Annotated in this window: 48 protein-coding genes, 3 tRNA genes, 1 other RNA gene and 1 pseudogene (1 of these 53 running past the window's edge); 16 read left to right on the top strand and 37 right to left on the bottom strand. The window is 28.2% G+C overall.

Annotated features, from left to right (window positions below):
- A pseudogene (locus tag AMN81_RS03455) lies at positions 1-334 on the bottom strand (fatty acid desaturase); the annotation flags it as partial.
- A 104-nt stretch (positions 335-438) separates the two neighbouring features.
- Positions 439-1,206 (bottom strand): bacteriorhodopsin-like, encoded by a 768-nt coding sequence (locus AMN81_RS03460; RefSeq protein WP_023854907.1) that lies wholly within the window; start codon positions 1,204-1,206, stop codon positions 439-441.
- 188 nt (positions 1,207-1,394) lie between these two features.
- Here AMN81_RS03460 and AMN81_RS03465 point away from each other — a divergent pair, with 188 nt between their 5' ends.
- Positions 1,395-3,320 (top strand): propionyl-CoA synthetase, encoded by a 1,926-nt coding sequence (locus AMN81_RS03465; protein ID WP_306452593.1) that lies wholly within the window; start codon positions 1,395-1,397, stop codon positions 3,318-3,320.
- Positions 3,313-3,645: a DMT family transporter gene (locus AMN81_RS03470; RefSeq protein WP_072090729.1), complete on the top strand. Its 333-nt coding sequence runs from the start codon at positions 3,313-3,315 to the stop codon at positions 3,643-3,645. The genes AMN81_RS03465 and AMN81_RS03470 overlap by 8 nt, the downstream gene beginning before the upstream one ends.
- Here AMN81_RS03470 and AMN81_RS03475 read toward each other — a convergent pair.
- Positions 3,638-4,945: a dihydroorotase gene (locus AMN81_RS03475; protein WP_072090730.1), complete on the bottom strand. Its 1,308-nt coding sequence runs from the start codon at positions 4,943-4,945 to the stop codon at positions 3,638-3,640. The two genes, AMN81_RS03470 and AMN81_RS03475, sit on opposite strands and share 8 nt — an antisense overlap.
- Positions 4,946-4,988: 43 nt before the next feature.
- Between AMN81_RS03475 and AMN81_RS03480 the strand changes: the two genes are divergently transcribed.
- Positions 4,989-5,879, top strand: coding sequence for a CAF17-like 4Fe-4S cluster assembly/insertion protein YgfZ (locus AMN81_RS03480; protein ID WP_072090731.1), 891 nt, complete (start codon positions 4,989-4,991; stop codon positions 5,877-5,879).
- Between the two features lie 193 nt (positions 5,880-6,072).
- Here the strand turns inward: AMN81_RS03480 and AMN81_RS03485 are convergent.
- Positions 6,073-6,158, bottom strand: a tRNA-Leu gene (locus AMN81_RS03485).
- A gap of 55 nt (positions 6,159-6,213) precedes the next feature.
- Here AMN81_RS03485 and nadA point away from each other — a divergent pair.
- Positions 6,214-7,203 (top strand): quinolinate synthase NadA, encoded by a 990-nt coding sequence (gene nadA, locus AMN81_RS03490; protein ID WP_072090732.1) that lies wholly within the window; start codon positions 6,214-6,216, stop codon positions 7,201-7,203.
- 4 nt (positions 7,204-7,207) lie between these two features.
- Positions 7,208-8,041 (top strand): carboxylating nicotinate-nucleotide diphosphorylase, encoded by an 834-nt coding sequence (gene nadC / locus AMN81_RS03495; RefSeq protein WP_072090733.1) that lies wholly within the window; start codon positions 7,208-7,210, stop codon positions 8,039-8,041.
- Here the strand turns inward: nadC and AMN81_RS03500 are convergent.
- Entirely contained in the window at positions 8,038-8,409 is a 372-nt protein-coding gene (locus AMN81_RS03500; protein WP_072090734.1) for a pyrophosphohydrolase domain-containing protein, read from the bottom strand. The genes nadC and AMN81_RS03500 overlap by 4 nt on opposite strands.
- Positions 8,410-8,476: 67 nt before the next feature.
- On the opposite strand from AMN81_RS03500, the gene fumC reads away from it, so the two are divergent.
- Positions 8,477-9,865 carry a class II fumarate hydratase gene (fumC, locus tag AMN81_RS03505; RefSeq protein ID WP_072090735.1) on the top strand — a complete coding sequence of 463 codons (1,389 nt, stop codon included), beginning with the start codon at positions 8,477-8,479 and terminating at the stop codon, positions 9,863-9,865.
- On the opposite strand, the gene AMN81_RS03510 is transcribed toward fumC, so the two are convergent.
- Positions 9,853-11,343, bottom strand: a complete 1,491-nt coding sequence (locus AMN81_RS03510; protein ID WP_072090736.1) for an AsmA family protein — start codon at positions 11,341-11,343, stop codon at positions 9,853-9,855. The two genes, fumC and AMN81_RS03510, sit on opposite strands and share 13 nt — an antisense overlap.
- Positions 11,344-11,377: 34 nt before the next feature.
- Here AMN81_RS03510 and AMN81_RS03515 point away from each other — a divergent pair, with 34 nt between their 5' ends.
- The gene (locus AMN81_RS03515) at positions 11,378-13,414 is read left to right on the top strand and encodes an ATP-dependent helicase (protein ID WP_072090737.1); all 2,037 of its coding nucleotides are present in this window, start codon (positions 11,378-11,380) and stop codon (positions 13,412-13,414) included.
- The gene (locus AMN81_RS03520; RefSeq protein WP_072090738.1) at positions 13,411-15,105 is read left to right on the top strand and encodes an aminopeptidase P family protein; all 1,695 of its coding nucleotides are present in this window, start codon (positions 13,411-13,413) and stop codon (positions 15,103-15,105) included. The genes AMN81_RS03515 and AMN81_RS03520 overlap by 4 nt, the downstream gene beginning before the upstream one ends.
- Here AMN81_RS03520 and ligA read toward each other — a convergent pair.
- The 20 genes from ligA to AMN81_RS03620 form a co-directional block, all read right to left on the bottom strand.
- A complete protein-coding gene (gene ligA / locus AMN81_RS03525) occupies positions 15,088-17,118 on the bottom strand; it encodes an NAD-dependent DNA ligase LigA (RefSeq protein ID WP_072090739.1) in 2,031 nt (676 codons plus the stop codon). The genes AMN81_RS03520 and ligA overlap by 18 nt on opposite strands.
- Position 17,119: 1 nt before the next feature.
- Entirely contained in the window at positions 17,120-17,956 is an 837-nt protein-coding gene (locus AMN81_RS03530) for an outer membrane protein assembly factor BamD (RefSeq protein ID WP_072090740.1), read from the bottom strand.
- Positions 17,957-17,993: 37 nt separating this feature from the next.
- Positions 17,994-18,908 carry a UDP-3-O-acyl-N-acetylglucosamine deacetylase gene (lpxC, locus tag AMN81_RS03535; protein ID WP_256998219.1) on the bottom strand — a complete coding sequence of 305 codons (915 nt, stop codon included), beginning with the start codon at positions 18,906-18,908 and terminating at the stop codon, positions 17,994-17,996.
- Between the two features lie 65 nt (positions 18,909-18,973).
- The gene (locus AMN81_RS03540; protein ID WP_072090741.1) at positions 18,974-19,672 is read right to left on the bottom strand and encodes a hypothetical protein; all 699 of its coding nucleotides are present in this window, start codon (positions 19,670-19,672) and stop codon (positions 18,974-18,976) included.
- On the bottom strand, positions 19,665-20,336 hold the full coding sequence (locus AMN81_RS03545; protein WP_072090742.1) for a cell division protein FtsQ/DivIB: 672 nt from the start codon (positions 20,334-20,336) through the stop codon (positions 19,665-19,667). The genes AMN81_RS03540 and AMN81_RS03545 overlap by 8 nt, the downstream gene beginning before the upstream one ends.
- Positions 20,317-21,231 (bottom strand): D-alanine--D-alanine ligase, encoded by a 915-nt coding sequence (locus tag AMN81_RS03550; RefSeq protein WP_072090743.1) that lies wholly within the window; start codon positions 21,229-21,231, stop codon positions 20,317-20,319. The genes AMN81_RS03545 and AMN81_RS03550 overlap by 20 nt, the downstream gene beginning before the upstream one ends.
- A gap of 1 nt (position 21,232) precedes the next feature.
- Positions 21,233-22,138 carry a UDP-N-acetylmuramate dehydrogenase gene (gene murB / locus AMN81_RS03555; RefSeq protein ID WP_072090744.1) on the bottom strand — a complete coding sequence of 302 codons (906 nt, stop codon included), beginning with the start codon at positions 22,136-22,138 and terminating at the stop codon, positions 21,233-21,235.
- On the bottom strand, positions 22,138-23,532 hold the full coding sequence (gene murC / locus AMN81_RS03560) for a UDP-N-acetylmuramate--L-alanine ligase (RefSeq protein ID WP_072090745.1): 1,395 nt from the start codon (positions 23,530-23,532) through the stop codon (positions 22,138-22,140). The genes murB and murC overlap by 1 nt, the downstream gene beginning before the upstream one ends.
- Positions 23,522-24,586, bottom strand: a complete 1,065-nt coding sequence (locus AMN81_RS03565) for a UDP-N-acetylglucosamine--N-acetylmuramyl-(pentapeptide) pyrophosphoryl-undecaprenol N-acetylglucosamine transferase (protein ID WP_072090746.1) — start codon at positions 24,584-24,586, stop codon at positions 23,522-23,524. Before AMN81_RS03565 ends, murC begins: the two co-directional genes overlap by 11 nt.
- 3 nt (positions 24,587-24,589) lie before the next feature.
- On the bottom strand, positions 24,590-25,711 hold the full coding sequence (locus AMN81_RS03570; protein ID WP_072090747.1) for an FtsW/RodA/SpoVE family cell cycle protein: 1,122 nt from the start codon (positions 25,709-25,711) through the stop codon (positions 24,590-24,592).
- Complete coding sequence (gene murD, locus AMN81_RS03575; protein ID WP_072090748.1) at positions 25,698-26,996, bottom strand: UDP-N-acetylmuramoyl-L-alanine--D-glutamate ligase; 1,299 nt, start codon at positions 26,994-26,996, stop codon at positions 25,698-25,700. Before murD ends, AMN81_RS03570 begins: the two co-directional genes overlap by 14 nt.
- Positions 26,996-28,081, bottom strand: coding sequence for a phospho-N-acetylmuramoyl-pentapeptide-transferase (mraY, locus tag AMN81_RS03580; protein ID WP_072090749.1), 1,086 nt, complete (start codon positions 28,079-28,081; stop codon positions 26,996-26,998). Before mraY ends, murD begins: the two co-directional genes overlap by 1 nt.
- A complete protein-coding gene (locus AMN81_RS03585; protein ID WP_072090750.1) occupies positions 28,082-30,925 on the bottom strand; it encodes a UDP-N-acetylmuramoyl-L-alanyl-D-glutamate--2,6-diaminopimelate ligase in 2,844 nt (947 codons plus the stop codon).
- 2 nt (positions 30,926-30,927) lie between these two features.
- Positions 30,928-32,616, bottom strand: a complete 1,689-nt coding sequence (locus AMN81_RS03590; protein WP_072090751.1) for a peptidoglycan D,D-transpeptidase FtsI family protein — start codon at positions 32,614-32,616, stop codon at positions 30,928-30,930.
- Complete coding sequence (locus AMN81_RS03595) at positions 32,616-32,921, bottom strand: cell division protein FtsL (protein WP_072090752.1); 306 nt, start codon at positions 32,919-32,921, stop codon at positions 32,616-32,618. The genes AMN81_RS03590 and AMN81_RS03595 overlap by 1 nt, the downstream gene beginning before the upstream one ends.
- Positions 32,918-33,928 (bottom strand): 16S rRNA (cytosine(1402)-N(4))-methyltransferase RsmH, encoded by a 1,011-nt coding sequence (gene rsmH / locus AMN81_RS03600; protein ID WP_072090753.1) that lies wholly within the window; start codon positions 33,926-33,928, stop codon positions 32,918-32,920. The genes AMN81_RS03595 and rsmH overlap by 4 nt, the downstream gene beginning before the upstream one ends.
- Positions 33,929-33,946: 18 nt before the next feature.
- Positions 33,947-35,428, bottom strand: a complete 1,482-nt coding sequence (gene ftsZ, locus AMN81_RS03605; RefSeq protein ID WP_072090754.1) for a cell division protein FtsZ — start codon at positions 35,426-35,428, stop codon at positions 33,947-33,949.
- A gap of 10 nt (positions 35,429-35,438) precedes the next feature.
- Complete coding sequence (mraZ, locus tag AMN81_RS03610) at positions 35,439-35,897, bottom strand: division/cell wall cluster transcriptional repressor MraZ (protein ID WP_072090755.1); 459 nt, start codon at positions 35,895-35,897, stop codon at positions 35,439-35,441.
- A gap of 177 nt (positions 35,898-36,074) precedes the next feature.
- Positions 36,075-36,431, bottom strand: an RNA gene (gene rnpB, locus AMN81_RS03615) — RNase P RNA component class A.
- A 40-nt stretch (positions 36,432-36,471) separates the two neighbouring features.
- Complete coding sequence (locus tag AMN81_RS03620) at positions 36,472-37,215, bottom strand: N-acetylmuramoyl-L-alanine amidase (RefSeq protein WP_072090756.1); 744 nt, start codon at positions 37,213-37,215, stop codon at positions 36,472-36,474.
- Between the two features lie 101 nt (positions 37,216-37,316).
- On the opposite strand from AMN81_RS03620, the gene AMN81_RS03625 reads away from it, so the two are divergent.
- The 3 genes from AMN81_RS03625 to AMN81_RS03640 all read left to right on the top strand — a co-directional run bounded on the left by AMN81_RS03625 (position 37,317) and on the right by AMN81_RS03640 (position 39,902).
- Positions 37,317-38,108 (top strand): MlaA family lipoprotein, encoded by a 792-nt coding sequence (locus AMN81_RS03625; RefSeq protein ID WP_072090757.1) that lies wholly within the window; start codon positions 37,317-37,319, stop codon positions 38,106-38,108.
- 12 nt (positions 38,109-38,120) lie between these two features.
- The gene (locus AMN81_RS03630) at positions 38,121-38,714 is read left to right on the top strand and encodes an MlaC/ttg2D family ABC transporter substrate-binding protein (RefSeq protein ID WP_072090758.1); all 594 of its coding nucleotides are present in this window, start codon (positions 38,121-38,123) and stop codon (positions 38,712-38,714) included.
- A gap of 606 nt (positions 38,715-39,320) precedes the next feature.
- The gene (locus AMN81_RS03640; RefSeq protein WP_072090760.1) at positions 39,321-39,902 is read left to right on the top strand and encodes a hypothetical protein; all 582 of its coding nucleotides are present in this window, start codon (positions 39,321-39,323) and stop codon (positions 39,900-39,902) included.
- 1 nt (position 39,903) lies between these two features.
- Here the strand turns inward: AMN81_RS03640 and AMN81_RS03645 are convergent, their stop codons facing one another.
- From AMN81_RS03645 to AMN81_RS03680, 8 genes are all read right to left on the bottom strand, one after another.
- On the bottom strand, positions 39,904-40,119 hold the full coding sequence (locus AMN81_RS03645; protein WP_072090761.1) for a hypothetical protein: 216 nt from the start codon (positions 40,117-40,119) through the stop codon (positions 39,904-39,906).
- Positions 40,120-40,479, bottom strand: coding sequence for a hypothetical protein (locus AMN81_RS03650; protein WP_072090762.1), 360 nt, complete (start codon positions 40,477-40,479; stop codon positions 40,120-40,122).
- Between the two features lie 149 nt (positions 40,480-40,628).
- Positions 40,629-40,705, bottom strand: a tRNA-Ile gene (locus AMN81_RS03655).
- Positions 40,706-40,760: 55 nt separating this feature from the next.
- Positions 40,761-40,835, bottom strand: a tRNA-Val gene (locus AMN81_RS03660).
- A 19-nt stretch (positions 40,836-40,854) separates the two neighbouring features.
- Positions 40,855-42,054 (bottom strand): O-antigen ligase family protein, encoded by a 1,200-nt coding sequence (locus AMN81_RS03665; protein ID WP_023854872.1) that lies wholly within the window; start codon positions 42,052-42,054, stop codon positions 40,855-40,857.
- Between the two features lie 81 nt (positions 42,055-42,135).
- Positions 42,136-43,962 (bottom strand): RNA polymerase sigma factor RpoD, encoded by a 1,827-nt coding sequence (gene rpoD / locus AMN81_RS03670; protein WP_072090763.1) that lies wholly within the window; start codon positions 43,960-43,962, stop codon positions 42,136-42,138.
- A gap of 67 nt (positions 43,963-44,029) precedes the next feature.
- Complete coding sequence (dnaG, locus tag AMN81_RS03675; RefSeq protein WP_072090764.1) at positions 44,030-45,805, bottom strand: DNA primase; 1,776 nt, start codon at positions 45,803-45,805, stop codon at positions 44,030-44,032.
- A complete protein-coding gene (locus tag AMN81_RS03680; protein ID WP_072090765.1) occupies positions 45,805-46,266 on the bottom strand; it encodes a GatB/YqeY domain-containing protein in 462 nt (153 codons plus the stop codon). Before AMN81_RS03680 ends, dnaG begins: the two co-directional genes overlap by 1 nt.
- 126 nt (positions 46,267-46,392) lie before the next feature.
- Here AMN81_RS03680 and carA point away from each other — a divergent pair, with 126 nt between their 5' ends.
- Positions 46,393-47,589: a glutamine-hydrolyzing carbamoyl-phosphate synthase small subunit gene (gene carA / locus AMN81_RS03685; RefSeq protein WP_072090766.1), complete on the top strand. Its 1,197-nt coding sequence runs from the start codon at positions 46,393-46,395 to the stop codon at positions 47,587-47,589.
- Positions 47,567-50,791, top strand: coding sequence for a carbamoyl-phosphate synthase large subunit (carB, locus tag AMN81_RS03690; RefSeq protein WP_072090767.1), 3,225 nt, complete (start codon positions 47,567-47,569; stop codon positions 50,789-50,791). Before carA ends, carB begins: the two co-directional genes overlap by 23 nt.
- Here the strand turns inward: carB and AMN81_RS03695 are convergent.
- Positions 50,788-51,453, bottom strand: coding sequence for a hypothetical protein (locus AMN81_RS03695; RefSeq protein WP_072090768.1), 666 nt, complete (start codon positions 51,451-51,453; stop codon positions 50,788-50,790). The genes carB and AMN81_RS03695 overlap by 4 nt on opposite strands.
- Positions 51,453-52,397 carry a mitochondrial fission ELM1 family protein gene (locus tag AMN81_RS03700; RefSeq protein ID WP_072090769.1) on the bottom strand — a complete coding sequence of 315 codons (945 nt, stop codon included), beginning with the start codon at positions 52,395-52,397 and terminating at the stop codon, positions 51,453-51,455. Before AMN81_RS03700 ends, AMN81_RS03695 begins: the two co-directional genes overlap by 1 nt.
- A 21-nt stretch (positions 52,398-52,418) precedes the next feature.
- Between AMN81_RS03700 and trxB the strand changes: the two genes are divergently transcribed.
- Together trxB and AMN81_RS03710 are read left to right on the top strand one after the other, a co-directional pair.
- Positions 52,419-53,363 carry a thioredoxin-disulfide reductase gene (trxB, locus tag AMN81_RS03705; protein WP_072090770.1) on the top strand — a complete coding sequence of 315 codons (945 nt, stop codon included), beginning with the start codon at positions 52,419-52,421 and terminating at the stop codon, positions 53,361-53,363.
- A gap of 40 nt (positions 53,364-53,403) precedes the next feature.
- A complete protein-coding gene (locus AMN81_RS03710) occupies positions 53,404-54,426 on the top strand; it encodes an NAD-dependent epimerase/dehydratase family protein (RefSeq protein WP_072090771.1) in 1,023 nt (340 codons plus the stop codon).
- On the opposite strand, the gene AMN81_RS03715 is transcribed toward AMN81_RS03710, so the two are convergent.
- A complete protein-coding gene (locus AMN81_RS03715; RefSeq protein WP_072090772.1) occupies positions 54,418-55,617 on the bottom strand; it encodes a pyridoxal phosphate-dependent aminotransferase in 1,200 nt (399 codons plus the stop codon). The genes AMN81_RS03710 and AMN81_RS03715 overlap by 9 nt on opposite strands.
- 36 nt (positions 55,618-55,653) lie before the next feature.
- Here AMN81_RS03715 and uvrB point away from each other — a divergent pair, with 36 nt between their 5' ends.
- Positions 55,654-57,671: the 5' portion of an excinuclease ABC subunit UvrB gene (gene uvrB, locus AMN81_RS03720; protein WP_072090773.1), read on the top strand. 157 nt of this gene lie beyond the right edge of the window; only the first 2,018 of its 2,175 coding nucleotides appear in the window; the start codon lies at positions 55,654-55,656; the stop codon falls past the right edge of the window.

Genomic DNA, 57,671 nt, shown 5'->3' on the forward strand with positions numbered 1-57,671 from the left:
AATGGGTGTATCTCCATCTGGTTGGTTCAAAGTTAGCCATGTAAGAGGAGATATAATAAAAAAGTTCGTTTAAAAATTTTGATTGAAAGGCAGTTTTATGACCAGTCTCATGCCATAATGGATTAGAGAAAGAATAAATATTCCCGTAAACTAAAAACCAAAACACCGACCACCATGTACCCCAAGTTTGATAAGCTAGAATTCCAGTTACCAATAATAGTCCAAAGAAAACTGAAACATGTTGAAGTCCTTTTAGATCTGATTTCTTAGAAAGTTCTTTAAGGACTTCTTTATCTACTTGGCATTTATGCCATTTTTCTAATTTAACATCCATAGCAAAAAAAATTATGTATAGTTATTATACATAATTTTATTAAAGGTAAAAAAAAAGGGCAAGTACAAAAATGTACCTGCCCTTAATTTAAATTTTAAGTAAAACTACTTAGCTCTACCAGGTTGTTGCATAGCTGCTGCCCAAATGATCAGACCGAAAGCGATCTTGTTCAAGAAGTCAGCTGCGTTGTAAATCACGTTTAGTGAGTTAGCATCTACACCACCTGTTAGGTAACCAAAAATGTAACCTAATGGGTAGATCGCCCAACCTACAGTAACGATCATTCTCATTGCACCAAAAGCAGTTACAAGTGATTTGTTACCACTTTTCGCCGCTCTCTTACCTGCTTCACCAGAGAATACTTCATACAAGATGTATACCCAACCAGCCATACCGATTATGAAACCAAGTGTAGCGTTGATGTATCCAGCTTCTCCTAAGTATCCACCTACTAGCATTACTAATGTACCAATCATCAATCTCCAGAAAATTCCTGAGTCTGATTTGTTTACTGCTGCTAAAACAAAATAGAATTCTAGCATCAATAATGGCACTGTAATTAGCCAGTCAATATATCTGTAAACTGTTGGTGACTCACCAGTCATGATCCATACTTCTCTCATGTAAATGTAGTGTACGAATGCAATACCAGTAACTAGACCAGCAACAGTCATTGAAACTCTCCATCCAGCTGGAACCGAACTTCTTTCTAAGAAAAAGAATACAGTAGCAGCTAAACAAGCCATTGAAACTAGCCAGAATGAAATTCCAACAAAGTCATCAGAGGCTAAAAGCACAGTTTCTGCGTTTGCTGCACCAGTTACGCCCATAAGAGCAACAACTGTAAGAGCAAACAATTTAAGTTTTTTCATAAAAAACTCCCTCTTCGTTAGTTTTTATTTTTTAGTTTATATAAACTAGACTTGAGCTTCCCCAAGCCAAAGTTGTGGTTAAATAGCAAATTAAATTAGTTTTATGAAGACTTAATTGTCACTAATAAGCATTGATTTTACTTAATTTTTAAAATTAAATACAATTTATAAGTTAAAAACCAAAAAAAATAAGGAATTCGAATCAAATTTTTATGTCCTCTAAGTTTAATGAAATTTACGAAAATTCTATAAAAAATCCTGAAAAATTTTGGCAGGAAGCATCTAAAGATATCTTTTGGTTTAAAAAACCAACCAAAGTTTTGAATAAATCTAACCCACCTTTCTATAAATGGTTCGAGGACGGGGTCACAAACACATGTTATAACGCTTTGGACATTCATATCGATCAAGGAAGAGGTCAGAAAACAGCTTTAATCTATGATAGTCCTATTACAGGTAACAAAAGTCAGTTCACTTATGAGGAATTAAGGTTAAAAGTTTCTAAATTTGCAGGGGCATTAAAAGCTCAAGGGGCTAATAAAGGTGATCGGGTAATCATTTACATGCCAATGATCCCTGAAGCAGTGGTTGCTATGCTTGCTTGCGCAAGAATAGGCGCAATACACTCTGTCGTCTTTGGTGGTTTTGCCTCAAACGAGCTTGCAAGCAGAATAGATGATAGTAAAGCAAAAATATTGGTGACTGCTTCATGCGGTTTTGAGCCTGGAAGGACTGTTGAATACAAACCTCTTGTCGATGAAGCAATAAAAATAGCCAATCACAAAATTGAAAAGATGATTTTGTTTCAAAGACCTGGTCATGAAGTTAAATTAAATGCTCCAACAGAGGTCAGCTGGGAGGAAGTAATTTCAAATGCTAAAGATGCTGACTGTGTAGAGATGAATTCAAATGAGTTTGCTTATATTTTGTATACATCAGGAACAACCGGAACCCCTAAAGGTATAGTGAGAGACACTGGAGGTCATATTGTTGCTCTCAAATGGACTATGAAAAATATTTACAACATAGATACCGATGATATTTGGTGGTCTGCAAGTGACATTGGTTGGATTGTTGGACACTCTTATATCGTTTATGCTCCATTATTTAAAGGATGCACCACAGTTTTGTTTGAAGGTAAGCCTGTAGGAACTCCAGATGCAGGGGCTTTCTGGAAAATCATTTCAGATTATAAAGTAAAATCACTTTTTACAGCTCCAACAGCTTTCAGAGCGATAAAGAAAGAAGACCCTGAAGGTAAATTTTTCTCAAAATATGATCTAAGTAGTTTTGAAAGCCTGTTCCTTGCTGGAGAAAGAGCTGATCCAGATACGATTAAATGGGCTGAGAATTTACTTAAAGTTCCTGTGATAGATCATTGGTGGCAAACAGAGACTAGCTGGGCAATTAGCTCAAATTGCACTGGTATTGAAATGATGGAAACAAAATATGGCTCAGCCTGCAAAGCTGTTCCTGGGTATGATGTAAAAATCATAAAGCCTGACCAGTCTTTAGCAAAACCAAATGAGATGGGAGACATAGTTGTGAAACTCCCTTTGCCTCCAGGTACATTTCCAACATTATGGAATGCAGATCAAAGATACAAAGAAAACTATATGTCTAATTATGAAGGATACTACCAAACATATGATGCAGGTCACATTGATGATGATGGTTATATTTGGATTATGTCTAGAACTGATGACATTATAAACGTTGCAGGTCACAGGTTATCAACTGGAGCAATTGAAGAAGTATTATCTGAACATCAATCAGTTGCTGAATGTGCGGTACTTGGAATTGCAGATAAATTAAAAGGTCAACTACCTATTGGATTAGTAGTTTTAAAGTCTGGTGTTGATAAAGATAATGATACTATATCAAAAGAATGTGTTCAGATGGTTAGAGATAAAATAGGCCCAGTTGCTGCATTTAAAGTAGTGATTGTTATAAAAAGATTGCCTAAAACAAGATCAGGAAAAATCTTACGGGGAACAATAAGAAAAATTGCAGATAATGTTGAATATAAAATTCCTCCAACAATAGATGATCCAGCAATTTTAACAGAAATAAAAGAAGATTTGATTAATAACAAAATTTTAAGCAATGGTTAAAACATATTTATTTCTCGCAGGTGCAGTATTTTTTGAAGTTGCTGGTACAATGTTATTACCTGTAACTCAAAATTTTACAAAACTAATTCCAACAGCTGCTCTTGCATTCTTTTATCTTTGTGCTTTCTATCTTTTAACTTTTGTAGCAGATAAGATTCCTATTGCTATTATGTATGCAACATGGAGCGGTCTTGGAATTTTTACTATAGCAATCCTTGGATATATATTTTTTAAACAAACTTTGGCTTGGCAAGCAATAATGGGACTATTCTTAATAGTGATAGGTATAATTTTAGTAAACAGTTTTACAGGTAAGCTTAACTAAACTGTAAAGGGGTTCCATCCGGATCACCTAAAATTTTTCCATCCTGCATTTTAATTTTTCCTGCAATAATTGTATGAGTAGGTGTTCCTTTGAATTTGAAACCATTAAATGGTGACCACTTACATTTGCTTTCAATATTTTCGTTTTTAATTTCAATAGTTTTATTCATATCAACTATAGTAAAGTCTGCATCGTAACCTTCTTTAATAAATCCTTTGTTTTTTATTCCAAAAATTCTCACTGGATTTTCACAAACAAAGTTCATCAATTGGTTAAGAGATAATTTTCCATCATTTATGTGATTTAACATTACAGGCATTAAAGTTTGAACTCCTGGCATCCCTGAAGGAGTATTTGGATAAACCTTGTCTTTATTTTCTTTTAAATGTGGAGCATGATCTGAACCGATCGTATCATTGAAATTATTTCGTACTCCATACCACAATCTATCATAATGAGATTTATCTCTTAAGGGTGGGTTCATCTGAGCATACGTTCCAAGCTTGTCATAACAATCTGGCGCATAAAGAGTTAAATGCTGGGGAGTAATCTCAAATGTAATATTTCCTTTGTGTTGAGATAAGAAATCTATTTCTTCTTTAGTAGTAATATGAAGTACATGAGCTTTTTTATTGTGCTTTTCTGCAATTCGAACAATTCTTCTTGTAGATGCTATTGCACATTCCGCACTTCTCCATACAGGATGCGTATGAACATCACCCTCTTTTATTAATTTCTTGTTTACATTTAAAATTGCCTCATCTTCAGAATGGACTGCAACTACTTTTGAAGCATTTTGAAAAACCTTGTCTATGTCGTCCTCTTCAGCCACTAATAAATTTCCAGTTGATGATCCTGCAAACAGTTTAATTCCACAACAACCTTCCAAACCTTCTAGGCTTGCTAAATCATCCGAATTGTCTGCTGTTGCTCCAAAATAAAAAGCATAATTGCAATACATTCTATTTTTAGCAAGATCTAATTTTTTTTGAAATTCTTTCATGTTTGAAGTTGGTGGATTTGTGTTAGGCATTTCAAATACACTAGTTATTCCACCTGCTATTGCTGCTCTACTTCCTGAATGAAGATCCTCAGTATCTGTTGATCCTGGTTCTCTAAAATGTGTTTGGGTATCTATGCAACCAGGCAATACTGCATGGCCTTCTGCATTAATTGTCTCTTTTGCTTCTTCTGAAATTTGTCCAATCTGATGAATTTTTGCATCTTTTATAGCAACATCTACATCTTGTAATTCACCATCGATGTAACATTGTCCGTTTTTAATTATAAGATCTAACATTTTGAGAAATTGTTATTATATTACAATCTATAATTAATCAATTATGAATATAAAAAACGTTTATATTTTAGATGACAGAGCAATTCTTTATATTAATGGAGAAGATGCAAAAGAATTTCTTCAAAATCTCATCAGCAACGACATAAACAAAGTAAGCGATGTAAATAGTTGTTTTAGTTCATTACTTACACCTCAAGGTAAATTTTTATATGAATTTATAATCGTAAAACATAAGTCTGGATATCTTTTGGATTGTGAAAAACCTCAGGCAGAAGAGTTATTCAAACAATTATCACTATATAAGCTAAGATCAAAAGTTGAAATTCTAAATTTAAGCAATGAATTTGTTGTAGCAGCATTTTCTCATGAAAAATTCTTAACTTTTGATGAAGCAAAAGATCAACCTGGATACACAATTAAATATAGAGAAGATCCAATATTTTTAGATCCAAGAAATAAGGATTTGGGTGCTAGATTAATTATTAATTTAGAAAAACTTTATTTATCTTTAAAAAAGCTAGATCTTCACGATGCAAACCTTAAAGAATATTATTCATTAAGTCATAGCCTTGGAATAGTTCCAAAAGATTTAAATAAATTGAAAGACAAATTGTTTGGTATTGAATGTAATTTTGAGGAATTAAATGGAATTGATTTCAAAAAAGGCTGTTATGTTGGCCAAGAAAATACAGCAAGAATTAAATTAAAGAACAAGCTTTCAAAAAGATTATTTCCAATAAATGTAGTTAATGGAAAACTGCACGAAGGTGAAAGTATTTATAATAATGAAATAGAAATAGGTAAGGTTTTAATTGATAGCGACTACCCTTTTGCATTAATTAAATACTTAAACGAAAACTTTGATGAAACAGCAAATTTTAAAACTAAAGAAGCTTCAATAAATATTAATAAACCGGATTGGATAAAAAACTAATTTTCTTATTTAATTAAATAAACAACCATTAAAATTATTAAAACTATAATAATCCAAATACTGAGATTTTTAAGAAATTGTTTGAATTGAGAATTTGATTGTAAAAAACTTGGTAATACTAAAAGCAAAACCCCAACCATAAATATTACTGAAATTAACTTATCCATCAAAAACTCCTATATAAAATTCATTTTGGTGCGGTCGGAGAGACTCGAACTCTCATGGACTAGGTCCACACGGCCCTCAACCGTGCCTGTCTACCAATTTCAGCACGACCGCGATATGTCCCATAATAAATGAATGACAATCATGATTCAAATTGGTAAAAATCCTCATGGAATTTACACAAGAAGTGCGTAAAGCGACAGATCCTATTTATCAAAAAATTTCTAAGGTTATGCCTGAAATTGAATGGTCAGTTCATGCTCCGTATATTCATGAAATCAATAAATTAAAAAAAGAAAAGAATGCTGTAATTCTTGCTCATAACTATCAAACACCAGAAATTTATCATGGTGTAGCAGATTTTTCTGCAGACTCTTTAGCATTGGCAATTGAAGCTTCAAAAACTTCGGCTGATATTATTTTAATGGCTGGAGTTCATTTTATGGCAGAGACCGCAAAATTAATGAGTCCTAACAAAAAAGTTATTCTACCAGATATGGATGCTGGTTGTTCTTTATCATCATCAATTACTGGAAAAGATGTTAGGCTATTAAAAGAGAAATACCCAGGCGTTCCTGTTGTGTCTTATGTTAATACGTCAGCAGAAGTTAAGGCTGAAACAGATGTTTGTTGCACATCAGCAAATGCAGTTAAAATAGTTAAATCACTTGGGGTAAAAAGAGTAATATTTTTACCTGATGATTACTTGGCTAAATATGTAGCTTCTCAAACTGATGTTGAAATTATTTCTTGGAAAGGAATTTGTATTGTCCATGATCAATTTAATAAAAAAGAAATAGAGTATATAAGAAAAAATAATCCAGGAATTAAAATTATTGCACATCCAGAATGTCCTCCTGATGTAATTGAAGCAAGTGATTTTGCAGGATCAACATCTGGAATGATCAAATATGTAAAAGATAATCAACCAAAAAAAGTAATGATGGTTACTGAGTGCTCAATGAGTGACAATATCCAGATAGAAAATCCAAATGTAGATTTTGTTAAGCCATGTAACATGTGTCCTCATATGAAAAAAATTACACTTCCAAAAATATTAGATTGTCTAGAGAAGGAAACTGGTGAAATAATTATGGACAAAGAAACAATTGATAAAGCCAGAATATCTGTAGAGAGAATGGCAGCTATTGGCAGATAAATAAGTGTCAAAAATAAAACTTAGCAAAGAATTTATCAAAAGCACTGTCAAGCTAGCATTAAACGAAGATCTTTACCCTTCAGGAGATATCACTTCAAGTTTAATTAAAGGTGATAAAATTGTAGCAGTTAAATTAATTGCAAATCAAAAAGCAATTGTTGGAGGATTATTATTTGCTAAACAAACTTTTGCATTAATTGATGATAAAATAAAATTCATTATTAAGAAAAAAGATGGTTCTAAAGTTAATGAAAGAAATTTAGTAGCTTTAATTAAAGGTAATGCAAAAAATATTCTAATCGCTGAAAGGGTAGCTTTAAATTTTTTATCTCATATTTCTGGAATAGCAACTAAAACAAATGAGTTTGTTAAATTAGCAGGAAAAAAAACTAAAATTTGTTGCACAAGAAAAACAATTCCTAATTTAAGAGTAATCCAAAAATATGCTGTTAAATTAGGAGGTGGCACAAATCATAGATTCAATTTAAGTGATGAGTATTTAATTAAAGATAATCATATTGCTAGTTCAGATTTAAAAACTTTAGTCTTAAAGGCAATAAAAAATAAAAAAGGAAAAAAAATTACGGTTGAGGTTGACTCAATTAAACAACTTAAATCAATATTAGGTCTTAAATTTAATACTGTTCTGCTCGACAACATGAGTGTTAAAAATATAAAACATGGTGTTAAAATTGCTAGAAAGTTATATGAAACTGAAGCTTCAGGAAATGTTACATTAAAAACTGTCAAAGCCATTGCGTCTACTGGAGTTAACAGAATTTCTGTTGGCAGTATTACACACAGCGCTCCTGCAATTGACTTTAAGTTAGAAATTTAATTCACAAACTTTGATAGATCTGGCTTAAAATAGTTAGGACCTTTCATGACTTTTCCAGACTCATTGTAAATTGGTTTTCCATTTTCATCTAACTTACTCATATTTGAATTTTGGACCTCATCAAAACATTTATCCAAATCAATTCCAAAGGCGTGCCCTGCTCCATAAGTTACATATAATATGTCTGTTAGCGCATCAGCTACTTCCAATAAGTCCTTATTATTCATAGCTTCTGTAAGTTCCTCTAATTCCTCTTTTATTAGATCTATTCTTAATTTATTTATTTTATCATTGCTAAATGATGGTTTTGTTTTTACTTCCTGACCAAAAGTTTTCATGAAAGTACCAACTTTGCTAAAATTCGACATAATGCTCCTGTATATTTTTAAAAGATTATTGTATGTTAATAATTATTTGTTACTTAAAAATTAATCAATGAAATTAAGAAAAGAATTTGACAGTATTGGAAGCATAGATGTCCCAAATGATAAATATTGGGGAGCATCTACTCAGAGATCCAATAAATTTTTTAATATTGGAAAAATTTTAGTAAATATTTCAATCATTAAATCGATAGCAATCATTAAAAGATCAGCTGCTATAGTACATGCTAGAGATAAATTAATTGATGGTAAAATTTCTAAAGCAATAATCAAAGCATCAGATGAGGTAATCAAAGGCAAATTAGACGAAAATTTTCCTTTAAAAGTTTGGCAAACAGGTTCAGGTACACAAACAAATATGAATGTAAATGAAGTTATTGCAAACAGAGCTATAGAAATTTTAAGTGGTAAAAAAGGTACTAAAAAACCTGTTCATCCAAATGATCATGTAAACAAATCTCAATCTACAAATGATGTTTTTCCAACTGCAATGCACATATCTGTAGCTAAAGAAACTATTTCTAAAATGCTACCAAGCTTAAAAATTTTAGAAAAGGAACTAAAAAGAAAATCTAATGAATTTAAAAACATAGTTAAAATTGGGAGAACTCATTTACAAGATGCTACTCCACTATCTCTTGGACAAGAATTTTCAGGATATCACTTTCAGGTAAAAAAAAGTATTGAGAGAATAGAGTATGCGTTAAAAGAAATATTATTTCTTGCACAAGGTGGTACGGCAGTGGGTACTGGAATAAATTCAAAAAAAAATTTTGATAAAAAAATTGTAAAAGAAATTGCTAAATTCTCTAAAATAAAATTTAAACCAGCACCAAATAAATTTGCAGAGCTTGCTGCTCATGATTCAATTGTTAATTTTTCTGGTGCTCTTAATACCTGTGCTGTAGCTTTAATGAAAATTTCAAATGATATTAGGTTTTTAGGCTCAGGTCCTAGAGCTGGTTACGGAGAATTAGTTCTACCAGAAAACGAACCAGGGTCCTCAATAATGCCAGGGAAAGTAAACCCTACACAATGTGAGGCAGTGACCATGGTTTGTGTAAAAGTAATCGGAAACCATAACGGAATAACTATGGCAGGATCACACGGGCATTTTGAATTAAATGTTTTTAAGCCTTTAATTGCTCATAACATTTTACAATCAATCGATTTAATTGCCGACAGCACAAAAAATTTTGCTCTTTATTGCGTTAAAGGAATAAAAGCTAATAAAAAGAAAATTAAAGAACATTTAGATAATTCTCTGATGTTGGTAACTGCACTAGCTCCTCATATTGGATATGATAACTCTGCTAGAATTGCGAAAACCGCATTAAAAAATAATACCACTCTCAAGCACGAAACTTTAAAAACAGGATTAATAAATGAAAAAGATTACAATAAGATAGTAGATCCTAAAAAAATGATCTATCCTGCATAACTCTTAATTGCATCGTTTAGTAAGTTTTTAAAATAAATTTTATTTTGTAAATTATCTTTTTTTAAAATTACATTATTTAAAATCTTATTAATATTTAGATCAATTTTGTTATCAACTTTAATATCTTTTAATTCAGCTATTTTTTGATCAAAATTATAAGTAAAATTTAAATCAATTTTATTTATTTCATTTCTGTAATTTTTTGGTGTTAATAGAAACTTATAAATTTCATTATAGTTATTAATATTTATCTTTAGTTTTCCATCTAAAACCAATTCTCCATCTCTTACAAAAATTAAGCTTTCTAATAATTCAAATGTTGCAAAGTCCCTCCACTCAAATCTTGTCTTATCTGTATCAATCAGACCATCTTTAATTTTAGATTTTAAATTTATGTTTCTAAAATTTGAATTACCGTAAACACGATCTGCATTTATATTTAATTTGAAATCTATATTTTTGTTATTGAATATTTCTGTTTTCAAAAGCTCTGAAATAATAGCATTATTACCAAAAATATAACTTAGGTTTATTTCAGCTGCTTCACCTTCTAAACTTGCATAAAAAGGTTTAAAATTAAATTTTCCATCATATTTTTTATTTGGTTGATCTGCTTTATCTGAGATTTGAAAATTTAAATAATTTTTTTCAATTTTATAATCTGCGAAATGTTTGATTTTATTTATGTTAAATTCAGATTTTCCTATTCTTACATCCTTATCAAGGTTTAACTCATTTTTAATTTTAAGTTTCATTATATCAATATTTATTTCAGAAAAAATTTTACTTTTATCTTCATTAAAAAAAGTTTCTATTGAAAATGGAATATTAAAAATTTCGTTATCTAAATAAAAAATATTTTTAAATTCCTTGGGCTCATAAAAATATTTCAATTTTAAGATTTTGTTAATTAACAAAACTTCATCCTCTGTATTTCGAAAAAAAACATTACTTTTCTTAATAATTAAATTTCCATCTTTGAAATTTTTATTTAAAAGATTTAGAAAAAAATTATAATTTTTTTTATTTAAATTAAAATTTGCATTTTCAATAACTAAATCTTTGATTTGAATATTTTTAAATGAAAAAAAGTTATCCAAGGAAACAAAAATTTTTAAATTTTTAATTTTGGAAATTTCAGTTTGTTCGTCATTAATAATTTTGGCAGTTGTTGTAAAATGGGGTATTGGAAATAAATTATATTTTATTTTTTTTGAAAATATAAAATTAAGGTCTAATTTTTTCTGAAGCTCTGTGTTTAATACTTTTGAAACATCTGACTGTTTGTAAAAAGTAGGTAATAGTAAGTAAGATATGAATATAACAAAAAGTGCGACAAAAGTTAAAATTATTTTATTGTTTTTAAATAAATAACTAAGATTTTTAAAATTTATCTTGTTTAAATTTTTTTCTAAAAGATTATTAATTAATTTACTTATGTTATTTAAATATTTTACAAAAAAATTTGTTTTACGCATAGCAACCAACAAAGCTTATAAAGTATTATTTTAAATGATAAACAGAGATTATTTAAATAATTTAAATGAAGCTCAAAAAGAAGCCGTATTATACCTTGAGGGACCACTCTTAATTGTTGCAGGAGCTGGATCTGGCAAAACTAAAGTTTTGACTTCCAGAATTGCAAATATAATAGAAAAAAAGAAGGCTTTTCCCAATCAGATTTTAGCTGTCACGTTTACAAACAAAGCTGCCAAAGAAATGCAAAATAGAGTGAGTAAGTTACTTGGCTCTTCTGCAGTCGGACTTTCATGGTTAGGCACATTTCATTCTATTTGTGCGAAAATATTGCGAAAACATGCATCTGCTGCAAATCTAAATTCCAATTTCACTATTATTGATACAGATGATCAGATTAGACTTATTAAAAATATTTGTAAGGCTGAAAATATTGACATCAAACAATTGTCTCCAAGGTATATATTGGCAATAATTGATCGTTGGAAAAATAAAGGATTTTATCCAAATGAAGTAATAATAAATAAAAAAGATCTTTATGAAAAAACAATTCTTCCACTCTATAAAATTTATCAACAAAAATTAACAGACCTTAACTCTTGTGACTTTGGTGATCTTATATTGCATGCTGTAAAAATTTTGGAATTCAATTCAGACATTAGAGAAATATATTTAAAAAATTTTAAATATATTCTTGTCGATGAATATCAAGATACAAATTTTATTCAAAGTAAATGGCTTAATCTCCTTTCAGAAAAAAATAAAAATATTTGCTGTGTAGGGGATGATGATCAATCGATTTATAGTTGGAGGGGTGCGGAAATAAAAAATTTTTTAGAATTTGATCAAGTTTATAAAAATACAAAAGTAATAAGATTAGAGCAAAATTATAGATCTTCTCAGAATATTTTATCTGTGGCCTCAGACCTTATTTCTAATAATCAGAATAGAGTTGGAAAAACATTGATTACTACAATGGAAGAAGGTGATCCAGTACAATTAAACTGTTTTAAAAATGGTAAAGATGAAGCAATAGGGATTTCTGATGAAATTGAAAAAAAAATCAAAAAAAAGTTCTCATATAACAATATTGCAATTTTAGTTAGAGCTATTTTTCAAACACGTGAATTTGAGGAAAGATTTCTTAAAATTGGTATGCCTTATAGAATATTGGGTGGTACAAAATTTTACGAAAGAGCTGAAATTAAAGATTGTATTGCATACTTAAGATTAATTCATCAAGAAAAAGATGACTTAGCTTTTGAAAGAATAGTGAATAACCCTAAGAGATCGATAGGTGATAGTACTTTAAAAAATATTCATGAATTTGCTAAAGAAAATAATTTAAATTTAGAAAGAGCATCAATAAAAATGCTTGAACAAAATTTAATTAAACCAAAGGCTAAAATTGGTCTTAGTTTATTTATCAATTCTTTGATGAAGTGGAGAAAGGATTTAATTGTAAAAAAATCAAGTCATATAAAATTATTACAAATTGTTTTGGATGAATCAGGATATTCAGCAATGCTCAAAAATAAAAAAGACTTGGATAATGAAAATAGATTAGAGAATATTAAAGAGTTATTAAGTGCAATGAAAGAATTTGATAATCTAGAAAGTTTTTTAGAACACGTTTCTTTAGCAACGTCTGTAGATCAAGAATGGGATGGCGAAAAAATTAACATGATGACTATGCACGCCGCAAAAGGTTTAGAGTTTGATGTCGTCTTTTTACCTGGATGGGAGGAAGGGTTGTTTCCGCACCAAAAATCTATCGAAGAAAAGGGTCAAAATGGCCTTGAGGAAGAAAGACGGTTAGCATATGTAGGAATTACAAGAGCAAAGAAAAAAGCTATAATTTCATTTTCAATGAATAGATTTTATCAAGGAGATTGGATTGATAGTATGGCTTCAAGATTTGTTGATGAACTTCCGGAAAAACATTTAGAAAAAAACTCCTTTTTTGATGAGGAAATTAATAATGATGATGATTTTGATTTTAACCAAGATTTTGAAATTGAGGAAGGTACAAGAAGTCCTGGCTGGATAAGATATCAAAAGAGAATTAAATGAGAAATTATATAAAAATTTTAAGAAGTAAATTTAAAAAATATGAAATTGATGGATATGTAATTCCAAAAAATGATGATTATTTTACTGAATATTCAAAATTAAATCGATTAGAGGTAATCTCAAAATTTAGCGGATCTGCTGGTTTAGCCATAATTTTTAAAAATAAAAATTATTTGTTTACCGATGGAAGATATACAATCCAAAGTCAAATTGAGAGTGGAAAAAATTTTAAAATTTATGGATTTGAAAAATTAATAAATTGTAGTTTGTTTAAAAATCTTACACTTGGTATAGATCCAAAGTTATTTACAAATTCTCAAATTAAAAATTATTTTTTAAAACACAATAAAGTCAAATTTATCGAAAAAAATTTAATTGATGAAATCAAACTACAAAGAGATAATTTAGTAATACCTTTTTTTTCATTAAATAAAACTATAGTTGGTGAAAATACAAGCTCTAAAATTAATAAAATATCAAAATATTTAAAAAAAAATAAATCAGACTATATTTTTATAAGTGCACCAGAAAATGTTGCTTGGATATTAAATATTAGAGGTGGAGATGGTCCAAATAGTCCAATTCCAAATTCAAGATTAATAATAAGTAAGTCAAAAAAAATATTACTAATAAGTAAACTAGTAAAATGTAAGAAATTAATAAATAGAAAAGTTATAAAAAGAAATCAATTTTTGGATATAAACAAATTTTCAGAAAAAATAGCAAAACTTAAGGGAAAGAATTTTATAATTGATGATAAATCTTGTTCTATTTTTTATGAGAATTTAATTAAATCAAAATTTAAAATTGTTGATAGAGAAGATCCTACTTATTTTCTGAAAGCAGTTAAAAATAAAAATGAAATTAAAAATATGATGGAAGCGCACATTTTAGATGGTGTAGCGCTAACAAAATTTATTTACTGGATAAAAAAAATTAATAAGAAAAGAATTACTGAAGTTCAAGCAGCAGAAAAACTAGAGAGTTTTAGAAAAATTCACAAAAGTTTTCTTTATCCTAGTTTTGATACAATTGCAGGGTCTGGAAAAAATGGTGCTATCGTTCATTACAGGGCAAATAAACACAATTGTAAAATTATAAATAAAAGTGATATTTTTTTATGCGATTCTGGTGGACAATATAAATATGGTACAACCGATGTAACTAGGACAATTTGTTTTTCAGATCAAAACCAAAATATAAAAAATATTTATACAAAAGTTCTAAAAGGTCATATTGCAGTTGCTACCACGAATATAAATAAAGATAATATTGGCAAAAAAATTGATAGCAGAGCAAGAAAATTTTTAAAAGCGAGTAATTTAGATTATGCACATGGAACAGGGCATGGTGTTGGTTTTTTTCTCAATGTTCATGAAGGTCCACAATCAATAACAAAAATAAATAAAGTTAAAATAAAGCAAGGCATGATTCTTAGTAATGAGCCAGGTTATTATAAGGAAGGAAAATTTGGAATACGGATTGAAAATTTAGTTTATGTAAATAAAAAAAATGGAAAATTATTTTTTGAAAACTTAACAATGGTACCAATTGAGAAAGATTTGATTAACTTTAAATTGCTAACTTCATCTGAAAAAAATTATCTTTTTAAATATCATCTCAACGTTTATTCAAAAATATCAAAATACTTAAATAGAGATGAGAGAAAATGGTTAGCTGGTTTTCTTTAACATCTTCAAAAATTGATCTTGATTTATAATTTTAATTTTCAGCTGTTTAGCACTTTCTACTTTTCTTTTAGTTGGTTTTTCTCCTGTAATTAAATAATTTAATTTATTTGAAACACTACTAAGTGTAGATCCTGAATTTTCCTCTATTAATGATTTAATTTCGGCTCTACTGATACCACTTAGTTTGCCTGTGACTAAAAAGGATTTATTTTTTAATAGTCCATTCTTTTGTTTTGCAGCAGAATTTGTTATTACTAAAATTTTTCCTAATTCATTTAATACCTTAATATTTAATTCGTTTGAAAAAAAACTTCTGATAGAGCTTACTTGTGTTTCACCTATCCCATCAATATTTAATAAATCATCATAATTATATTTTTTAGATAAATTTTGAAAATTAGAGAAAGATACAAAATACTTTGAAAGTAATTTTGCATTCTCTAATCCAATATGTCTAATACCTAATGAAAATATAAATCTTTCTAGAGAGATGGTTTTTTTTTGATTTATAGAATACTTTAAATTTTCTACTGAAAGTTTCCCCCATCCTTCTAGTGTTTCAATTTTATTATAATCTAACCTAAATATATCTTGTGGAAAACTTATTAAGTTTAATTTCCAAAAACCTTCTATTATTTTTTTTCCAAGCCCGTCTATATTAAAAGCTTCTTTAGATACAAAATGTTTTAATTTTTCAATTGTAATTTTATCACAAAAATAGCCTTCACTTGAACATCTTCTTACTGCATCAATTTTTTTAGTAACCTCATTAAATTCTTTTATTGTTTTTGATCCACAAGAAGGACATTTATTTGGAAAAACAAATTTGGAACTATTTTTTGGTCTTTTATTAGTATCAACAGATAAAATGTGTGGTATGACATCTCCCGCTCTTTCAACAGTTACTATATCTCCTATTCTAATGTCTTTTCTAATTATTTCATCTTCATTATGTAAAGTTGCATTTGATACCAAAACACCACCTATATTAATTGGTTGAATCTTAGCGACCGGTGTTAAAGCGCCTGTTCTCCCTATTTGAATATCGATATCTAAAATCTTAGAAGAACCTTTGTTTGATGAAAACTTATGAGCAATTGCCCACCTTGGTGCATTTGCAACATTTCCTAATCTCTTTTGAAGATTAAAATCATTTATTTTATAAACAATTCCATCTATATCAAAATCTAGATTTGCTCTTTGTTTTTCAATATCTTGATAGTTTAAAATTAAATTTTTTATACCTGATATTAATTTATTGAGTGGATTTGTTTTAAATCCCCATTCACTCAATTTTTCAAGATATTCAAATTGATTGCTTACATTTAACCCTTTTTCAAAACCAAATGTATATGCAATAAATTTAAGAGGTATTTTTTTTGTATCTTCGGGATTTTTTTGTCTTAAAGAACCTGAGGCTGCATTTCTTGGATTCGCAAAATTTTGCCTTATATCTTTAAAATCACTCTTTTGTATAAATACTTCTCCTCTAATATCAATTTCTAGTGGAAAATCTTTTGAAAAAATCTCTTTTGGAATATCACCTATTGTTTTAAGATTTTCAGTTATATCTTCACCTTCTTTTCCATCTCCTCTAGACAAGCCTCTAATAAGTTTTCCACTTGAATATGTCAAAGAGGCTGAAATTCCATCAATTTTGGGTTCTGCACTGTAAAAAATTTCAAAGTTCTTTTTTTGAGATAGAAAATTTAATATTTTTTTTTCAAAATTTATCAAATCCTCCTCTGAAAATGCATTTGCGAGCGAAAGCATTGGTGCTCTATGTAACACTTTTTTAAAATTTTTTGATGGTTTATACCCTACAGTATTAGTTGGTGAGTTATTAGATTTAAGAAATTTATGGTTAGTTTCTAATAATAAAATCTCTTTTTTAAGAACGTCGTACTCTTGATCAGATGCTATCGGGTCACTTTTGTCGTAATAAAATTTATTTAATTTATTAAATAATTTAATTTTTTCTTTATACTTTTTCTGAATTTCTTTCTTATTCATCTCAATCTAATAGAGATTTTAATTTTTTTAACGTTGATTTTTTATTTTCATTTTTAATATCTTCAATTTTGTATTCCTTTTTATGAACTTTATATGTATTTTTATACCATTCACCCTCTGGATAATTATAGCCCAGTAATACCGCATATTTTCTAGACTCATCTTCAAGACCAATTTTGTAATAAATTTCTACTAATCTATGAAGTGCTTCTTCAATAAATACTGTATTATCATATTCTGTTACAATAAATTTTAATCTATTTATTGCCGGTATCCATTTTTCTTTTTGTATATAATGTCTTGCAATATACATTTCTTTTGAAGCGATCATTTCATTAATAAGATCTAATTTAAATTTTGAATCTAATGAAAATTCTGTATTAGGATAATTTTCAACAATATATTCAAATTGTTTTTTTGAATTTTTTAAGGGTTCTAAATCTTTTTTTTCATCAACGATTGTATTGTAATAAGACATTGCAAGTAAATAATTAGCATAAGGTGTGTTTGGGTGATCAGGGTATTTTTTAAAAAAATTTATAAGTTCTGAAATTGCTCTATTATTATAGTCATCATAATAATATGCATATGCTGCCATCAGCGCTGACCTTGGTGCCCACTCAGATTGGGGAAATAGAATTTCTGCTTCGTTAAATTTTTTTGCTGCATCAAAATATAGCCTATTTTCAAAAGCAGTCATTCCTTCTTGGTAAGCTCTTATCATTTGATCTTCAATTTTATCTTCTTGAATTTTAATAATTTCAATTTTTTCATTTTTTGTGCAGTTGTTTAAGAATAAAGATCCAAATAATAAAAATATCAGTAATAGCTTTTTCATACTTTTACTTAACAGAAATTAATGATTTTCTAAAGTTTTATGCGATTGATCTAAGAGATACTTTGTCTATTAAAGTATTTGACAGTGTTTTTTCCTTAATTTCATGTAATGAAAAATTACTCTTATCTTCATAAACTTTTCTCAAAAGATCATTTGTTAATTTATGGCCTCCTTGTGAGCAAACTATTTTTCCCACAACTTTATAACCTGATAAAAATAAATCACCAATACAGTCTAAAATTTTATGATTAACAAATTCTTTTTCATTTCTTAATCCACTATTGTTAAGAACCTCGTTATCTTTTACTACAATTGCATTATCTAAACTTCCTCCAAGCGCAAAACCCATGCTTTGTAGTTTTTTGACATCTTCATATAAACAAAAAGTTCTAGACTCATAAATATCAGATAAATTGGAATTATAAACATCTACTAGATTTCTTTGAGTTCCAATTAAGCTGTTTTTATATTTAATCTCAAAATCAATTAATAAATTTGTTTTGCTTGGTTCGATCGAAATAAACTTGTTATCATTTTCAATAGAAATTTTTTTATTAATTGAAATTATCTTTATTGGAATATTACTTTCTTTTATTCCCGAACTTTTTATTTTTTCAATAAATATCTTTGATGAACCATCTAAGATTGGTATTTCGCTGTTATCAATTTCTATAAGTGCATTATCAATACCAAGACCAAACAGTGCTGCCATTAAATGTTCTATAGTAGAAATTTTAACTCCATGCTCATTAGATATTGTTGTGCATAAAGTAGCATTTGTTACATTAAATACACTTGGAATTACTATATTGTTATTTGTTATGTCTATTCTTTTAAATTGAATTCCTGAATTTGGTAAACCAGGTAAAATTCGCATTTGCACATTTTTACCACTATGCAAACCAACACCATCGATAATTACTTCTCTATTTACAGTTTTTTGGTATAGCATGATAATAATGTACCAAAAATTGAGAGCCTTAAAAAACAAGTTATATTACAACAAGCTACAAATACTTACCCAAATAAGTTGAAAAATTTTTCAAAAAAACCCAATTTTTTTGTATTTTTTTGGACAAACATGACCTCATTTTCATTAGAACCATTCAAAATATCAAAAGTCATTTTTGATATTTCTATGTCATTTTTAAAAAAATTTTTAACATAATTTCCATCCACACACTTGGTGATATTTATTTGATAATTTTTTAATACTTTATTTAAATTCTGTATAATTTCATTTGAGATAGATTTAAATTGAACCTCTAAATTAAAATGCTCACACTCTAAATTATCTTGCAAATAAGAATATTTTTTACCATCAATCAAATAACTTTTTATTATAATATGCATTATTTTTTCATCTGGATAATTTTCTTTGAATAGGTCTTTAGCGTTAGTTATAGAACTTTGTAAGAAAGTCTTAGTTTTTGAAGGTTCATAATTTTTTTGTTTAATTCCTATTTGGATATTTAAGATACTTGCATAATCAATGATAATAAAAATATTCTCAACAAATTTTCCTAATAATTTTTCTATTCTAAATACATTGTCATCAAGAAATTTTTTAAGATCAGAATAGTTTATAAAATTTGTTTTTTCAAAATTTATTTCTTTACCATACAAGTTGTTCCTACTTTTAGTATCAAATAAATAAATTCCAAATTTAGTTTGGGAAATACTTAAATAGGTTTCAAACTCAAAAATTTCATTCATTCAATATAATTTGATTATCTATTCTAATATCAATTATGGTAAATTTTCCAATATTATTATCTTCTAAAAATTCATAAGCATAATCTAAAGAAGCTATGGTTGAATGATGAGGTAATTTTAATAAAATATTATTTTTTAGTTTAATGTCCCATCTTTTAGATGGAAAAAAAAACAAACTCTCGATTTCCTCAAATGAAAATTTAGATTTATCTACAATTTTTTTAAAAATTAAAAATTCTTGAATCTGTGGTTTGCCAAAAATATAAGGTAAATCAGTTGCTTGCAAATTATTAGGTATTAATTTTCCATTTGAACCAATTACAAATGTTTCATTATTGAAATTTATTTTAGCTATAAAACTTGTTTTTTTAATCATAATCTTTATAGCAGATGGGTAACTTTTAAAAATTTGATATTTTTCAATCAGTGGATTTGAATTCATTAAATCATTGATTTCTTTTTTATTAATAAAAAAGATATTATTTAAGTTAAGATTTTTTATTTTTTCAATTATAAGACTATTTTCTATTTCGCTTAATCCTGAAACTTCAATATTTTTAACTTTTTGAAATTCTAAATTGTTTAATGAAATATTATTAGTTGAACTTATTAATATTAATAAAAAAAAATAAATTAATAACTTTTTACTTTTTCTTTGATGCATCCTGCATAATCCACTCGATTAAATCTAAAAAACTAATTCCTCTAAATGCTGCAATTTCTGGAACAAGTGAAAGTTTAGTCATACCTGGTTGAGTATTTATTTCTAAAAGGTAAAATTTATCGTTAAAAAATTTAAAATCAGATCTTGTAACCCCCTGACAACCAATTGCTCTATGAGCTTTGTATGCCATATTCATAACCGTATTCATTTTACCTTTAGGTAAATCAACTGGAATTATATGTTTAGTTTTTGCACTAGAATTATATTTTGCTTGATAATCATAAAATTTTCTTTTTGGTTTTAGTTCTATTGCTCCTAGTTTTTTATTTCCCATTATTGCAACTTGTATTTCCCTTCCACCAATAAATTCCTCAATCATAACTTTTTTATATTGTTTTATTGAGTTAAGAATTTTAATTATATTTTTTTCATTACAAATATACACGTTAACACTAGAACCCTCATTTATAGGCTTTACTACTACTGGAAATTTAAATTTTTTTTTTATTTTTTTTATTAAATCTTTATTTTTAATATCGTAAGAATATGTAAAAAATTTTGGTGTATTTATATTATTTTTAATAAATATTTTTTTTGAGATCTCTTTGTCCATAGCTATTGCTGATGAAATAACTCCTGAATGTGTATAGGGAATTTTAAACCTCTCTAGAATAGTTTGAATATAACCATCCTCACCAAATTGACCATGTAATGCATTAAAAATTACACTCGGTTTAAATATTTTAATATTTTTTTCTAAATTATTATCTGGTTCAGAAATTTTTACTTTGTAACCATTGTTTTTTAATTCCTTAGCAACTTGACGTCCTGTATCAAGACTAATTAACCTCTCCTTCGAAATGCCGCCAGATAGTATAAGTATTTTTTTTTTCAATTTATTCTAATATTTTTATTTCTGTTTCTAATTTAACCCCAGTTTTTTTAAATACACCCTCAGAAACAAATTCTATTAATTTTTTCATATCTTCAAACTTAGCATTACCTTTATTTACAAAAAAATTACAGTGTTTTTCAGAAATTGATGCATCTCCAAAAGATGTTTCTAATGGCACTGACTCTTTTATTAGTTGCCAAACTTTTTTTTCAGATTGATCTATAGGATTTTTAAAAGTACTACCACTAGTCTTAATTTTTGTTGGTTGTGCTACATCTTTTTTTTGTTTAAGTAACTGTATTTCATTTTTGATAGCTTTTTTTTCTTTTTTAAAACCTTTAAATGATGCACTTAAAAAAATGAGATCTTCAGATAATCCACTGTCTCTATATTTAAAATTAATATCTTCTGCAGGTATAGTTATTACCTGACCTGATTTATTTACTGCTTGAACAGAAGTAAGAATATCCTTGAACTCTCTTTGAAAACAACCTGCATTCATTTTAATACCTCCACCTACTGTACCAGGTATGCAAGAGAGAAATTCAAAACCACCTAAACTATTTTCCATTGCAAATTCAGATAATGTTTTATCTGTAACCGCACTACCAGCCACTATAATTTGTTCAGAATGTAAAGAAATATGATTAAAATTTTGAGTAAGTTTGATTACAACTCCATCAAATTTGTTGTCAGATATGAGTGTATTAGAACCAGCTCCTAATATAAATATTTTTTCTTTATCTTGAATTTTTTTAAGAAATTTAATTAATTCTTTTAAATTATCAGCCTTATAGAAAGCTTTAGTTTTGCCCCCTATGTTAAACCAGTTTTTTTTTTTTAGATCATAATCAAGCTTCAAATTAAAATTAAATTCCGAAACCAACTCTTTTAAATCAATTTTCATTATAATAATTTAGGCAATTCTCTCATCCAACTTGAAATAGTCCCAGCACCCATTCCTATAACAATTTTTTTTCCATAAATGTTTGCTTTAATAAATTTTGCTAATTGGAATCTATCATCTACTAAAAATAGCTGCACTTTTGAGTTTTTAATTATTTCTTTAGCAAAATTTGTATAACTAAATCCAAGCTTTAATTTTTCTCCAGCGGTATAAATTGGAAACAAAATAACTTTATCTGCATTTTTAAAAGCAAAGGTAAATTCTTTTTTTAAATCTTTTAATCTTGATACTCTATGTGGTTGAAAAATACATATTTTTTCATAATCTTTATAAACATTTTTTACACCATCTAGCACTTCTGTGATTTCTGTAGGATGGTGAGCATAATCATCATAAAAATCTACATTATTAAAACTGAAAATTTTATTAAATCTCCTTTGAACCCCTTTAAAATTTGTAAGTCCTTTTTTAATATTTTTTATTGGTAAACCTAAAGTCAACGCTAATGCTGCTGCAGCTACGGAATTTTTAATGTTATGAGTTCCTAATAAAGGAATTTTGAATTTTTTAATTAATTGATTTTTTTTATTAGGTAATTTTATATTTAAGTCAAACTCGGAGAATTCTTTAAATTGTTTTATATTTTTAATACAAAAATTTGATTTGGGATCCAAACCATATGTATAGAAGTTTTTATTTTTGAGATTTTTAATTAAATTTTTATTATTTTTGTCATCTAAACAAATAAATGATTTTCCAAATGAAGGAACCTTATTTACAAAATTTTCAAAATATTTATTTAATTTGTCCATAGTGCCATAATAATCCATGTGCTCTCGATCTATATTAGTGATGATTGAATATGTTGGGGGTATAAAGATAAAACTTCCATCTGACTCATCTGCCTCTAAAATAGACCATTCACTTTTCCCAAGCTTTGCGGAATTATTAATTGAATTTATTACTCCACCATTGATTATTGTAGGATCAATATTTGTTTCTTGAAATATAGATGCTATCAAAGATGTTGTTGTGGTTTTACCGTGTGATCCAACTACTACAATATTTTTCGTTAAAGAAACAATATTGGCTAGCATCTCTCCTCTTTTATAAATGGGTAATTGTTTTTTTTTTGCTGCAGCAACCTCAGGATTATTTTTTTTAATAGCTGAAGATATAACTAGTATAGTTCCCTTATTTATATTTTGTTTCTTATGTCCAATAAAAATTTTTATTTTTTCTTTTCTCAATCTTTCAATATTTTTATTATTTGAAATATCGCTACCTTGAACTTTAAAACCTTTACCCTTCATTATTAATGCTAAGCCACTCATACCTATTCCACCTATTCCAACGAAATGTATCAGTTCTGATTTTGCTAATTTAATTTTCATTAATAATTTTCAGTATTTTTTGATTAACATTATTCCATGTATTTTGATAATTTAATTTCTGTAAATTATTTTTTTTTGTCATGTAATCCTGACTTTTATTTGTCAATTTTAGTAAAAATTTCTCAAATTTTTGACTATCAAAACTTTTTTGATCAATTATCCAGCAACAATCCTGTTCCTCATAATATTTTGCATTTTCATACTGATGATTATCTTTTGATGACGGAAGTGGTATTGCTATAAATGGAATATTTAAAAAGGATAGTTCAGCTAAACTAGATGCTCCAGCTCTTGTTATACATAAGTCTCCTTGTTTTAAAACCTCTTTAAGATTGTGATCAAAACTGAAAACTCTACTTTCAATATTATTTTGAGAATAAAAATTTTTTAAAAAATTGATATTTTTCTCGCTTGTTTGATGGATAATTTTTATAGATGCTTGTTTTGATAAACTAACAAAAGATTTATTTAAAAGTTCATCAAAAATTTTTGCACCCTGACTTCCTCCTATAATTATAATCGTAAATAAATTATCAGATTTTTGATGCGTGCTGATTTCGTAATATTCTTTTCGTATCAAAGGTTTTACAGTAGTTAATTTGTGATTAATTCCAGATGGTAAATTAATTAAATTCTTTGAATAACATATTAATTTTCTTGAAAAATTTAAAAAAAATTTATTTGCTCTTCCAAGAACCATATTTGGTTCAATTAAAAAAATATTAATTCCCAATATTTTTGCTGCTAAACATATTGGCAAAGACATATAGCCACCTGTAGAAATTAAAATTGAAATATTATTTTTTTTTAAAATAAAAAAAGATTTAACAGTTAGAAAAAATATTTTTAAAAATGAAAAAGGAAGTAGAAAGTAATTATTTAATTTTGGGGTGTTGATTACAAATACTTTGTAATCCTTATCTAAATATGTAAGGCCTCTTATATCGGTAGAAATCAAGGTTTCATGTGTATGCTTTAAATGATTATAAATTGTAATTGCTGGTATCACATGACCTCCAGATCCACCTGTAGAAATTAAAACTTTTTTTGTCATTTATTAAGTTATTTTTCTTTTTGTTAAATTTAAAATTATCCCACCTAATACTGATGTGCTTATAATCGATGAACCACCATAACTTAAAAAAGGTAATGTCATTCCAGTAGTTGGAAATAATCTTATATTAACCCCAACATGAATTGTGGCCTGCATTAATATTAAACTAATTGATCCTATTAAAATAAGTTTAACTTTATCATTTGTCTCAAAACTTATTTTTTTAAAAACCATATAAATTAAGATCAAAAACAATAATAATATTAACATTATGGCAACAACACCAAACTCTTCAGAAATTACTGAAATAATGTAGTCAGTATGTGCTTCGGGAACTCTATTTTTAAGAACTCCTTCACCTATACCTTTTCCAAAAAAGCCCCCACTTGTAATTGACTCTATTGCTTTATCAGATTGGAAGTTATGAGTACCTATTTCTCTATTAAAAAATGAAAAAATACGTCCCTGGATATAATCAAACCTTGGAACATAAATAATAAGATAAGTAAGCAAAGACGCTCCAGCAATAAATATTGCTAAAAGAATATATATATTAATTCCTGATGTGAAGATTAGAACTGCCCAACAAAATACCACTAATAAAGTTTGGCCGATATCTGGTTGAGCGATTAATAGTAAAGAAATGACAGATATCAAAAAAAAAGATATCAAATACTTAAATAAAATATTTGATTTAATATCACATAGAATAGTTGCTAAAATTATTATCAAAAATGGTTTTAGAACTTCTATGGGCTGAAATCTTGGTAAAAAAAATAAGTCTATCCATCTTTTAGAACCTTTAACTTCAACACCAATGAGTGGAACTAAAAATAGAGAAATAAGTGAAATAAAAAAAAGAATAATAGAGTATTTATATAATTGACCTGAATTTAATAAGGAAAAAATAAAAATAAGAGATATTCCAATTAACACATAAATCAAATGTTTAAAAAAGAAAAAATAACTATTGGTATCTAACTTATCAGAGGCTATTAGAGAAGTTGAAACTAAAGAAAAAAATAATCCAATAATAAATAATAAACTTATTAGTAAAAAAATAGATTTATCTATGTTTTTCCACCACTGATAATAAAATTTGTAAACAATACTATCGTTTTGCATTTATATATTTTTTAATTATCTGATTAAAATAATACCCTCTATCTTCAAAATTTTTGAAACTATCAAATGAAGCTCCAGCTGGACTGAAAAAAATAATATTTTTTTTAGATTGTTGAATATTAATTTCTGAAAAAATAACTTTAAGAGTTTCTTGTAAATTTTTAAAATTTTTAATTTTTAATCTATTTTTTAAAATTTTTATAAATTTTCTATGATGTGATCCAAAAATATAAGCTTTGATATTTTTACACTTTATTTTTGATAGTTTAAATTTATCTCCTTTTTTTGGAATTCCTCCTAAGATCCAATATACATCATTTAAATTTTTTAATATATTTTCCGAGGAAGCAAAGCTTGTAGATTTAGAGTCGTTAATTATTGTGAGATTTTTTTTATCAAATATAATTTGTTGTCTGAAATCTAGACCTTTAAACTTATTAATTGTTTGAATTAATTTTTTGTAATTAAGTTTTAATCTTGGAGCAATTTTTAATATAAATGATAAATTTTCTTTATTACCATCAGATAAAAAATATTTATTAGTAATTTTATTAAACTTTTTATCTATATTTGAAGTCTGTACTCTGTAAATTTTTGAACTATATTTATTTTTATTTAATTTTTTAGTTATTAGTGCATCCTCTTTTTTCACGTATGCAAGAGATCCTCTTATTTGAGATTTTAATAATTTAAATTTTGCATTTACATAATTTTTTAAACTTTTATGTCTCTCAATGTGGTCTGCGGTTATGTTTAAAATAGCAGCATATTTTGATCTAAATACGCTACTGTAATCTAGCTGGTAAGAAGAAGCCTCTATTACAAAGATTGTTTTTTTTGTAATATTTTTTTCTGATAATGCTGGATTACCAATATTACCAATAAGTCTTGAGTCTCTTTTTTGATCGATTAAAGCATCATGTAAAATTTTAGCAGTTGTAGATTTGCCGTTTGTTCCAGTAATCGTAATACTTTCATTGTTATAAAATGAAAACAAAACATCAAGATCCGTATGAATTTTTTTAAAATTTTTCTTTAAAAAATTCGATAATTTACAATTTGAAATATCAATTCCAGGACTAACAATAATTCTATCAAAATTTATTTTTTGAATTTGCTTTAATTTAATTATTTTTTTTCTAAGTTTTAATTTAATTTTTTGATTGTCATCAAACAAATATACATCAGACTTGTTTTTTAAAAACTTATAAGATGAAATGCCGCTCTTTCCTAAACCATAAATTAATATTTTTTTTCTGAAAAAAATATTATTAAATATTTTCATTATCTTAATTTTAAGGTAGCTAAACCAATCATTGCCAGGATGATAGAGATGATCCAAAACCTAATTACAACTGTAGACTCTGGCCATCCTTTTTTCTCAAAATGATGATGAATAGGCGCCATTCTAAAAATTCTTTTTCCAGTAAGTTTAAATGAAATTACCTGAACCATTACTGAAACTGCCTCTAGTACAAAAAGTCCACCAGTAATAGCTAAAACAATTTCATGCTTTGTAATAATTCCTACTGCACCTAAAGATCCTCCAAGAGATAATGAGCCTGTGTCACCCATAAAAATTTTAGCAGGTGGAGCATTAAACCATAAGAAACCTAAACAAGAGCCGATAATTGCGCCACAAAAAATTGATACTTCACCGGTTCCTTCTATGTAGGGAATTTGTAAATAATTTGAAAATACGATGTTCCCAGTAACATAACTTATAAAAGCAAAACATGCTGCAACTAATATTACAGGCACTGTTGCTAGACCATCTAATCCATCGGTAAGGTTAACCGCATTTGATGAACCAATAATTACGAATATTGCAAATGGTATAAAAAACCATCCAAGGTTTAAGATTAAATTTTTAAAGAATGGAAAATATAAATTATTTAAATCTTGATAATCATTTAAATAAACAAAAAAACTTACACCAATAATTGATAATATTATTTGTGAAGTTATTTTAAACTTTGAAGAAATTCCTGATGAGTTGCTGTATTTAATTTTTTTATAATCGTCATATGCTCCTAACAAACCAAAGGATATTGCAATGTATATACAAAATAAAATATTTACATTAGAAAGATCTGCCCAAAATATCACTGAGACTAATAGACCAAATAAGATTATAACACCTCCCATTGTTGGCGTACCAATTTTTTTAACTATATGATCCTCTGGTCCATCATCCCGTATGGGATTTAAAATTCTTTGTCTTGAAAAGAATTTAATAAACGGTCCTCCAATGATCAGCACAATCACTAATGAAGTAAAAAAAGATAAACCAGTTCTAAAAGTTAAATATTTAAATACATTTAAAAAACTAAAAGTATCAACAAAATTTAATAAAAATTGATAAAGCATTTAATGCAACCCTTTCAGATCTTTTACTATTTCGTTGAATCCTGTCGCAAGTGAGGCCTTTATCATTAAATAATCATTATTATTTAAATCTTTTCTAATCAATTCAATAATTTGAGATTTGTTTGATAAAATCCTGCCCTTTTTGGCTTTTGAGATACCTGCAAATATTATAGATGCCATTTTTCCTTTGGCAAATACCTTGTCTATCTTGGTCTGATTTATTATTGGAGAAATAGATTTATGAAGTTTTTTAGAATGACTACCCAGCTCTAACATGTCACCAATTAGTAAATATTTATTTGATTTTTTTGAGTTTACTTTATCAAAATTTTTTATTGCTGATTTTAATGATAGAGGATTTGAATTATAACTTTGATCAATTAAATTAATTTTTTTATTATCAATTTTTATTACTGAATGATCCCCTCTTCCTGCAGGAATTTTGAAATTGAGAAAAATATTTTTATTTAATTTAATTATATTTTTATAAATACTAATAACTGCTAAAGCAGCAAGTGTATTGTATATGTTATTTTGAAAATTGTTTGATAAAGTAAAATATTTTTTTTTATTATTTAATCGAATATTAATTCTAAAATTTTTTCCAAAAGGCTGTATATTAATTAATTTAATTTCTGATTTCTGACTTTTAATACCAAAAGAAACTACTTTAATTTTATTTTCAATGGCAATTTTTTTATGTAATTGAAAAAAGCTGTCATCTGCATTTAATACAATATAACCATTGGGTTTTATATTTTTTATAATTTCAGATTTTGCCAAAGCAATTTGTTTAATATTTTTAAAATTTTTAGCATGTGCATAATTTATGTTTGTTATCACACCAACATCTGGTTTTATAATTTTAGATAAATAGTCAATTTCTCCTTTTTTATCCATTCCAATTTCTAAAATTCCAAATTCATCATTTTGTTTTAAATTAAAAAGACTTAGAGGAACCCCAAATTTATTGTTATATGATTTTGGAGAAATACTTACTTTTGAAATTTTACTTAATACATTACCCAACAATTCTTTAAGTGTGGTTTTACCACAGCTGCCTGTGATAGCTATAATATTTGTATCAATACTTTTTCTAAAATTTTTTGAAATACCAGTTAAGAAATTCAGAGTATTTTTTACTTTAATTTGTCGATTTAGATTAAATTTTTTTTGAATTTTATTCACTATAGCTAATGATGCTTTTTTTTTAAATGATTGTGAAACAAATTTATTACCGTCATTTTTTTTTCCCTTAATAGCAAAAAAAATATCATTTTTAGTAACTTCTTTAGAATTAATTCTTGCTGTTTTTAAAGATATGGAAGCAGACAATTTTTCAATTTTGGCTGCCTCTTTAACCACATTTAATTTTAAATTATCTGATAAATAATTATTTTTATGCTTAATAGCATTTAGAATTACCTTTCTATCTGAAAAGAAAATTTTCTTAATTCCAATATCTTGCGTTTTCTCATGACCTTTTCCAGCAATTAACAAGATATCCCCTGAGTTCAAATTATGAATGGCTTGAGTAATTGCTATTTCTCTATTGGATATTTCAATAATTTTCTTTTTTTTAATTCCTTTTTTTATATCTCTTCTTATTTTTTGAGGATTTTCAAATCTAGGATTATCATTTGTAAGAATGATACTATCTGCAAAATCACTAGCTATTTTACCCATTTTTGATCTTTTGTTTTGATCTCTATTTCCCCCACAACCAAATAGAACTGTGATTTTTTTATTAGGAAATTGTTCTCTAAGACTTAAAAGACACGTTTTTAAAGCATCAGGCGTATGAGCATAATCAAGAATTACTTTAGATTGATTTTTAATTTTACCAATTTTTTCAAACCTTCCCTCAACTGGTTTTAATTTTGGAATTGTATTTAAAACTTTATCTAAACTAATACCGCTATATTTTGCAGCAATTATTGCCATCAAAACATTTTTTAATTGTATTTTTCCAATTAAATTTAAATTTATATCCCTAATTAAGCTATTAAATCTAATTCTAAGAAATTGACCCTCTCCTTTAAAATTATGAGATAAGAGCTCTAGGTTATTTTTTTCATCATTAAGTGTATGTAATTTTAATTTGTTATTAATTGCAATTTTTTTTATGTTTTTGAACTCAGGTATTAATTGATCTGTAATTACAATTCCTCTTTTTAAGATTAGTTTTTCAAATAAATAAAGTTTTGCATTTAAATAGTTTTTTAAATTTTTATGATAATCAAGATGATCCTGCGATAGATTAGTAAAAATACCTGAATTAAACTTCAAACCATCTAATCTATTTTGCTTTAAACCATGGCTTGAGGCTTCCATAATTACATTTTCTATTTTTTGATTTTTTAACTTGCTTAATATTTTAGCCAATTTGATTGGATCTATTGTGGTATTAGATAAATTCAAATTAATACTTTTTGATTTAACACCTAATGTGCCAATTGAAGCAACTTTTTTATTATTTAATTTTAATATTTGATAATAAAAATCTGCAACTGATGATTTTCCGTTTGTACCAGTAACTGCAATTAAATTTTTTGGTTTTTTATTATAAATTTTAAAAGCAGTTTCAGCTAATAATTTTCTTACATTATTTGTATAAATATATAAAATTCCATTTTGAAATGGATTTGCTTTCTTTTCAGTTACAATAATTTTAGATCCTTTTTTAATTGCTTTAGGTATAAATTTGTTACCATCAATACTATTTCCTTTAATCGCAAAAAAAATATTATCTTTTTTGATATTATTCGTATCAAACGAAATTCCTGAAAAAGAAAAATTTTTATAATTTTTATCTATGTTATTAAAGTAGTTTCCTAGAAGCATAATTAATTAACCTCTATATATTTTGTGGCTAAAATAGGCCCAATTTTATCTATAACTTTTCCAGCTACCTCTACTGAGGTCCAGCCAGCAGTATTATAAAGTGTACCCTTCCACCCTCCTTTTCGATGTCTATATTTATAATAATAATCTTTAGATTTTTTTGGAGTATCTAGCATTACAACAAAAACAAATTGTGGATTTGATGTAGGAAAAATCGAGGCAAAAGTATTTATTTTTGCCTCAGAATATGCTCCTCCCTCAGGTTGATCAGCAGTTCCTGTTTTTCCACCAATTTCATAATTTTGAACATCTGCAAATTTAGCTGTCCCTTCCTCAGTATTTACAATTTTTCTTAAAGCGCTAACAACTTGTTCTGAAATACCTCTGTTTAATATTCTTTTATTTTTTTTATTAAAATTATTTTCTTTATAAATTAATGTTGGCTTAATTTCATATCCACCATTTGATAAAACAGAATAACCTTTTGCTAATTGAAGAATTGTAGTTGCTATTCCATGTCCAAAAGAAGCTGTAGCCAATCTGCATTTTCCAAAATCATAATTTTTTTGTGGAGCAACTTCTTCTAAATCAAAAACTATATCACTTAACACGCCAACTTTTTCTAAAAATAATTTAAATTTTTCTGGGCCAATTTTTTGTGCAATTTTGACAGATCCTATATTTCCAGATCTAACTAAAATTTGCTCTGCAGTTAAATTGGATGGTATTTCATTGTCGTACTCTCCTATTCTGTATTTGTCACATTTAATTGATTTGGGTAAATCTAAAAATTCAGTCTCAGGTTTAATTAGCTTTTCATTTAAGGCGCCAGCAAAAGTAAATGCTTTAAATACAGAGCCGAGTTCATATGTTCCTTTAGTTACCCTGTTAATATATTTTACATCTGTAATATTTTGTCTTTCATTTGGATTAAAATCTGGCAAAGAAACTAATGATAAAATATTGCCATTATTAACATCCATTAAAATAGCTGCACTACCTTTGCTTTTAAAAATTTCCTGATATTTAATTAATTCTTTTCTTACTAAAAACTGAACATCCTTATCTAGAGTAAGTTTAATGGGTTTTTTTGATTGTCTAAGTTCCTCATTCAATGATTTTTCCAATCCAGAAATACCGTTATTGTCATCATCTATCTGACCCAAAACATGACTAAAAAGATTTTTTTGTGGATACATTCTTAAAACTCTTTCTTCTGGGACTAAAGATTTATCCCCTAGTTTCATAATTTTTTCATAATTTTCCTCTGAAATTTTCTTCTCTAAATAAAAAAATTTCTTAGTTTTTATTTTTTTTTTAATTTGATCAAAATTTTTATCAGGAAAAATAATATTTAAACTTAGAAGTAATTTTTTTTCATTGATTATATCTGAGGTTCTTAAACCAATATCAATCGATTTAACTGTCTTTGCTAAATAATTTCCATTAACATCCATGATGTCTGCACGATAAAGATGATTTTTAAATGTAGGAATATTATTTGTTTTTTCAAATTTACTCTTTCTTGAACCTAAATGAACTAGGTGTATTGAATAAATCAAATAGATAATAAAAAAAACAAAGAAAATAAAAGCTACACGATTAAATCGAATATTTAATCCACTTTCTTTTTTCTTAAATATAAAATCACTTTTGTAGTCTTCTATGGTTAATTTTGATTTATCTGCCATTACTCTTTAATAATTTTAAAACTTTGGATTTTATTTTTATCATCTGAAATATTGTATATTTTTATGTCGTTTATATTCTTTTGAATTAAATCATTCTCAAAATACTGAGATTGATATTCAAGTAATCTTTCTGCAGAACTTAAATAATTATACTCCAAGAATACATTTTCAAATTCAGATTTTAAAACTCTAATATTCTCTCTTGCCGTAAATATTTCATCTTCAATCTGTTTGGTGGTATTTTTTATTATTGCAGTTGATAGAACTAAAAAAAAAATCACTACTGCTAAAGCAAACTTTTTCACAGTTTGTCTCCGAAATTTTCAATTTCAATATAATTTCTGAATTGCTCTTCTATATCAGTATCGAAATTGTAAAAATCATCCTTTTTTATTACATATCTAAATTTAGCAGATCTAGAAGGTGGATTTTCATTTACCTCTTCAACTGAAGGAGTTATTGGTTTTTTTTGAATTAAATTAAATAATGTTTCTGCTTGTTTTACAATAGGGCTATATCGTGAAATACTTTTATTTTCGGAAAGACTTTTAAAGAAATATTTTACTATTTTATCCTCTAAAGAATGAAATGTAACCACACCTAAAACACCTCCTTTTTTTAAAACTTTAGTCGCATTAATAAGTCCATAAATTAATTCGGTTATTTCTTTATTTACAAATATTCTAAGTGCCTGAAAAACCTTGGTTGCATTATGAACTTTAAAGTTTTTTCTTTTTTTTGATTTATCAATAATTTCAACTAAAATTTTTGTGTCAATTTTATTTTTTAATCTCTCTTTTATTATATTTCGTGCAATGTATTTTGCTTCTTTTTCATCTCCAAAAAATTTAAAAATCTTTTCTAATTCTTTTTCATCAAGTTTATTAATTGAGTCTTCTGCTGAATAATTATTTAAACCTAGCTGCATATTTAATTTGCAATCTGCTTCAAATGATAGTCCTTTTTGTGGGTCTTTAATTTGAGTATAAGAATAACCAAGATCAAAAATTATTCCTCTTATGTTTTCGTTTTTGAGCTTTAAATTACTTAACTGACTAAATTTTATATTTTTAAAAATAAATCTATCTTCAAAGCTTTCTTTTAATTGATTAGCAATTTTTTCACTTTCTATGTCTCTATCAATAGCTATTACTTTTGTATTTTTAAATTCTAAAATTTTTTTTGAATAACCACCTTGACCGAAAGTACAATCGATAAATGTGCCACCATGTTGAGGGGAAATAACGCTAATAATTTCTTCTAGCAGTACCGGATAATGTTTTTGCATTTTCGGTACTATGGTGGCGTCCATTTATCTCTTGGAAGACCATTAATTTTTTTGTCTTCTTAAGAAAGCTGGTATCTCAAGATCATCTTCTTCCTCTTCATCTGAAGTCAATAAATCTTCAGGGCTTGAATTATCAGATTCTGAACTAAATAAATCTGGTGCATCTGAGTCAACTCCAAATTCTTTTAAATCATTCGAGGTTTCTTCTTTGTTGTTAATATCTTGATGATCCTCATTGGTAGTTTCCATAGCTTCTTGAGCAAAAGATTTCTCCATTTCATTAACTGAACTATCCAGAACTATACTCTCGCTTTCCATGTTAGTTTTTTGGGCAACTTCTTCACTCATCATCTGATTATGAGAACTCTCAGTTTGTTGTTCTTGGATAATCTCATTTTCAAGCTTTAAAGCATTAGCTCCGTGTGTAATTGGATTTGACGTATTAGTATTTGAAAAATTAAAAGATTGAGAGGATCCTAAATTTGAAAAATCGGAGTAACCAGGGTTACGGTTTTGAATTCGATGAACCATGTTTACAACAGATTTTGACTCTGGTTGCTGACCATCTAATGAAGTTGCAACAATTGAAACTCTCATTTTTCCATCAAGTTCTGTGTCAGTAATTGCACCAATAATTAATTCTGCTTCAGGATCAACTTCAGCTCTAACTTTATTTACAGCCTCATCAACTTCAAAAAGTTTAAGATCTTTACCACCAGTAATATTTACTAATAAACCTTTTGCACCCTTTAATGTATAGTCATCTATTAATGGGTTGCTGATTGCCATCTCTGCTGCTTTAAGAGCTCTACCTTCTCCTTCAGCTTCACCTGTTCCCATCATAGCCTTACCCATCGCTGCCATTACAGTTTCAACGTCAGCAAAATCTAGGTTAATTAAACCAGGTCTAACCATCAAATCGGTTATACTTTGAACACCATGCATCAAAACATTATTTGAAAGGTTAAAGGATTCTTCAAAAGTAGTCTGTTCGTTAGCTATTTTAAATAGGTTTTGGTTAGGTATAACAATTATTGTATCAACATGTTTTCTTAATTCTTCCAAACCTTGTTGTGCTCTTCTCATTCTAGAGGGGCCTTCATATAAAAATGGAAGAGTCACAACACCTACAGTTAAGATATTTAATTCTTTAGCAGCTCTTGCGATGACATGAGCAGCACCAGTGCCTGTTCCACCACCCATACCAGCTGCAATAAAAACCATGTTTGCACCTTGAAGTGTATTTACAATTTCATTTAAAGATTCGTCAGCTGCAGCTTGTCCTATGTCAAGTTTTGCACCTGCTCCCAAACCTTTTGTTAAATTTAAACCAATTTGAATTCTTGTTTTTGCTTTACTAAGCTTCAAATCTTGAGCATCAGTATTTACTGCAATAAATTCTACTCCTTGTAGATTGTTTTCTATCATTTCGTTAATTGCATTTCCTCCAGCTCCACCAACTCCTAAAACTAGTAGTCGTGGCTGTAGCTCTTTTATCTCTGGTGCTTTAAAGTTAATTGTCATCTTTTATCCCCTATTGTTTGTTATGTTGAAGCTCCCATTTAAGATTACTACGATTAATATTTGCTTTTTTTCTCGCTGTTATCTTAAATTTTTCAAATGCTGTTGGTTCCCATATTTGAAATGTTTGGCCTTGACCAACAAACAACATGCTATTTTTTATTTTTGCATGTTTTAATAATTTTGATGAAAGTAAAATTCTGCCCTCGCTGTCGAATTGTAAATTTATACTTTCTGCTAATATTGATGTTGCAAAGTAGTCTCTTTTTTCCTCAAAAGGATTTAAAGAGTCAATTGCTGAAGAAATTTTTTCAATTCTATCTTGAGAACATGCTTCTATTGAAGAGTTATTAAATGATGGATAACAAATAACACCATTGTAACCTAAGTTGGATAAATGTGACCTAAAACTAGCAGGCACAGATACTCTCCCTTTTTTGTCTAATTTGTTTTCGTATGTTGATAAAAACATAAAACATAATTTCCGTTATTCCCACATAAATGGGAATTTATGGGATATTATGGGTTTTACAACTAGACGTCAATACCTATTATTTTAGTAATATTATTGTTTTAGTAATAGAAAATAGTCACATGTACTTATAAAATGAGAACAAACTAAGAAACTTAAAGTGATTTTTTGATTAGATATGCCAGATAAACTATAAGCCGGGTTCTGTCATTTAAACCTATCATTTGTCTAGGCTTAAGATCACTCTTAAGCTCAAGCAACTAACCCTGATGACTAGCCAAGGACGGCTTTTAGTTTCTCAACAATGTCATCTCTACTTAGTCTTGCTCCCAGTGGGGTTTTCCAGCGTTCATTGTTACCAATAGAACCGGTGTGCTCTTACCACACCTTTTCACCCTTGCCATGTTATGGCGGTTTATTTTCTGTGGCACTGTCCCTAGGGTCTCCCCTGCCAGGTATTACCTGGCACTGTGTCCTTGTAGAGCCCGGACTTTCCTCTTTAAATTTAATTAAAGCGATAAGTCATTTATCTGGCAGTTTCAATTTAATACTAATTTTTAAAACTTCAAGAAATTTAATTAAATTTTTTAACTAAATTGTTGCTGATAATTAAACATTCTTTATCAAGCTTACCATTGACTAATTCTTGTCTAAATCTTCTTTGAAAAGCTTTAACAACATTATTATTAAATTTTCTATTTTTTAAGTTGATGGTTTTTTTTATCGTATATCCAATTTTAGATAAATTATCATAAAATAGTCTAACACTAATTTTGTCTAATTGAATTTTTCTATTTTTTTTACATTTTCGAATAGAAATTGAGTGCCATAAACCTACACCTTTCTTAGCAAGTTCTTTCCATGGAAATTTTTCTCCTGGATCCTTTTTTCTTTCTGGTGAGATATCTGAGTGTCCTAAAATATTTTTAGAATTAATATTATATTTTTTAATTAATATTTTACTTAATTTTATGATTGATTGAACTTGTTTTTTAGAAAACTTTTTATATTTATAATCATGTCCAGGATTACTTATTTCTAAGCCAATAGAATTTATATTTAAGGATTTATAATGTTTCCATCTAGACTTACCAGCGTGCCATGCAATGTACAAATCAGGTACCAATAGTAGTGTTTCACCATTTTTTTTTATAAAATAATGGCAACTAACATCAGATCCTAAACTAGTCAATTTTTTTATAGCATTTGATTCTTTTTTCATTCCTGTATAATGAAAAATTAAAAATTTTATTTGAGTTGTTTTTCTTTTAATTGAATTAAAATTTGGTGAATAATTAGAAAAAATTTTTAATCTCATCTCAGTTGTATTATTAAATTATTTTAGGCCATATTTAAGTCATTTTTAGCACCAAATCTTGATTTACTTTAGATAGATATTCAATATATAATTCTTATTAAATGATAAAGTTTTTAAAAATAACTTTTTTGTCTTTTTTTATTGCTACTAGTGCTGTAGCTGGATCAGATGGCGAAATAGAGTTATCAAAAAAAGATAAAACTATCAAAGATTGCTTTGAACCTCTTAACAGAGCAACTTTTGCTCTTAACCAAGGTTTAGACAAAGTTATTTTTAAACCAGTTGCTAAAGGATATAGGGCCTTGCCAGCACCTATTAAAAAAGCAACAGGAAATGCTTTAAATAATCTCTCAACTTTAATTACCATCCCAAACAATGTTCTACAAGGTGATCTAAAATTAGCTGCAATTAATACCGGAAGGCTAGTTGTGAATTCAACAATTGGAATACTAGGAGTATTTGATGTTGCCACAGACATGGGTTTTCCAGGATATATTAAAGAGGATTACGGACAAACTCTTGGAACATGGGGGGTAGGATCAGGCTGCTATTTAGTTTTACCTGTTTTAGGTCCATCAAACATAAGAGATACTGCAGGGATGTTTATTAATGTTATGGGTGGTGATCCATATTATAATATTTCAGTAAATGGTAATAATGAATATTTAGATGGAAAATTCTATGCAGCAACAAAAGCATTATCTGCAGTAGAGTTTAGAGCATCAAATCTTGAGTCGTTTGATAATCTAGAAAAAAATTCTGTAGATTTCTATGCTTCAGTTAAAAGTTTATATACCCAAGATAGAGAAAACAAAATTAAAAATACTCAAAGAGGCAGTATAGAGGTTATTTACAAAGAGGATCAAGAATGGGAAGAAATAGATTCTAATTAGATAAATAATAAGATGGGGAGAATATTTACTTTATTTATATTTTTTGTAATTTCACAGACAAATTTAAACTTTGCATACTCTATTTCACCAGATGTGTTTATTCAATCTACAGTCAATAGAGCCTCACAAATTTTATCTGAAAATATTTCTAAAGAAGAAAAAATAAATCAACTTAAAATTATCGCAAAAGAAACAGTAGATATCAAAGGTGTTGGCTTTTACTCTTTAGGTACTATAAGAAATGATCTTAATAATGAACAAATAAATACTTACATCGATCTATTTGAAAGTTATTTTCTAAAAAGTTTTTCAAGTAGATTGGCTGAATATACAAATCCAGAAATTGAAGTAAAAAATAAACAAACTTTAAATAATAATTACACTATAGTTAACAGTATTTTAATTGCCACTGATAAAAGACCAGAAATAAAAATTGATTGGAGAGTTTATACTAAAAATCCAGAAAGTCCCTTGATTAGAGATTTAATTATTGAAGGGCTTAGTTTAGCAAGAACACAAAAAGAGGAATTTGCCTCTATATTAAATTCAAACGACGGTGACCTTAAAGTCCTTTTTAAAATTTTAGAAGATTTTTCTAAAAATTAAGTTTGTTAATTAATTATTTTTCCGTATATGGTGGGCCCGCCAGGACTCGAATCTGGGACCAATACATTATGAGCGTCCATAACGAAACGAAATTAACCTAGTAATAGTTTAATAATTTTAACTTTAGAATTTTTGGTACACCTTATCGTCACTATAAGGAATAATTTTTGATTAAAATTGAGTGTACGAATTAATAAAAATTATTTTTAAAATTCATAAATAAAACAAGTTTGAAGCAAACTTTGAACATACGCCAATGATTTACTTTTATAATGCATTGGATTTCAATCCTTTTCTATCGTATTCCGCTTTTTTTATTATCTCCCTTGTTGCGTAATTCGAACCAAACGAAAAGGATTGAGACCATTACCAATTACAAACTTTTAACCCTCAAAAAATCAATCAACAATAGGAGTTCCAATATATGGAAATAGGCCGTGTCTGTAAGTACTGTCATGTGAGTGCTTACGTAGCGTATGATAACTGCGACCCCGTTTATAAACAAACTTTCAAATTTGAAATATTACCAGGTGAACACAACAGTTTAGTGTGGGATAAAATCATAAAAATATTTAAAAAAAATGGATACAAAGTGGAGCTCAAATCATGAAAAGAGTTTTACTTATTATTTTATTACATCTATCTCTTTTTTTTCTTGTATTTGCATATCAAGCTCAAGCACAAGCAGAAGAGGAAAATGAATGGTATGTGAATGACTTTGGTACCTTTGTTGTTGCTGCAGTATCAGGTGAAGTTATTCACGGAGATAAACTTAGGTTTTTTATAAAAAAAGAGGATTGCTCTAAGGTTGCGATGATGTTTTCCTTTTCTACTAGTTTAAAAAGGGATGAGATTAAAGAACTCCAAGATAAAAAATTACCAATACGTATTAATGATTGGGACACAATAAGAGGTGCTAGAGTAGTTTATGTTCACCCTTTTGGGTTTATGACTATTGTCATGATGCAAACACCAGGATTTCATGAAATTAAAGAGTTCATAGGTGCATTAAATTCAATGTATACATTTGAAAAAATGTTTAGCATTCAATTGGTTAAACAACCTCATTATGATCCTGAGGATCACTTTGATATTTTACGTAATAATTGGAAATTAGATCGTCTTTTAGAGAATATAGAAAAAGCGCAAAGTATGTGTCTAGGACCAGATGAAATTCGAAGAACTTAAATCAAGACTTTAAATCATTCTTATTTTTATGTTTTCTTCTTTCTAATAATAGTTTTTCTCCTTTGCTTAAAGGTAAACTCCTTCCATCTGGTTTAATTGTTTTGTAGGGCCAAGTATTCTTTAATTTCAATATTGATCCTGTTGAAACTTTTGATTTATTCTTTTTTTTAATTGTTAAAAGTGTATGACCACCTAAATAAGATCCTTTTTTACTCATCTAAAAACTTTGCCAATCGCCTTCTTCAAATTTTACATTTATTTTATTTAAATGCGCCTTAAGTTCTTTAAGTAAATCAAGTTCTTTTCTTTGAAAATCTTTTAAAAGTACATGAAAATAAGCAAGAAAATCACTAGCGGGAAGGTCTTTCAAATCTCTTTTATTTATAATTATCCATTTTTCATTTTCTTCCTCACCAAGAACTGAGATAGATTTATCAATATCATAAAAGAGTTGATGATACTTTATAATACCAGTTTCGTAGTCACCTTCCTCGCTTAAGGTAAAAAGTCGTTTAATGACTGTTTTGCCTCCTTCTATTTTTTGTTCACCTTGATCAATAGTTATAGAATTATTCACTGTTCAAGATTAGCAAACGTAAACTAAACTGACTAGTACATTCCTAAAAAATGTTTGACTCTCCCAGGACTCTCTGAATAATTAATTTTGAGCTTTTTTTTATTATTTAATAAAAATTTAAAGTTATTTATCTTTAATTTATTGAAATTTGGTGGGCCCGCCAGGACTCGAACCTGGGACCAATACATTATGAGTGTACTGCTCTAACCAACTGAGCTACAGGCCCAAAATTTATAATTAGTTACATCATATCTAAATATATATCAATTAAAGAAAATATATGGTGGGCCGTGTTGGTTACGCTCCAACTACCCCTGCAATGTCAATGCAGTACTCTACTATTGAGCTAACGGCCCTAAAATCAAGTTACATTTCTTATTCAATTTTTCTAAATATATTTAATTGATTATCAGATGCATAAAAAATTGCTAAATTTATTGTAAAAAAAATTAATACATAGTCGCTAAAAAAAGCACCACTTGGGATAAAAGGCATAAAAACAAATATCAAATAAATTAACGATCCTATTTTGATATAGTTATTATCTCGAATAGTGTTTAAAATCTTTGAAAAAATCAATTTATAAAAAATTGATAAAATAATCAGAGTACCAATTATGCCGTGCTCAGATAAAAATTCAAAATAAATTTGGTGTGGGTGTGTTGTGCAGATATATTTATTATTTTTTTTGGTTTCATTGCAAGTTGCTATTCTATAATTTTTATTTCCAACTCCAAATAATTTATTATTTTTAAAAACTTCAAATCCAGATTTGTAAAGATAAAGATATTGTTCTATTTTCTTATAACTAGTTTGATCAAAATATCTATAATTTAAATATGAAAATTTAAATACTAAAATTAGAATTAAAACTATCATTGATAAATATATAGTTAATTTTTTTTTTATATCCAAATTTTTATAAAGCAGAAAAAAAATACTAATGCCTAGAATGGCTCTAATAGTATTAGATCTTTCTCCAGTTAATAATATTGAAATAATAAAAATTATTGAAAACAAAATAGTTAAATAATTTTTGTTATCTTTTAATTCGTTAAGCAAAAAACCTATAATAATTAAATAAAATCCGTTTAAATATCCCCCAACTATAGGTTCGTCTTTAAAAAAGCTAACTATTCTTTTCCCATAAAGCTCACCAAAACCTAAAATATTTTTTCCTGTAAAACTCTCAATTAATACATCGATCAAAACTATAGAAATAACTATTAACCAATATTTAAACACTTTTTTAAGAAAAGTTTCATCTTGAAAAAAATAATTAATAGCAGCAAATAAAATTATAATTCTTAAAAATCCTAAATTTCTCAAAACGCCCTCTGAATAATCTATAGAGATAAAAGAATTAAAAATAAGGTAAATGTATAAAATCAAGAAATAAATTATTGTTTTATTTTTTAGAAATTTAAAATTTTTTTTATAAATCATCAAAAAAATAAATGACAAATCAATTAGTATAATATTGACTAATGAAATTGCTGAACCAACAATTATTGTTATAGGTATTACAGAAAATAAGATTAAAAAATAATTATTTAAAGTTTTATTTAAATTCATAATTTAATAAAATTAAATCATACTATTTTTTAAAAAAAATTTTGTAATTTTATTATCAAAACCATTGAAGCTAATTGATTTTTAACTTTCAAGAAAACTTTTTAGTTGTTTTGATCTACTGGGGTGTTTTAATTTTCTAAGTGCTTTTGCCTCTATTTGTCTTATTCTCTCTCTAGTCACTGAAAACTGAAGACCTACTTCTTCTAACGTATGGTCTGTATTCATGCCTACGCCAAACCTCATTCTCAAAACTCTTTCTTCTCTTGGAGTTAAGGTTGATAAAATTTTAGTTGTTGCTTCACCTAGGTTAGATTTAATTGCTTGTTCTAACGGAGCCAAAGCTTTTGTATCTTCAATAAAATCTCCTAAACTGCTATCCTCTTCATCGCCAACTGGTTTTTCTAGTGACACCGGCTCTTTTGAAATTTTCAACACTTTTCTAACTTTGTCTAAAGGCATTCGAAGTTTTTGGGCTAACTCTTCAGGTGTTGCTTCTCTTCCAAACTCACTTAAGATTAGTCGTTGAGTTCTTACAATTTTATTGATTGTCTCAATCATATGAACAGGAATTCTAATAGTTCTTGCCTGGTCAGCTATTGATCTTGTAATAGCTTGTCTAATCCACCAAGTGGCATAAGTAGAAAATTTATAACCTCTTCTGTACTCAAATTTATCTACAGCTTTCATCAGACCTATATTTCCTTCTTGAATTAAATCTAAAAATTGAAGACCTCTGTTTGTATATTTCTTGGCTATAGAAATTACTAATCTTAAGTTAGCTTCAACCATTTCTTTTTTAGCAATTCTAGACTCTTTTTCTCCCTTTTGAATTCTGCTAACTAATTTTTTAAAATCAGTTACAGAAATTCCTAATTTATGACTAATTTCAATTAATCTTTCTCTTATGTTTTTAAATTCATCTTTATTTTTTGAAAAAAATTGTTTCCAAATTAAGTTAGTATCTAAAAATTTTTTAAAGTTAGGGTTAATTTCATTACCAACATAAAACTTAATAAATTCATTTCGAGCTATCTTGTGATCCATAGCTAATCTTAAAAGGTTACCCTCTAAAGATATAATTTTTTTATTTTCAACATAATGTTTTTGAACAAGCTCCTCTAAAACAGATGGAGATAATTGAAGAGATTTTATATTTTCTAAAATATTATCTACAATCTTTTGATATCCTTTTTCTTTTGCTGTAGAAAGTTTTTGTGAATTTAAGACACAATCAAGTTTTTCTTTTTGATATTTTATTAATTTCCCATATTCCTTAGTTAACGTAACAACTGTTTTTAAAACTTTTGGTTTAATTTCACTTTCCATTGCTGCAAGTGTTGGATTAAAGTCATCATCATCTCCATCATTAGATCCTTCTTCTTTTTCTGTTTCACCTGCATTTTTTTGTTTTGCACTAGGACCTGTGGTCTCATCCTCCATATAGTTAGTATCAATATCAATAATTTCTCTAACTAGTATTTCATCTTTTTGTAATTGATCGTTCCATTCATAAAACTGTTGAGCTGTAATTGGACTTTGTGATAATGCTATCAACATTACATCTTTTCCAGCTTCAATTCTTTTTGCAATTGCAATTTCACCCTCTCTTGAAAGTAACTCAACACCGCCCATTTCACGTAAATACATTCTAATTGGATCATCACTTTTCTCTATAGTCTTGCCTTCTTCTTTAGACGACCCCTCTTTTTTTCTTAAAACTTTAAAGTCAGATTTTTTTTCTACTAAAGTTACACCTTCATCCAAAATATGAATAAATGCTTGAGATAAATTTTCATCAGATAGATTTCTTTTTCCAAGAGACTTGCTTAACTCATCATACGTAATAAATCCTCTATGGACTCCACGACCCATTAATCTGGCGAATGATTTTGTAATTATTCTTTCCACAGCAATTTAAGTTTGAAAGACCTATATAATGTCAAATCAGCAAAAATCCATTGCTAATTTATTCTGATTAGTTAATTTTTCTCTCATTTTTAAGGAGTTTTAGCTCATTAAATGTAGTTTCGCTCATATCTTCTGAAAACCTCGATTCTAATTCTTGAATTCTGAACTCTAGATCATAATTAAATAAATCTTTTGAGATATCATCTAACAACTCTATTACTTGATTGTCATTATCAGCATTGTTTTTGAGAATATGCTTAATTGGTGCAAATTTATTTATTTTATCCAATAATTGTTTATCCAGTTTCAATCCTTCAATACTCATTTGCTCACCTGATTTTAATTTGCCTAAAATAGAATTAAAAATTTGCTTATTTATTTCTGAGAATAATTTAATATTTTCAACTAAGTGAATATTAGCCTGAAAAAAAGATAAATTATTTAAAAGTAAATATATTAATGAAAATTCTTTCAACTCAACACCTGTTATAAATTGGCTTTCCTTAAAATATTTTTTTGTGCTTTCTAAAGATTTAGTTTTCTTTGAATACAATCTTTTATTATTTTTATTGGAATGAGGTGTTAACTCAGCTATTTTTTCTAAAAAATACTCAAGAACATACTTTTTAATAAAATCATCTTTAATAGTATTGGCTATAAGTCTTAATTTTTTTTCAAAAATTGCCATTGAAGATGGATTATTTTTAGTTTGTTTTTTATAATGACTAAAAATAAATTGATGAATAGATAACTTGGTTTGTTTTGTAAAATCAATAAAATAGTCTTTACCATTTTTATTTACATAACTATCAGGGTCTTCTTTGTCAGGTAAAAACAAAAAAGATATTTGTTTTTCGGGTCTTAATTCTTTTATTGAATTTTCAGCAGCTCTTAGAGCAGCTTTATAACCACTTTCATCTCCATCAAAACAAATTATAATATCATCAAAAAACTGATTTAAAGTTAAAATTTGCTTATCAGTTAATGAAGTACCGAGATTTGCTACTACATTGTCGATTCCATTTTTGCTCAAACCTACTACATCCATGTATCCTTCAACTAGATAAATATGATCAATTTTATTTGAAAGTTTTCTTGCTAAATCTAAATTATATAAATTTGATCCTTTTTTAAAAAAATTTGTCTCAGGTGAATTTATATATTTTGCTAAGTAATCTAAATTTTCTATAATTCTCCCTCCTAAAGCAATTGGTTGACCTGAAATATTATTGATTGGAAATATTAATCGACCTCTAAACCTTTCTAAATAAATTTTTTTTTTCTCATCTAAATAGAATAAACCAGTTTCTACTAAAGTTTGTTCACTATAATCTTTTTTTAATTTTTCAAAAAAATTTGGATTTTTTTCTATGAATCCTATCTTAAACTTTTTAACCTCATCTTTACCTAATGATCTATTTTTTAAATAATCTCTAGCAATAGAATAATTTTCATTTTTTAAAAGTTCATTATGATAAAATTCAACATAATGACTAAAAATAGATTTATACTCATTCCACTTTTTTTCTCTTTCTTCATCTTGTTTAGAAAACATATATGGCTGTAAACCTGCTAGTTGAGCTAAATGTTTAACAGCTTCACCAAATTTTAAATTTTGAGTTTTCATAACAAAATCAAAAATATTGCCGTGCTCTGAAGTTGCAAAACAATGATAAAATCCTTTTTCGTCATTCACAGTAAACGAAGGTGTTTTTTCATTTTTAAATGGTGATAGACCAACAAACTCTTTACCTCTTTTTTTTAAGGAAACGGTTTTTGATACTATTGTTGAAACTTTCAACCTGTTTTTAATTTCATCGAGATACTCTTTTGGGTATTTCATTATTTGTTCAATAATTCTTTGATCAAGGATCCTGCTTTTGAAAAATCAATTTCGTCTGCATGAGCTTTTTTAAGTTCACCCATAACTTTTCCCATATCTTTTAATGAATTTGCTCCAATTTTCGAAATAACATCCGTGCAAATTTTCTTAGTTTCTTCTTCACTAAGCTGCTTTGGTAGGAGACTTGTTAAAATATCATACTCATTTTGCTCAACCTCTAAAAGATCTAATCTATTATTTTTTTTATAAATATCGATTGATTCGGCTCGTTGTTTAACCATTTTTTTTAAAAGTTTCTTAATGTCATCATCATCAGTTTCTTTTTTGTTAGGGCCTGATCTGTTAACAATATCCAAATCCTTAATCGAAGATAATATTAACCTATAGGTTGATATTTTATTTTTATCTTTAGATTTTAAAGCATTTTTATATTCGTTTTCGATAGTCTGTTTTGATGACATAATTTTTTAATCTACTTTAAAGAAAAAATTCTTCAAAAGAAAAATTGTTTTTTTACAATTTTATATTACATCTCTGTTGCGATAATAAAGCAATTATTGTATTAACCTTTAACTCATGAGTTGTAATTGAACAAAAAATCAAAAAAAACTAACTCAAAAATAAAATCTCAAATCAATACAGGCGTTTTAGTTCTCGAAAATAAAAAGGTATTCAAAGGAATTGGAATTGGTTACCAGGGAGAAGCCACAGGCGAAGTTTGCTTTAATACATCATTAACAGGCTATCAAGAAATCATCTCTGATCCGTCATATGCAGGTCAAATTATTAACTTTACCTTTCCCCATATTGGAAATGTTGGAACCAATAAAGAAGATCATGAATCTGATAAAATATGGGCAAGAGGAGTGATAATTAATTCTGAAATAACCTCGCCCTCAAACTATAGATCATTCCTGCATTTAGACACTTGGCTTAAGAAAAATAAAATTATTGGAATCACTGGATTAGACACTAGAAGCTTAACAAACTTTATAAGGGACAAAAGTGCTCCAAAAGGTACGATTAGTTTCTCAAAAAAAGGAAAATTTAATATTAATAAATTGACTAATACTACCATCAAATGGAGTGGATTAAAAAATCTTGATCTTGCAGAAGTAGTTTCAACCAAGAAAAATTATATTTGGAAAGGTCTTAAAACGTGGAAAAAAGATCTTGGATATAAAAAAAATAATAAGAACTCATTCCATGTTGTTGCAATTGATTATGGAATTAAAAAAAATATCCTAAGATATTTCTCTGACTTTAATTGTAAAGTTACTGTCGTTTCTTGCAAAACTAGTGCCCAAAAAATATTAAGTTTGAAACCAAATGGGATATTTTTATCAAATGGTCCTGGAGATCCAGCTGCAACAGGCAAATATGCTATAGAAATTATTAAAGAATTAATTAAAAAAAATTTACCTATATTTGGTATTTGTTTAGGTCATCAAATTTTAGCGTTAGCATTAGGGGGCAAGACAAAAAAAATGAAACTTGGTCATAGAGGAGCAAATCATCCCGTTAAAAATATAATTCATGACAATGTTGAGATAACGAGTCAAAACCATGGATTTGAAGTGGTTAAAGAAACATTACCAAAAAGTATTGAAGTCACACATAAATCTTTATTTGATAATAGTATTGAAGGTATCAAACTAAAAAATAAACCCGTCTTTTCAGTTCAATATCATCCAGAATCTAATCCAGGACCTCAAGATAGTGTTTATTTATTTAAAGAATTTATTAACAACATGAAAAAAAATGCCAAAAAGAAAAGATCTTAAAAAAATACTAGTTGTGGGAGCTGGTCCAATAATTATTGGACAAGCGTGTGAATTTGATTATTCAGGCACACAAGCATGTAAGGCTCTTAAGGATGAGGGTTATAAAGTAGTTTTAATAAACTCAAATCCTGCAACAATTATGACTGATCCAGATGTTGCGGATAAAACTTATATTGAACCAATTACAATAAATGTATTAGAAAAAATTCTCAAAAAAGAAAAACCAGATGCAATTCTTCCAACAATGGGAGGACAAACTGCACTTAATCTTGCAATGGAAGCAGAGAAAAAAGGAATTCTAAAAAAATACAAAATTGAGTTGATAGGAGCAAATTCTAAAGCAATTTCTAACGCCGAGGATAGAAAGAAATTTAGAAAAAATATGATAGATATTGGTTTAGATTTACCAAAATCAGAAATCATAAATAATAATAATCAAGCATCAAAAGTATTAAAAAAAATTGGTTTACCTGCAATTATAAGACCTGCTTTTACACTTGGTGGGCTTGGTGGGGGAATAGCCAAAACTAGAAAAGATTATTTTAAGATCGTTAAAAATGGATTGCATGAGTCTCCCGTAAGCCAAGTTCTTGTAGAGGAATGTTTGGAAGGCTGGAAAGAATTTGAGATGGAGGTTGTAAGAGATAAGAAAGATAACTGCATCATCATTTGCTCAATTGAAAATATAGATCCAATGGGAATTCATACGGGTGACTCAGTAACAATTGCACCAGCTCTTACCCTAACGGACAAAGAATACCAGGTGATGAGAAATGCGTCTATTGCATGTTTGAGAAAAATTGGAGTTGAAACTGGAGGATCAAATGTTCAGTTTGCTATCAATCCTAAAAATGGTCGAATGGTTGTCATTGAAATGAATCCACGTGTATCAAGATCATCAGCACTTGCATCAAAAGCAACTGGATTTCCAATTGCAAAAGTGGCAGCAAAATTAGCGGTTGGTTATACTCTGGATGAATTAAAAAATGAAATTACTAAAGTTACTCCTGCATCATTTGAACCAAGTATAGATTATGTGGTGACTAAAATTCCAAGATTTACATTTGAAAAATTTTCTACTTCTCCCGCAACCTTAGGAACATCAATGAAATCAGTAGGTGAAGCAATGGCTATTGGAAGAAACTTTAAAGAATCTTTACAAAAGGCGCTGGTATCTCTTGAAACTGGTTTTTCAGGTTTAGACAGAATTTTTAATTTAAATAAAAAGCAAATTGAAAAGAAGCTTAAAGAAACTATTCCAAATAAGATATTACTAGTTGCTGAAGCAATTAGAAAAAAAATAAACTTAAAGAAAATATATAATTTATCCAAAATTGATCCTTGGTTTTTAGAACAAATTAAAGAGATAGTTGAGTTTGAAAAACAAATAAAAACTAAAGGACTTCCTAGAGATTTTGCAGAATTTAATAGAATAAAATCAATAGGATTTTCAGATAAAAAACTTTCAGAATTAACTAAAACGTCTGAAGAAATTGTTAGAAGAAAAAGATCAGCGCTTAAAATACTTCCAGTTTATAAAAAAGTAGATACTTGTGCAGCTGAATTCAAATCGTTTACGCCTTATATGTATTCGACATATCAAAGAAACTTTTCAATTAACTCAGAATGTGAAGCAGATCCATCTAATAAGAAAAAAATAATTATTCTTGGAGGAGGACCAAATAGAATTGGTCAAGGAATTGAGTTTGATTATTGCTGTTGTCAGGCAAGTTTTTCATTAAAAGACGCAGGTTTTGAGACTATAATGGTTAATTGTAACCCTGAAACAGTGTCAACAGACTATGATACGAGTGATCGATTATACTTTGAGCCTTTAAAAGAGGAATACGTTTTTAACATAATTAAAAAAGAACAAGAAAAAGGAAAACTAATTGGGGTAATAGCTCAGTTTGGTGGCCAAACTCCAATTAAACTTGCTAAATTTTTAAATGACAACAAACTTCCGATTTTAGGAACACAATATACATCTATCGATTTAGCGGAGGATAGAGACCGATTTAGAGATTTATTAAATAAATTAAAACTAAAACAAGCAGAAAGTGGAATTGCAAAAACATTTAATCAAGCAATAAAAATTGCTGATAAAATTGGATTACCATTAATGGTAAGACCTTCATATGTTTTAGGTGGAAGAGCAATGGAAATTGTTCATGAAAAAAATCAGCTTAAAAAATTTGTTGAAGAAGCGTTTAAAGCTGCAGAAGATAATCCAATTTTGATTGATAAGTTTATTGATCATGCAATGGAAGTAGATGTAGATGCTATATCAGATGGAAAACAAGTTCACGTTGCAGGTATTATGCAACATATCGAAGAAGCTGGAATTCATTCAGGAGACTCAGCATGTAGCCTACCCCCTGTATCAATTAAACCATACCTTTTAAAAGAAATAGAAAATCAAACTAAAAAATTAGCGATAGCTTTAAATGTTAAAGGTTTCATGAACATACAGTTTGCAATTAAAAAAGATGAAATTTATGTGATTGAAGTTAATCCAAGAGCAAGTCGAACAGTACCTTTTGTATCAAAAGCAAAAGGATTGCCTCTAGCTAAAATTGCATCAAGAGTAATGGCTGGTGAAAAGTTATCTAAGTTTAATTTAAAAGATAAATCTAAAGGTATGTATGCAGTTAAAGAGGCTGTATTCCCATTTAATAAATTTCCAAACAGTGACTTATTGTTAGGACCTGAAATGAAATCAACTGGGGAAGTTATGGGATTTGATAAAAATTTTGGAATGGCTTTTGCCAAAAGTCAAATTGCAGCAGCTAACTCATTACCAAAACAAGGATTAGCTTTTATATCTCTCAAAGATAGTCACAAAGATGAAGGAATAGATTTAGCTAAAGAACTTCTTAAACTTAAGTTTACATTATGTGCAACTAGAGGAACTGCAGAATATATACGAAAGCATGGGATGAAATGTAAAATTATAAATAAAGTAAGCACAGGTTCACCACATATAGTAGATGTTTTAGACTCTAAAAAAATTGCATTAGTAATAAATACTGGAGGTGGAAATAGTGAACATCGATTAAGTGACGCAATAGCTTTAAGAAGAGCAACACTAAAGAATAAAGTTCCTTATTGTACTAACATGTCTACTGCTCAAGCTTGTTTAGAGGCAATTAGATCACTAAAAACAAAAAAATTAGAAGTGACTTCTCTTCAGGACGTTTAAGAATTTACTTCCCAATCAGTTTCAAAGGTAACATAATTTACTTGAATACATCGTCTTTCTTTAACGATCTTTTTCTTTTCCATACCATGCCAAGTGTTTGGTCCACTTGTAAAAAGATAGCCATAATTATGTTTGTAAGGAAGTGTCTTAACCTTTTCTAATTTTTCATTGTAAAAATCAGTTCCTAAATCTTCAGATTCATTTGTTTTATTAACAAATATTAAGCCTGACATAAGTTTTTCTTTTATATCGCAATGAGGTTTTAACCAAAAACCCTCTCGGTCACATATAACCTCAACCCTAACATAGGAATTTGATAAATCTTTATTTATCATTCTAGAAATTGTTTCATATGTTTCTTTAGACTGAAGTTCATTTATAAATTTTACTAGATTTGGAAATTGAGATGAGTTTTCTTTATTAATAAAACATCTAAACTTAATAGCTTGTCCACCTGAAGCTATACCTTTTCTAAATTCTGCTGCTCCACCATCTATTGCTCTTGTTCCATCATAATTAAGATTATGTTTACTGACATCAGGAATATCGGCTTTAACTATTTCATCAATTGCTCCTTCTGACAAAGCATCACTATACTCCCAGTGATCAAAAGGGAAATTATGTTGTTTTGAATTATTTTTAATTGAATTTAAAAATGACATTATGATTGTATTTTTTCTTTAATAATTTTTGCTACTCTATTCGTTTCATCTAATTTTTGATAGTTCCAATTTTCAATTTTTTCACCTAAGTTTCTAGTAATATTTAATTCTCTAAATAAATTTCTAAAATTCTGAAATCTGACGTCTTTTCTTTTTGGCAAAATATTAGCAACATAAATTGGTTTTCCAGTCAAAGCAGCTTCAGATATCATTGAGCTAGAGTCACAAGTAACAACTATATTTTCAGAAATAGCTAGAGCTGAAAGATAAGCTTTTTTATCAACATTCATAATCACAGTGTGATTTTCTCCAAAAAACTCTTTTGCATAATGTATAGTATTTAACGGTGTTCTCATTGAAGGTATGACCACAAGTTGAAAATCATGTTTTTTCAATAATTTGTAAAAAATTGAGAAGATATGCTTCATATTTTTTGTTGAGTAGTCATAATATTTTGTAGGACCGCCCATTATCAAACACCAAATTTTTCTATTATCCTGTTTGATATATGAATTTAAATAACTTCTATTTTCTTCAATTTCATTTTCTGTTAAATAGTGAATAGCACCTTTTGTTTTAATTACATTTGGGCCGCTTATCCCATCATGTTCGGGAGCAACAATAAAATCAAAATAATTAAAATCCACCTTTGGATCTTGAATATGAATATTTAAAACTTTTTTTTTTGAAATACTTTTTAAGTGGATTGAGGGAATCACACTTTTTCTTCCACATGAAATAATTACATCGAAATCAGACTCGTTTATTTTTTTATAAACATTTTGTGATATTGGCGTTAATTTTGGTGGGACAATTTTCCAAAAATTATTTAGTTCAACCTTATGGTGTGTAAAATCAATACCTAAGGCTTTTGCTAAACCTTCAACCTGGCTTATCATTCCATGCATTCCTTGGGTTAATAATAATCCTTTTAATTTAGACATTAATCACTATATAGCTCTCATATGAGTCAAAATCCAACTAAACACACAAAAGTGTTAATAATTGGATCTGGTCCTGCCGGATACACAGCAGCAGTTTATGCGGCTCGAGCGATGTTAAATCCAATTTTAGTTTATGGTTCTGAACCTGGTGGTCAATTAACAACAACTACTGATGTTGAAAATTTTCCAGGATTTGCTGAAGTTATTCAAGGTCCGTGGTTGATGGATCAAATGAAAGAACAAGCAAAAGCAGTTGGAACTGAAATGATTGAAGATCATATTGGTTCAGTAAATTTAAAATCTACTCCGTTTGAAGCTATAGGCGATAGTGGGCAAAAATATACTGCTGACAGCATAATTATTTCTACAGGGGCTCAAGCCAGATGGTTAAATCTAAAATCTGAACAAGAATTTAGAGGATTTGGTGTTTCTGCATGCGCTACGTGTGATGGTTTTTTCTTTAAAGATAAAGAGGTAGCAGTTGTTGGAGGAGGTAATGCAGCTGTTGAAGAAGCGATGTTCCTTACAAAGTTTGCATCCAAAGTTAAATTAATTCATCGAAGAGATAGTTTGAGAGCTGAAAAAATGCTTCAAAAAAAATTAATGGAAAATAAAAAAATAGAAATTATTTGGGACTCTGTTGTTGAAGATGTACTGGGAGATCAAGAACCTAAAAATGTTAAAGGTATTAAAATTAAAAATTTAAAAACAGATAAAACTGAAGAATTAAAAATAGACGGATTATTTATCGCTATTGGACATGATCCAGCAACTTCACTATTTAAAGATCAACTTAAGATGGATAATGAGGGATATTTAATTACTAAACCAGATTCTACTGAAACAAATATTCCTGGAGTTTATGCTGCAGGAGATGTAAAAGACAAGACATTTAGACAAGCCGTTACAGCTGCAGGAATGGGTTGTATGGCAGCATTAGAAGCCGAAAAATTCCTATCTCACTAATTCGAGATTAAAAATAATAACTGATAGAAAGGTAAACGTAATGAAAGATAAGGTATTATTAACTGGAATAAGTGGATGGATAGCAAAACATACAGCTATAGAATTATTAAATAAGGGTTATGAAGTATTAGGAACTGTTAGAAATAAAGATTTAATCGATCAAACTAAAGAAACTATAAAAAAACATGCGCCAATCGAAAAATTATCTTTTATCGAATTAGATCTTTTAAAAGATGATGGCTGGGATGAAGCTGCAAAAGGATGCAAATACATTTTTCATATTGCCTCCCCATTTCCAATGAAAGTTTCAAGAAATAGAGAATTTTTGTTACCTGTTGCAGTAGATGGAACTTTAAGAGTTTTAAATGCTGGTATAAATGCTGGAGTTGAACAAATAATTAAAACATCTTCAATTGTTGCTATGTTTAGAAAGCCTAATAGAAGCAATCCTTATACATTTGGTGAAAATGATTGGACCGATGAAAATTGGATAGAAGGAGTTAATGATTATTTTTTATCAAAAACAAAAGCTGAAAAAGCTGCTTGGGAATTAATGGAAAGCAAAGGATTAAAAAGTAAGTTAACTACTATTAATCCAGGTGGAGTATTTGGTGATGCTTTAGATAAAAAAGGTGGAACCTCAATAGAATATGTTAGACAATTTTTGAAAGGTAAATTTCCTGGAGCACCTAAATTTGCTGTTTTAATTTCTGATGTCAAAGATATAGCTAAGGCTCATGTTGCATGTATTGGTAATCATAAAGTTGGTGGAAGAAGATTAATTGTTGGAAAAGAAGTTAAAAAGTTAGTCGAGTTGTCTCAATTAATGGCAGAAGCAATGCCCGAGTACGCAAAAAAACTTCCTAAAAAAGAATTGCCGAATTTTATGGTTAAATTAATTAGTTATATTGACTCAAGTGCTAAGATGATGATTCCTGATCTTGGTATTTTAATGCAAACTGATACGTCTTATGCAGAGGAATTGTTAGGATTTAAATTTAAACCAGCAAAAGATTGTATAACTGAGAACGCTAAATCAGTTGTTCAATTAGGATTAGTTTAAACTTTTGCAAAAATTAGAAATTTTATCCATTGCTTTCTTAAGATTATCCATTGATGTTGCGTAAGAAATTCTGAAAAAACCTTCTAAACCAAATGCAGAACCCTGGACTACAGCAATCCCACTATTCTCTAATAATGATTGAACAAAATCAGTATCAGATTTAATTTCATTACCATTAGGATCTTTTTTGCCCATTAAACCTTTGCAACTTGGGAAAACATAAAACGCTCCATCTGGATTTAGGCATTCAATTCCATCTATTGCATTTAAAGCATTAACCACAAAATCTCTTCTCTCCTGAAAAGAGTTTGCTCTTTCCTTTATAAAGTCTTGTGTTCCACTTAGTGCCTCAACTGCAGCCGCTTGGCTAATGGAAGAAGGATTAGTTGTTGATTGTGATTGAATTTTAGCAATAGCTTTAACAATGTCTTTTGGACCAGCTGCATACCCTATTCTCCAGCCTGTCATTGAGTAAGCTTTACTTACACCATTCATCGTAAGCACTCTATCTTTTAAACTATTAATTTGAGCAATTGTAAAAAATTTAAAACCTTCATAAGTCACGTGCTCATAAATATCATCGCTCAAAATATACACATGATTATGTTTTTCTAAGATATCTGCGATTGCTTTGATATCTTGCTCTGAATAACATGCTCCAGTTGGATTTGAAGGAGAATTAAGAATAATCCATTTAGTTTTTGGAGTTATAAATTTTTCAAGATCAATTGGATTTATTTTAAAACCTTGTTTTTCATCACATTCCATTATCACTGGTTTTCCTCCAGCTAATAAAACCATATCTGGGTAAGAAACCCAATAAGGAGCAGGAACTATAACTTCATCACCTTCGTTTAATGTGGCCATCATTGCATTATAAATTACATGCTTACCACCAGCACCAACTGTAATTTGATCAGTTGTATAATCTAAATTATTTTCTTTTTTAAATTTTTCTACAATCGCTTTTTTCAATGTTGGAGTACCATCTACTGCCGTGTATTTTGTATCACCATCGTTAATAGCTTTTATAGCTGCTTGCTTAATGTTATCTGGAGTATCAAAATCTGGTTCCCCTGCACCTAATCCAATAACATCTTTTCCAGCAGCTTTTAATTCTCTTGCTTTTTGAGTAACAGCAATAGTAGGCGATGGTTTAATCTTCTTTAAACTGTCTGATATTATGCTCATTGAAATATAAATAAATTCTACTACGTTGTTTAATATATGGAAAATACTTATCAAGATTTAATTACAGATATTCAGAGTAAAAATCCTAAAATAGGTGGAAAACTAGAGGGTGGAAAAAAATTCAAAATTAAATCTGATTTTAAACCTGCTGGTGATCAGCCTGAAGCGATTAAAAAATTAGTAAATGGTGCTAACAAAGATCAATTTAATCAAGTTTTGCTTGGTGTAACGGGATCTGGAAAAACTTTTACAATGGCTAAAGTAATTGAAGCTACTAATAGACCTGCCTTGATTTTAGCTCCAAACAAAACTCTTGCTGCTCAACTTTATGGGGAAATGAAAACCTTTTTTCCAGACAATGCTGTTGAATATTTCGTTTCATACTATGACTATTACACTCCAGAGGCTTACGTGCCGAGATCAGACACATATATAGAGAAAGAAGCCTCAATAAATGAACAAATTGATAGAATGAGGCACTCAGCAACTAGATCTCTTTTAGAAAGAGATGATGTTTTAATTGTAGCAAGTGTTTCGTGTATCTATGGATTAGGTTCAGTTGAAGCGTACAGTAAAATGACGCTAACTCTTCAAAAAAATTATGACTACAACAGAGAAGAAATAATCAAATCTCTAGTTGCTCTACAATATAAAAGAAATGATCAAAATTTTTATAGAGGAACATTTAGAGCAAGAGGAGAATATTTAGAAATATTTCCTTCACATTTAGAGGATAGAGCTTGGAGACTTTGTCTATTTGGAGATAAATTAGAACAGATAGAAGAGTTTGATCCGTTAACTGGTGATAAAGTAAGAGAATTAAGTTTAGTAAAAGTTTATGCAAATAGTCACTACATCACTCCTAAGCCTACAATCGAACAAGCAGTAATTAATATAAAAAAAGAATTAGAAGTAACTTTAAAGAAACACCGTGCTGAAAATAAATTATTAGAAGCACAGAGATTAGAAGAAAGAACTAAATTTGATCTTGAAATGATTGAAGCCACAGGTTCTTGTGCTGGTATTGAAAACTATTCAAGGTTTTTGTCGGGAAGAAAACCAGGAGAGCCTCCTCCCACTCTTTTTGAATACTTTCCAGATAACACTTTAATATTTGTAGATGAGTGTCACGTTACAGTGCCTCAGCTTAATGGAATGTATAAAGGTGATAGATCAAGAAAAAGTACTTTAGCAGAATACGGATTCAGACTTCCTTCGTGTATGGATAATAGACCATTAAAATTTGAAGAATGGGATTTAATGAGAACTCAAACTGTATTTGTTTCCGCAACTCCTGGGCCATGGGAACTAGAACAAACAAAAGGTCAGTTTATAGATCAGGTAATTAGACCAACAGGATTAATTGATCCTCCTGTAGAAATAAGACCTGCAAAAAATCAAGTGGATGATTTAATGCATGAATGTAAAAGAGTTATAGAAAATAATCATAGAGTATTAGTAACAACACTCACTAAAAAAATGGCTGAAGATTTAACCGAATATCTTCATGAGAACGGTATAAAGGTAAGGTACCTCCACTCAGATATTGATACATTAGAAAGAATTGAAATCATGAGAGATCTAAGAATGGGTGTATTTGATGTCTTAGTTGGAATTAACTTATTAAGGGAGGGATTAGATATTCCTGAATGTGCTTTAGTTGGAATTTTAGATGCTGATAAAGAAGGCTTTTTAAGATCTGAAACATCTTTAATTCAAACTATAGGAAGAGCAGCTAGAAATGTTGATGGTAAAGTAGTTTTATATGCAGACAAGGAGACGAAAAGTATAAAAAAAGCAATTGCAGAAACTGATCGAAGAAGAAAAATTCAGTTAACTTACAATAAGAAACACAAGATAGATGCAAAATCAGTAAAAAAAGAAATCAGTGATATTCTAGAAAGTGTTTATGAAAAAGACTACGTTAAAGTAAGCGAAGGGTCTAATGTCGGAGGAAATCTTAAAAAACACCTTAAAGCTCTAGATAAAAAAATGAAAGAGTCAGCATCTAATTTAGAGTTTGAAGAAGCTGCTAAAATACGAGATGAGATAAG

The sequence above is a fragment of the Candidatus Pelagibacter communis genome, from assembly GCF_001179845.1.
GTDB classification, from domain to species: Bacteria; Pseudomonadota; Alphaproteobacteria; order Pelagibacterales; family Pelagibacteraceae; genus Pelagibacter; species Pelagibacter ubique_Q.

Coding starts and splice junctions, on each gene's coding strand:
- AMN81_RS03475 (WP_072090730.1), bottom strand. CDS start 4,945: ATGTTAGATCTTATAATTAAAAACGGACAATGTTACATCGATGGTGAA.
- AMN81_RS03515 (WP_072090737.1), top strand. CDS start 11,378: ATGATAAACAGAGATTATTTAAATAATTTAAATGAAGCTCAAAAAGAA.
- ligA (WP_072090739.1), bottom strand. CDS start 17,118: ATGAATAAGAAAGAAATTCAGAAAAAGTATAAAGAAAAAATTAAATTA.
- AMN81_RS03570 (WP_072090747.1), bottom strand. CDS start 25,711: ATGCAAAACGATAGTATTGTTTACAAATTTTATTATCAGTGGTGGAAA.
- AMN81_RS03470 (WP_072090729.1), top strand. CDS start 3,313: ATGGTTAAAACATATTTATTTCTCGCAGGTGCAGTATTTTTTGAAGTT.
- AMN81_RS03710 (WP_072090771.1), top strand. CDS start 53,404: ATGAAAGATAAGGTATTATTAACTGGAATAAGTGGATGGATAGCAAAA.
- nadA (WP_072090732.1), top strand. CDS start 6,214: ATGGAATTTACACAAGAAGTGCGTAAAGCGACAGATCCTATTTATCAA.
- AMN81_RS03565 (WP_072090746.1), bottom strand. CDS start 24,586: ATGACAAAAAAAGTTTTAATTTCTACAGGTGGATCTGGAGGTCATGTG.
- trxB (WP_072090770.1), top strand. CDS start 52,419: ATGAGTCAAAATCCAACTAAACACACAAAAGTGTTAATAATTGGATCT.
- AMN81_RS03695 (WP_072090768.1), bottom strand. CDS start 51,453: ATGTCATTTTTAAATTCAATTAAAAATAATTCAAAACAACATAATTTC.
- mraY (WP_072090749.1), bottom strand. CDS start 28,081: ATGCTTTATCAATTTTTATTAAATTTTGTTGATACTTTTAGTTTTTTA.
- AMN81_RS03715 (WP_072090772.1), bottom strand. CDS start 55,617: ATGAGCATAATATCAGACAGTTTAAAGAAGATTAAACCATCGCCTACT.
- mraZ (WP_072090755.1), bottom strand. CDS start 35,897: ATGTTTTTATCAACATACGAAAACAAATTAGACAAAAAAGGGAGAGTA.
- AMN81_RS03640 (WP_072090760.1), top strand. CDS start 39,321: ATGAAAAGAGTTTTACTTATTATTTTATTACATCTATCTCTTTTTTTT.
- AMN81_RS03645 (WP_072090761.1), bottom strand. CDS start 40,119: ATGAGTAAAAAAGGATCTTATTTAGGTGGTCATACACTTTTAACAATT.
- AMN81_RS03480 (WP_072090731.1), top strand. CDS start 4,989: ATGAATATAAAAAACGTTTATATTTTAGATGACAGAGCAATTCTTTAT.
- ftsZ (WP_072090754.1), bottom strand. CDS start 35,428: ATGACAATTAACTTTAAAGCACCAGAGATAAAAGAGCTACAGCCACGA.
- AMN81_RS03585 (WP_072090750.1), bottom strand. CDS start 30,925: ATGCTTCTAGGAAACTACTTTAATAACATAGATAAAAATTATAAAAAT.
- murD (WP_072090748.1), bottom strand. CDS start 26,996: ATGAAAATATTTAATAATATTTTTTTCAGAAAAAAAATATTAATTTAT.
- murC (WP_072090745.1), bottom strand. CDS start 23,532: ATGAAAATTAAATTAGCAAAATCAGAACTGATACATTTCGTTGGAATA.
- lpxC (WP_256998219.1), bottom strand. CDS start 18,908: ATGCTATACCAAAAAACTGTAAATAGAGAAGTAATTATCGATGGTGTT.
- AMN81_RS03510 (WP_072090736.1), bottom strand. CDS start 11,343: ATGCGTAAAACAAATTTTTTTGTAAAATATTTAAATAACATAAGTAAA.
- AMN81_RS03545 (WP_072090742.1), bottom strand. CDS start 20,336: ATGCATCAAAGAAAAAGTAAAAAGTTATTAATTTATTTTTTTTTATTA.
- murB (WP_072090744.1), bottom strand. CDS start 22,138: ATGAAAATTGATTTAAAAGAGTTGGTTTCGGAATTTAATTTTAATTTG.
- fumC (WP_072090735.1), top strand. CDS start 8,477: ATGAAATTAAGAAAAGAATTTGACAGTATTGGAAGCATAGATGTCCCA.
- carB (WP_072090767.1), top strand. CDS start 47,567: ATGCCAAAAAGAAAAGATCTTAAAAAAATACTAGTTGTGGGAGCTGGT.
- AMN81_RS03625 (WP_072090757.1), top strand. CDS start 37,317: ATGATAAAGTTTTTAAAAATAACTTTTTTGTCTTTTTTTATTGCTACT.
- AMN81_RS03590 (WP_072090751.1), bottom strand. CDS start 32,616: ATGGCAGATAAATCAAAATTAACCATAGAAGACTACAAAAGTGATTTT.
- AMN81_RS03520 (WP_072090738.1), top strand. CDS start 13,411: ATGAGAAATTATATAAAAATTTTAAGAAGTAAATTTAAAAAATATGAA.
- AMN81_RS03530 (WP_072090740.1), bottom strand. CDS start 17,956: ATGAAAAAGCTATTACTGATATTTTTATTATTTGGATCTTTATTCTTA.
- AMN81_RS03630 (WP_072090758.1), top strand. CDS start 38,121: ATGGGGAGAATATTTACTTTATTTATATTTTTTGTAATTTCACAGACA.
- AMN81_RS03620 (WP_072090756.1), bottom strand. CDS start 37,215: ATGAGATTAAAAATTTTTTCTAATTATTCACCAAATTTTAATTCAATT.
- AMN81_RS03500 (WP_072090734.1), bottom strand. CDS start 8,409: ATGTCGAATTTTAGCAAAGTTGGTACTTTCATGAAAACTTTTGGTCAG.
- AMN81_RS03665 (WP_023854872.1), bottom strand. CDS start 42,054: ATGAATTTAAATAAAACTTTAAATAATTATTTTTTAATCTTATTTTCT.
- AMN81_RS03540 (WP_072090741.1), bottom strand. CDS start 19,672: ATGAATGAAATTTTTGAGTTTGAAACCTATTTAAGTATTTCCCAAACT.
- AMN81_RS03460 (WP_023854907.1), bottom strand. CDS start 1,206: ATGAAAAAACTTAAATTGTTTGCTCTTACAGTTGTTGCTCTTATGGGC.
- AMN81_RS03700 (WP_072090769.1), bottom strand. CDS start 52,397: ATGTCTAAATTAAAAGGATTATTATTAACCCAAGGAATGCATGGAATG.
- rsmH (WP_072090753.1), bottom strand. CDS start 33,928: ATGGACGCCACCATAGTACCGAAAATGCAAAAACATTATCCGGTACTG.
- dnaG (WP_072090764.1), bottom strand. CDS start 45,805: ATGAAATACCCAAAAGAGTATCTCGATGAAATTAAAAACAGGTTGAAA.
- AMN81_RS03680 (WP_072090765.1), bottom strand. CDS start 46,266: ATGTCATCAAAACAGACTATCGAAAACGAATATAAAAATGCTTTAAAA.